A 55,815-nucleotide genomic window follows, 5' to 3' on the forward strand; every position below is an offset into this window, starting at 1 on the left:
CGCGGAATGCCCCTACCGAAAATGATGGCATTTTATACAAAACCCTTGTAACACCCCGCTGGTGCCTGCAAGGGGTGGCTGCCATGATTCCCGGATCAACCATGGAGACGAACGTCCTCGTCGCCGACGACTCCTCCGTTGTCCGGAAGATCCTGAAAGACCACCTGGAGGCGTACGGGTACCGGGTTCTGCTGGCCCGCGACGGGCGGGAGGCTCTGGACCTCTACCATCTTCACGACATCCACATCCTGATCACCGATCTGGAAATGCCGCGGATGGACGGGCTGGAGCTGTGCTGGCTGATCCGGGCGGAGGACGACCAGCATCGCACCTTCTCCATCCTGATGACCGCCGACGACGACATCCAGCGCCGGATCGAGGCGTTCGACGCCGGCGCCGACGAGTTCCTGACCAAGCCCATCGACATGCCGATGCTGCGCGCCCGCGTGCGCGCCGGCGAACGCATCACCCGCACCCATCGGGTGATGGCGGAGATGCTGAACACCGATTACCTGACCGGCGTCCTGAACCGCCGCCGCTTCATGGAGCGGCTGGAGCAGCAGCACCGGCTTCTGCAAGGCGCAAACGGAACGGACAAGGCCATGCCCTTCGCCGTCGCGCTGTTCGACATCGACCATTTCAAGCGCGTCAACGACACCTACGGCCATTCCAACGGCGACCTCGCGCTGAAGCTGTTCGCCCAGACCTGCGCGGCCCGCCTGCCGCCCGGCGGTTTCCTTGGCCGCATGGGCGGGGAGGAGTTCTGCATGGTCCTGCCGGCCCCGCAGGTCGAGACGGCCATCGCCAAGGCCGAGGAGATCCGCGTGGCGACGGAGGCGCTGACCGCCCGGACCGCCGAGGGCGCCCTGTTCGCCTTCACCGTCAGCATCGGCATCTCCCCGGCGGACGGGACGGAGACGGTGGCCGACCTGATCAAGCGGGCCGACGAGTCGCTCTACTTCGCCAAGAACAGTGGACGCAACCGCACCGTGGTCTGCGGCATCGACGGTGTGGTGGTGAAGGCCCGCTTCTACGTGATGTAGCGCCCGGAGGATCGTGGGGCGTTACAGCCCGATGAAGTTTGCGCCCACGCCCGCTTGAGCCATGGACGGCGCCCGGATATCGCGGCACAGTTGCCGCTGCGGCGGAGTCCGGCTGGACCGGCCCCGCGACCGGCCCCGCGATCGGGATGGCCGGCATGATTTCGGGCCAATAAGAAAAGGGGAGAGCAGGTGCCATGACCAAGGTTCCGGAAACCACCAGCCTGGAACAGCGCTCCAGCGCCGAGACGCAGCGCGCCGCCAAGGGCTTCACCCGCCGCCTGCTGCTCCAGGGGACCGCCGCCGCCGCGGGCGTCGCCGCGGTCGGCCCCTTCATCCTGCGCGAGGGCCGCGCCGCGTCGGGCAGCGTCAAGATCTTCTCCTGGGCCGGCTACATCAGCCCGGACATGCTGGCCGACTTCGAGAAGAAGACCGGCATCAAGGCCAGCCTGACCGAATACGGCACCAACGACGAGCTGCTGAACCAGCTCAAGGCCACCGGTGGCGCCGGCTTCGACATCATCCACCCCACGGTGGACCGCGTGCCGAACTATGTGGAGTTCGAGCTGGTCCAGCCGCTGGACGAATCGAAGGTCACGTGGGACGGCTGCCTGAAGTCGGCGGTCGAGGGCTCCGCCGCCATGGGCGGCGTGGTCGGCGGCAAGCGCTTCTTCGCCCCCGCCGACTGGGGGACCGAGGCCATCGCCTATGATCAGGCCAAGGCGCCGCTGACCTACGGCACCGCCAGCTACGGCGACCTGTGGAAGCCGGAGCACGCCGGCAAGGTGACGGTGCGCGGCCATTCCGGCCTGATCGGCATCGGCCTGTGGCTGGAAGGCCAGGGCAAGCTGCCCCACCCGATCCGCGAGCAGTTCAAGGACGAGGCGAAGGCGCGCGCCAATTTCGACGCGATCCTTCAGGTCGCCGCCGCCAACAAGAAGGCCATCGGCCAGTTCTGGTCGAACGAGAACGAGGCCCAGGGCGCCTTCCGCACCAACGGTTGCGTCATCGGCCAGACCTGGGATTCGTCCGCGGTCGCCCTGCGCAAGGAGGGGCTGCCGATCCGCTTCCTGGCGCCGAAGGAAGGGGCGCTGGCCTGGATGGAGGGCTTCGCGATTCCGGCCAAGGCGGCGAACCTGGAGCAGGCCTACGCCTGGATCAACTGGTTCTACACGCCGCAGGCGGGCGCCCTCTACACCAACCACTCCGGCATCTCCAGCACGGCGGTCGGGGCGGAGGCGCATCTGTCCGACCTGAACAAGCAGTTCTTCGCCGACGCCTATCCGGGCGACGCGCTGCAGAAGCTGTGGTGGTGGCCGATCCAGGAGGCCTGGTACGTCTCCATCCGCAACGAGTACCAGGACCGCTTCCTGGCCGCGTGAGTGCGACCCTCTCCCGTCCCGATTGTCCCCTCTCCCCCTGGGGAGAGGGTTAGGGTGAGGGGGTTGTGCATGGCGCCACGTCCGGCACGAGCGCAACCCCCTCACCGGCCCTCCGGGCCACCCTCTCCCCGGAGGGGAGAGGGTTAAAGGCGGCGGCCCAACCGGGGATTTCCAGCATTCCAATCAGGTGCCTATGAGTCAGGACGTCCAGCTCGAGTCCGTCACCATGCGGTTCGGTTCCGTCACCGCCGTCCGCGACGTGTCGCTGACGGTCGGGGCGGGGGAATTCTTCAGCTTCCTCGGCCCGTCGGGCTGCGGGAAGACCACCATCCTGCGCATGGTCTCCGGCTTCATGGAGCCGACGGAGGGCGCCATCCGCATCGGCGGGCGGGACATGCGCGGCATCGGCCCGAACAGGCGGCCGACCGCGCTGATCTTCCAGAATCTCGCCCTGTTCCCGCTGATGACGGTGGCGGAGAACATCGGCTTCGGGCTGGAGGTGCGCGGCGTGCCCTCGGCGGAGCGCCAGGGGCGGGTGCGCAAGCTGCTCGACCTCGTGGCCCTGCCGGACGCCGCGGAGAAGAAGGTGACGGAGCTGTCGGGCGGCCAGCGCCAGCGCATCGCCATCGCCCGCGCGCTGGCGGTGGAGCCCGCCGTCCTGCTGCTGGACGAGCCGCTGTCGGCGCTGGACCTCAAGCTGCGCCAGCACATGCGCGCCGAGCTGCGCGACCTGCAGAAGCGGACCGGCGTGACCTTCATCTACATCACCCACGACCAGGGCGAGGCGCTGACCATGTCCGACCGGATCGGCGTGATGTCCAGGGGCGTGCTGGAGCAGGTGGGCGACGGCCGGGCCATCTACGACCACCCGGAAACCGCCTTCGTCGCCTCCTTCGTCGGGGAGAACAACCGCTTCGCCGGCACCGTCGCCGAGTCGGCGGGGGGCTTGGCCGCTCTGGACACGCCTCGTGGCCGTCTGATCGGGCGCAACCCGCGCCGCCTGTCGCCCGGCGACCGCGCCACCCTGTTCGTCCGGCCGGAGCGCATGGCGGCGGGGGCGGGGGCGGAGAACGCGCTGGAGGCGCGGGTCACCCACCGCGATTTCGAGGGCGCCTTCATCAACGCCTTCCTGGAGGGCGGCATCACCGTCCAGGTCCCGCATCTCGGCGACGAGCCGCCGCTGACCCCCGGCGAACCCGCCCGCATCGCCTTCCGGGCCGAGGACGCCGTGGTTCTGCCGGACGCGCCGGCCTGACCGCAATCAGCGCCCGATTGGCACCGCGGCGCGGAAGGGCACCTTCTCGAAGTCGCTGACCAGCGCGTCCAGCCGTACCGCCCAGGACCCAGCCACCGGCAGGGCCACCCCGTCCGCCGCGTAGACGCCGGGCGCCAGCTTGGGCAGGGGGCGGGTGATGCCCTCGATCCCGGCGGCGGGCAGGGCCAGCTCCGCCGACACCTCCAGCGCGTCGACCGGCGCGCCGTCCGGTCCCGTCAGGCGCATCTCGACGCGGTTCGCTCCCGGCGTTGCCGGGGTCACCGTGACGATGGCCGTGCGCCCGCGCGCCACGACCGCGGTGCTGAAGCCCGCCGGTTTTTCGGCGAAGACCAGCGGGGCCTGGGTGCGCGGCGGCGGCGTGGTGCCCAGCCCGGCGGTGAACAGCACGACCAGCGCGGCCACCACCATCTCGGTGTGGACGCTGGCGCGCAGCCGGTCCGCTCCCTTGGCGCCCATGGTCTCCAGCCGTGGCGTCAGCCGCCAGCGGTTGACGGCGGCCAGCGCCAGCAGGGCCAGCGCGCAGACGATCTTGCCGGTCCAGATCTGGCCGTAGGCGGTGGTCAGGATGCTGCGCGGGTCGGCGATCTGCAACACGCTCAGCCCCGCTCCGGCCAGCAGAAGCATCGCCACCGCCGGAACCGCGATGGCGGAGAAGCGGCGGACCAGCCGCAGCGACTCGGTCGGCGGCTCCGTCCGCAGCAGCACGGCCAGCGGCCAGAAGCTGCCGATCCAGAAGGCCACCGCCAGACCGTGCAAGGCGACCAGCGGCACGCTGAGCCAGCGCGGCTCCGCCGTCGCGGCGTGGCCGGTGGCGGCCAGCGCCAGCGCCGCCCCGACCGCCCCGATGACCAGCAGGACGCGGCCCGCCGTTCCGCGGTCTTCCAGCGCCAGTCCCAGCGCGGCGGCGATCAGGCTGAGCAGCGCCAGGAGGACGCTCGGCCCCGCCGTGCTCGTCAGGCCGGCGATCCAGGGCGTCGCGCCGGCCAGGGCGGACAGCGGCGCCCCTTCCAGCACCGCCCCGGCCAGCCCGGCGTTCAGCACCGCCACCAGCGCGGCGACGCCGACGCCCAGGCACAGGCCGGGGCGCAGGCGGCGGTTCAGCGGACTCCACCGCCCCGCCACCAGAACCAGGAACAGCCCGCCGCCCACCGCGGCGAGCAGGCTTCCGTAATGGAGCCCCCGCAGCGCCGCGGCGGCCAGCAGCGTCGCCGGCGGGGTCGCTCCGCCCAGCTCCGCCGGTCGTTCCGGTTCCGCACCGATCCCGAACAGGAGCGATCCGGCAACCGGGTGGCCGTCCGCCGAGCTGACGCGGTAGCTGAGGACGTGGGTCCCCACCGCCAGCCCGCCGGGCAGGGCGACGCGCAGCGCCCCGTCCCCGGCGGCCGGGGCGGGCAGGGGAAGCGTCACCCCGCCGGGGCCGGTCAGCGTCACCGACACCGGCCGCACCGGCTCGTTGAAGCGCAGCACGGCCTCGGCGGGCGGGCTGTCGAGCCGCGCCCCGTCCTCCGGGACGCTCTCGACCAGCACGGCATGCGCCAGGGCCGGCGCGGACAGGGACAGCAGCATCAGGGCGGCGACCCACCCCACGACCAGCCGGCGCATGCGTTTTTCCTTCCCTTACGGCTTGGCGGTCAGGGTGACGCCGGGGGCCGGCTCCTTGACGTCGTGGTCGGTCTTGCCCGGCTCCGGAATCTCGATCCAGCGGTGCACGCCGGTCTCGCACTCCTGCACCACGGGGAAATAGACCACGGTGCCGGGGGCGGCGTCGGGCAGGCGGGCGCGGAAGACGAACTCGTCGTAATGGGCGTCGGGCAGCGAGCCGCCGGTCCAGGCGATCTCGGTGACGCCCTTGCTCAGCGACTCGCCGTAGTAATCATAGGCCTTGGCGTATTGGCCTTCCTTGGTCGTCAGGGTCCAGCCGGGCTTGGGCATCGGCTTCACCGCGATGACCCCCTCCGGGATCTGCACGCGCAGGGCGACGGTGGGGGAGGCGCCGCAGCCATGGCCGACGCGCAGCACGCCCTTGTAGGTGCTGGCGGCGGGGGCCTGCTTGGTCTCCAGCGTGGTGTGGGCGAGGGCGGCGGAACCAGGAAGAAGACCGGGCAGGCAAGCGAGGACGGCGGCGGCCAGCAGGGCGCCGCGGGTGTTGCGGATCATGGGAACTCTCCGGTGTGTGCGCAGGCTCCGGATGTGGCCGTAGGGCCTTGTTCCGATCGACGGCGTCTCCGTTTCCGCACCGGCCCCCACCCCTGCCCTCCCCCGCTCCGCGGGAGAGGGTGCCTTGCGCGAAGCGGCGGCAGTCCCCTCCCCTGCGAAGCGGGGGAGGGTTAGGGAGGGGGCAACCGTCAGTAACGACGGGAGAGACGGGAAAAGACGCGGGTCGCGTTCGAAAAAAGGCCGTTCAGCCGCAGGTCCGTGCCTGTGAATGGGTGTCTGCGAGGAAACTCGGTTCAGACACCCACCGGAGGCGCCCTGGCGGAGAAGGCGCGCGGGGTGCGGCCGGCCCCCGCCGCGTCGTCCTCGGGCAGCGGAACGGCGGCCAGCACGATTCCGGCCGGCGGCAGCGGGGCCGGCGCCAGGGCCGGACCCAGCAGGGACCCGCCGCCCAGCGACAGGCAGATCGGGCAATAGGTGACGTGGCCCGGCGTGCCGTCGGGGACGGGGCCATGGTCGGCGTGCGGCGCGGCGGAGGCGTCGGGCGCGGAACCCGAATGGCAGATCGAGCCGGCCATGGCGAGCTGCGCCGATTCCGCCAGCACCCTGGCCAGCGGCGCCGGGACGTGGGTGGCCATGACCAGGGCGTGGAAGACCAGCACCAGCGCGGCGACCCACGCTGTTGCCTCCCTCATCGCACCGGATGTCCGCCATGCACGCATGTCCCCACTATGGGCACAGTCCAAGCCTCGAAAAAAGGCAATAAAGTTGTGGTCTTTTGCCGGGGCATGGCCTCGCTTGCGCTCCGGCCCGGGGTCGTGAGAGGCTTTCGATCCTAGAATCTCGGCGGGTGGGGGAGTGGTCATGGGCGGCGTGCTGCGCCGGTACGGTCCGGTTCTGACCGCGGCGATCCTGCTGGCGGTGGCCGCGTGGCTGCTGCTGCTGGTCGTGCTGCCGCAATTGCTGATGGTGGATTTCTCCTTCCGCCCGTCACTGCCGCCCAGCAAGGCCGGCGGGCCGGAGGACGTCTACACGCTGCGCAACTACGCAACGCTGTGGACCAACCAGATCCATCTGGCGATCTTCCTCAAGACGATCTGGGCGAGCAGCCTCGTCACCGCCGTCACTCTGGCGGTCTGCTACCCCGTGGCCTTCTACATGGCGCAGGTGGCGCCGCGGCGGCGCCTGCCGCTGCTCGTGTTGATGCTCGTCGTGCCCTTCTGGATCAACGAGCTGCTGCGCACCTTCGCCTGGTACATCATCCTGGCCTTCAACGGGCCGCTGAACGCGCTCCTGGTCGGGCTCGGCGTGTTTTCGGAGCCGCAGCGTCTGCTCGGCGGCGACGCCGGGGTCATCATCGGGATGGTCTACGTCTACATCCTCTTCATGGTGTTCCCGATCATGAACGCCATGGAGTCGCTGGACCGCAACCAGATCGAGGCGGCGCGCGACCTGGGGGCCGGCTGGCTGCGCATCCACCGCCGCATCGTCATCCCCCACGCCAAGCCGGGCATCGCGGTCGGCTGCATCATGACCTTCATGCTGGCGGCGGGCAGCTACGCCGTGCCGGCCCTGCTCGGCGGGCCGCAGAGCCGCTGGTTCACCGAGGTCATCTACAACTGGTTCTTCGAGGGCGGGAACTGGAACCAGGGTGCGGCCTACGCCTTTATCCTGCTGATCCTGTGCATCGCCTTCATCCTGCTGATGATGCGGCTGTTCCGCGTCGGCCTCACGGACATCGCGAAATGACGGCTGCCACCTTCCGCCGCTGGGTCACCGGGGCCTATCTCGTCCTGTTCTTCGGCTACCTGTTCCTGCCGCTGGGGATCATGGCGGCGGCGACCTTCAACAGCAGCCGCTTCCCGACCGTCACCCCCTGGATGGGCTTCACCCTGCAATGGTTCGGCGCCCTGTGGGCCGACCAGCGCATGTGGCAGGCGCTGGGGACCAGCCTGCTGGTCGGGGCGGGAGTGATCGCCGTGGCGGTGCCGCTGGGCTTGGCGGCGGCGCTGCTGCTCGACCGGCTGCACAGCCGGGCGCGGACCTTCCTCTACGCCGTGATGGTGTCGCCGCTGCTGACGCCGGGGGTGATCGTCGGCATCTCCACACTGGTCTTCTGGCGGGAGTGGTTCGGGGTGACCGGCGGCCTGTTCCTGACAATCCTGGCGCAGTCCAGCTTCATCGCGGCCTACGCGATGCTTCTGTTCCTGGCGCGGCTGCAACGGTTCGACCAGACGCTGGAGGAGGCGGCGCTGGATCTGGGCGCCACCCATGGGCAGGTGTTCCGGCGGATCACGCTGCCCTATCTGACGCCGGCCATCCTGTCGGCGTCCTTCCTGGCCTTCCTGCAGAGCTTCGAGAACTACAACACGACGCTGTTCGTCCGCGGGCTGGACACCACGCTGACGGTCTACATCGCCTCGAAGGTGCGCACGGGCCTGACGCCCGCGGTCAACGCGCTGTCGCTGATCCTGATCGCGCTGACCATCCTGGGCGCCGTCGTCTACGAAATCCTGCGCCGGCGCGAAGCGCGCCGGCAGCCGGACCCCGCGTGACGGCGGCAAACCTTATTCTTCGCTTTCGTCGGCGTCGGCTTCGATCTGGGCGGCCAGATCGCGCAGCATGTCGATGACGTCCTCGTGGCTGGTCTCGTCCACGGCGGTGTTCACGGCGGCCTCGATCATGGCGACGGCGATGTAGGGGCCGAGGACCCCGCCTTCCTTGATCGCCGCCTCGAGATGCTTCTCGGCGACCGACAGGGCCTTCTCGAAGAGGGCCTCGGCCGTCTGGTTGGTGCTGTCCTTGCTCATCTTGCGGTCCGTTGCGGGTGTATGGTGCGACTCCTATAACACCGGCCCGCCCGGCTTGGCGCGGCAAATCGGGACGGTGCGGGGAATGACCGTCATGCCCGGGCTTGCCCCGGCCCGCCGCACCGGCCACATTCGGCCGGAACCACCATCCGACAGGCGACCATGACCGATCCGACCCGCCCCGACCTCTACCGTTTCTGGATCGCGGAGCATGTGCGCTTCGCCGACCTCGACGCGCTCGGCCACGTCAACAACAACGCCATTGGCGTGTATTTCGAGCAGCTCCGCGTGTCGCTGGTCCATGATTGCGGCGGTTTCCGAGCCGAGTCCCCCTGGACCGTGGTGCTGGCGCGCAGCGTCATCGACTACAAGGCGGAGCTGATGTTCCCGGCGGACATCCGCGTCGGCGCGCGGGTCGCGAAGGTCGGCAACACCTCCGTCATTCTGGGGGCGGCGATCTTCGACGGCGACCGCTGCATCGCCGTGCAGGAGGCGGTCTGCGTCATCGTCGACAAGAACAGCCACCGTCCGACGCCGGTGCCGGCCGACCTGCGCGACGCCCTGGCCCGCTACGTGTGAGGACACCGTGCCGCCGTTTCTCCCGCTGACCCGCCGCGATCTGCTGACCGGCTCCGTCCTGCTGGCCGGGGCCGGCCTGCTGCCGCGCGCGGCCCGTGGGGCGGCGGTGGGGGAGGGACGGGTGGTCCGCCTGTCCGCCGGCCCGGCCCGCGCCAATCTGGCGGGGACGGGCTTTCCCGACACGGCGGTCTGGGCCTATGACGGGCGGGTTCCGGGGCCGGAGCTGCGCTTCCGCCAGGGCGACACGGCGCGCATCGCCTTTGCCAACACTCTGCCGGAAGCGACGACCATCCACTGGCACGGCCTGCGCGTCCCCAACGCCATGGACGGGGTGCCCGGCCTGTCGCAGCCGCCGGTGCCGGCGGGCGGGCGGTTCGACTATGAATTCCCGCTGAAGGACGCCGGCACCTTCTGGTACCACCCCCACGTCAACAGCGGCGTGCAGGTGGCCCACGGCCTGACCGGGGCCTTCATCGTGGAGGAGCGCGAGCCGATCCGCGTGGACCGCGACCTGCTCTGGCTGCTCGGCGACTGGCGCCTGACGAAGGAGGCGGAGCTGGCCGGCGGTTTCGGTCACCCCATGGACGCCACCCACGCCGGGCGCATCGGCAACACCGTCACCATCAACGGCGCCGTCCGGGACAGCGTGCCGGTCCGCGCCGGGGAGCGCGTCCGCCTGCGCCTGATCAACGCGGCGAACGCCCGCGTCTTCGCGCTCGACTTCCAGGGCCACGCGCCGCGGGTGATCGCGCTGGACGGCCAGCCGGTGACGCCGCACGCCCCGCCGGACGGCAAGGTCGTGCTGGCGCCCGGCCAGCGCGCCGACCTCGTGATCGACATGGAAGGCCGGCCGGGCGAAGGCTTCGACGTGGTCGACGGCTTCTACCCGCGCATGGCCTACCGGCTGACCCGGCTGACCTACAGCGGCGAGGCCCCCTTGCGCGACTCGCCGTTGGATGCCCCGGTCGCGCTGCCCGCCAACCCGCTGCCGGAGCCCGACCTTGCCGGCGCTGTCCGCCAGGACGTGGTGCTGGACGGCGGGATGCACGGCGCCATGCCGAAGGGTGCCGGGCCGCGCGGCCCCTTCTGGGCGCTGAACGGCGTGGCTGCCCCAGGCCATTCATCCATGGAGCATCATCATCCGGAGCCGCTCATCACCGTCAAACGCGGTCAAACGCAGGTGACGGCCTTCGTCAACGAGACCGGCTGGTGGCACCCCATGCACCTGCACGGCTTTCCCTTCCGCGTCCTCTCGCGCAACGGCCGGCCGGCCGAACACCGCGAGTGGCGCGACACCGTCCTGCTCGGCCCCCGTGAGACGGCCGAGATCGCCTTCGTGGCCGAAGAGGTCGGCGACTGGATGCTCCACTGCCATGTTCTGGAGCATCAGGAGACCGGCATGATGGCCGTCCTGAGAGTGACCGCGTGAAACGACCCGCCCCCAAACCCCGCCCGTCCCCCCGCAGCGCTGCCCCCCGTACCGCCGAGGTGACCGTCACCGAGGTCGGCGCCCGCGGCGACGGCATCGCCAGCTTCGAAGACGCCAAGCTCTTCGTGCCGCTGACCGTCCCCGGCGACCGCGTGCGGGTGGCCGTGAAGGAGGCCGCCAACGCCAAGGGAGACGGTCTGCGCGCCGACCTGCTGGAGATCCTGGAGCCCGGCCCGGGACGCGCCACGCCGCCCTGTTCCCATTTCGGAACCTGCGGCGGCTGCACGCTCCAGCATATGGAGGACGCCGCCTACGCCGCCTGGAAGGTCGGGCTGGTGCAGGGGGCCCTGGCCCGCGTCGGGCTGGGCGACACGCCCTTGGAGCCGCTGTCGCGGACGCCACCGGCCGCCCGCCGCCGCGCCCGCTTCGCCGCGCTGAAGCGGGGGCGCCGCGTCTGGCTCGGTTTCAACGAGCGGATGAGCCACCGGCTGACCGACCTGACGGAGTGTCCGGTGCTGCGGCCCGGCCTGTTCGCCCTGGTGGAGCCGCTGCGCGGGCTGCTGCTGTCGGTTCTGCCGGACGGCAGCGGCTGCGACGTGATCGCCACTGACTTGGAGGGCGGGATCGACCTCGTGCTGGTCGGGCCGCGCAGCCTGGACCGCGCGGCGCGGGAACGGCTGGTGGCCTTCGGCGAGGCGGAGGGGGTGGCCCGCATCTCCTGGCAGGCGGACGAGCGTGGCACATCGGAGCCCATCGCCCACCGCCGTCCGCTGGCGGTGTCCTTCGCCGGACTGCCGGTCACCCCGCCGCCCGGTGCCTTTCTCCAGGCGAGCGCCGAGGGGGAGGCCGCCCTGGTCACCGCCGTGCTCGCCAACATCGGGGAGCCGAAGCGGGTGGCCGATCTGTTCGCCGGGCTGGGCACCTTCGCGGTCCCGCTGGCCCAGCGGGCGGCGGTCCATGCGGTGGAGGGGGACGCCCCGGCGCTGGCCGCGCTGAACAAGGCGGCGGGGGCGTTGCGCCTGACCACGGAGCGGCGCGACCTGTTCGAGAACCCGCTGACGGCGAAGGAGCTGGCGCGGTTCGACGCGGTGGTCTTCGACCCGCCGCGCGCCGGCGCCGCCGCCCAGGCGCAGGCGCTGGCCGGGTCGAAGGTGCCGCGGGTGGTGGCGGTGTCCTGCAACCCCGCGACCTTCGCCCGCGACGCCCGGACGCTGGTGGACGGCGGGTACGTGTTGAGCCGCGTTTACCCCGTGGACCAGTTCCTGTGGTCCGCCCACGTCGAGGTCGTCGGGGTGTTCAGCCGCCCGTAGGGTCTGCCCGTAGGTTCGGCGAGGGGAGCGAGGGACCAAGAAGGCACGACGATCATCACCATCCTCGTGCCTTCGTGGCGAGGCCCATCAGTCCAGCTGCATCACGATGGCCTTGAGATAGGCCGACTCCGGCAGATGCGGGTGCACCGGGTGGTCCGGCCCGGCCCCGGCGCTGCGCAGGATGCGCCCGGTCCGCCCGGCGTCGTGCAGGCCGCGGGCGACCTGCTCGGCGAAGGTCGGCGGGTCGACGTTGTGGCTGCACGACGCGCAGAGCAGGAAGCCGCCCGGCGCGGTGATCTTGGCGGCCAGACGGGTCATCTTGCGGTAGGCGCGGCAGCCGACGGCGAGGTCCTTCTTGGACTTCACGAAGGCCGGCGGGTCGGCGATGACGACCTCGAACGTTTCGCCCTCGGCGTTCAGCCGCTCCAGCTCGTTGAAGGCGTCGGCGCGGCGCGCCTCGAAGCGGTCGGCCACCCCGTTGGCCTCCGCGGCGCGGGTGGCGTTGTCCAGCGCCCCCTGCGAGCGGTCGACCGACACCACCGACGACGCGCCCTCGACGGCGCAGAGCACGCCGAAGCCGCCGTTGTAGCTGAAGAAGTCGATGGCCCGCTTGCCCTTCGCCAGCTTGGCGATGAAGGCGCGGTTGTCGCGCTGGTCGTAGAACCAGCCAGTCTTCTGCCCGCCCAGCGGGTCGGCGAAGAAGGTGGCGCCGTTCTCCTCCAGCCGGATCGGGCCGTCGATCTCGCCCTTCACCAGCCGGCTTTCCTCCGGCAGCCCTTCCAGCGCGCGCTGGGTGCTGTCGTTGCGCAGGATGACCGCGCGCGGGGCCAGCACCTCGTCGATGGCGGCCAGGATGGCGTCGATGCGCTGGTCCATGAAGACGCTGTTGGCCTGCACCGTCACCACGTCGCCGTAGCGGTCCACGATCAGCCCCGGCAGCCCGTCGGCCTCCGCGTGCACGACGCGGTAGTAGGGCCGGTCGAACAGCGCCTCGCGCATCGCCACCGCGCGCCTCAGCCGCCCGGCGAGGAAGGCGTGGTCGACCACTGTCGCCGGGTCGCTGGACAGCATCCGCGCGGCGATCAGCGTGTGCGGGTTGAAGGTGGCGATGCCCAGCGGCGTCCCGCCGGGGTCCAGCAGGCGCACCGGGCTGCCCGGCGGGATGGCCTTGGCCGCCGTGTCCATCTGGACTTCGTTGGAATAGACCCAGGGGTGGCCGTGCAGGACGCGCCGCTGGCGGCCGGCCTGCAGATGGATCGCCCGGTACTTGACGGGGGTGGTGGGGGTGTCGGTCATGATGGCCGCATCCTAGCCGCTCGCGCCCGCCGAGCAAACGGTCACGTCGCCGGAGTCGTGGGAAACGGGGGATGGATTCGCGGGATGGGACGGGGGACTTGACGCTTCCGGCGGGACTTACGGGATGCCGAGCGGGCTTTCCGCCTGCGACCGATGCGCGCGGTTGTCGTTGGCGCCGTCCATCGCCTTGCACAGCCGCAAGGTTTCCGTGCGGTGCCCGTCCTGGTGAAAGCAGGTCAGCAGGGACCCGCGCGACCCGGCCGCCCCGGCCAGCAATTCCGGCAGGGAGGTGTGGATCGCCGTGCATCCGTGGCTGCGCGCCAGCCGGTCCATGGAGCGCAGCAAAGTCTCCGCCGGGCCCGTCATGTCGAACAGATCGAGCACGACGAAATTCTCCACGGCCAGAATTCGGCCGTGGCGAAGATGCTCCGCAATAGCGTATGAGAAAAGTCCATGGAGGTACCCCCGTGCGTTCTGCACGGTCATGATGCCCGACGGCGTCGCGGGGGTATCAACCGGCCCGATAAGTGCTGCGGCAAATGCGCGCCATTGCTCCACCGGCAAGTCCGGGAAGATGGCCCGCACCAGCGGATAGGCCTGGTCGATCTGACGCTGACCGAGAGGTTTCGCGATGAAGCTTTCGTCCATGCCCGTCCGACCGCGTGAAGGACGGTGAACGATGGCAGGCACCGGTAAGACCGGTCGTTGACGTAGATCAATGTTGCAAGGTCCACCCCTACACATATTGGGATTATTGGAGGCAGGCGCAACCGGCGTCCGCATAAGAAGTGCATCGTATGTGAACCTGCCCCCCTCCTTAACAGTACGTACCCAGCGGTGGTGCAACCTCAGAGGGAGCGGCCCGAGCCGCCCGGGGCAAACGGGAGAGATTGAATGACATCAGCGACTCTGACGCCAGGGGCCGCCCTGGGCAGCCAGCGGGTGTCGGAAAATGTGCGTTATTACGAAGACGCCGTCCGACTCTTCGTCATCGCTGCAGTGTTCTGGGGCGTCGTCGGCTTCCTCGCCGGCGTCTTCATCGCGCTGCAGCTCGCTTTTCCGGCGCTGAATCTCGGCCTTGAGTGGACGAGCTTCGGGCGCCTGCGGCCGGTCCACACCTCGGCCGTGATCTTCGCGTTCGGCGGCAACGTCCTGTTCGCCACCTCGCTCTACTCCGTGCAGCGCACCAGCCGCCAGTTCCTGTTCGGCGGCGAGGGCCTCGCGAAGTTCGTCTTCTGGAACTACAACATCTTCATCGTCCTGGCGGCGCTCAGCTACGTGCTCGGCTACACCCAGGGCAAGGAGTATGCGGAGCCGGAGTGGATCCTCGACCTCTACCTGACGGTCATCTGGGTCCTCTACGCCATCCAGTTCATCGGCACGGTGATGACCCGCAAGGAGTCGCACATCTACGTCGCCAACTGGTTCTTCATGGCGTTCATCCTGACCGTCGCGATCCTCCACATCGGCAACAACGTCAACGTCCCGGTGTCGCTGACCGGGATGAAGTCCTACCCGTTCGTCTCGGGCGTGCAGAGCGCCATGGTGCAGTGGTGGTACGGCCACAACGCGGTCGGCTTCTTCCTGACCGCCGGCTTCCTCGGCATCATGTACTACTTCGTTCCGAAGCGCGCGGAGCGGCCGGTCTATTCGTACCGCCTGTCGATCGTGCACTTCTGGACGCTGATCTTCCTCTACATCTGGGCCGGCCCGCACCACCTGCACTACACGGCCCTGCCGGACTGGGCGCAGACGCTGGGCATGACCTTCTCGGTCATGCTGTGGATGCCGTCCTGGGGCGGCATGATCAACGGCATCATGACCCTGTCGGGTGCCTGGGACAAGCTGCGCACCGACCCGGTCCTGCGCTTCCTCGTGACGTCGGTGGCCTTCTACGGCATGTCGACCTTCGAGGGCCCGCTGATGTCGGTGAAGCCGGTCAACGCCCTGTCGCACTACACCGACTGGACGATCGGCCACGTGCACTCCGGTGCGCTCGGCTGGGTGGCCTTCATCTCCTTCGGCGCGATCTACTATCTGGTCCCGGTCCTGTGGAAGCGCTCGCAGCTCTACAGCCTGCGTCTGGTCAGCTACCACTTCTGGACCGCCACCATCGGCATCGTGCTCTACATCACCGCCATGTGGGTGTCGGGCATCATGCAGGGCCTGATGTGGCGCGCCTACGACAACCTCGGCTTCCTCCAGTACTCGTTCGTCGAGACGGTCGCGGCCATGCATCCCTTCTACGTGATCCGTGCTCTGGGCGGCGTGCTGTTCCTGGCTGGTGCCCTGATCATGGTCTACAACCTGTGGCGCACGGCCAAGGGTGACGTCCGCATCGAGAAGCCCTATGCCTCCGCCCCGCACAAGGCGGCGGTCGGTGCGGCCTGACGCCGGAGGAACTGAGAAAATGGCTGAGGAAAAAAAGGGCTTTAGTCACGACACGATCGAGCGGAACACGCTTCTGCTCATCGTCCTGATCCTGATCACCGTGTCGATCGGCGGCCTCGTCCAGATCGTCCCGCTGTTCACGATCGAGTCGACGATCGAGAAGGTGGACGGGGTTCGTCCCTATTCGCCGCTCGAACTGGCCGGCCAGAACATCTACTACCGCGAAGGCTGCTACAACTGCCACAGCCAGCAGATCCGTCCGTTCCGCGATGAGGTGGAGCGTTACGGTCACTACTCGCTGGCCGCGGAAAGCATGTACGACCATCCCTTCCAGTGGGGCTCCAAGCGCACCGGTCCGGACTTGGCCCGCGTGGGCGGCAAGTACTCCCACGACTGGCAGGTCGCCCATCTGGTCGATCCGCGCGCCGTGGTGCCGGAGTCGATCATGCCGGGCTACGCCTGGATGAAGGATCGTCCGCTGAAGTACACCGACATCCAGGATCACATGAAGACCCTGCGCATCGTCGGCGTCCCCTACACGGACGAGCAGATCGCCAGTGCCAAGGCCGACCTCGAAGCGCAGAAGAACCCGGACGCCGACACGGCCGGTCTGATGAAGCGCTACCCGAAGGCCGTCGTGGCCAACTTCACGGGCAACAAGGGCGTCACCGAAATGGACGCGCTGGTGGCCTACCTGCAGGTCCTGGGCACCATGGTGGACTTCACCAAGTACCAGTCGCCCAAGCAGCTCCAGCAGTAACCGGGAGGGGTCCATGGATTTGGATTCGATCACTGTCGCCCTGCGGTCCTTCTGGACCGTCTGGCTGGCCCTGCTCTTCACCGGCATCGTGGTCTACGCCATGTGGCCAGGCAACCGGGGCAAGTTCGAAGACGCCTCCCGGATCCCGCTCAAGGAAGATGGTCAGGAGTTTTAGGCCATGGCACAGAAAGAAAAGGACGCCCTTTCCGGCGTCGAGACCACCGGCCACGAGTGGGACGGCCTGCGGGAGCTGAACAACCCCCTGCCCAAGTGGTGGCTGTACATCTTCTACGTCTGCATCGCGTGGTCCCTCGTCTACTACGTGCTCTACCCGGCCTGGCCGCTGGGCAAGAGCTACACGAAGGGCCTGCTCGGCTACTCGCAGCGCGAGGAGCTGGTGCAGAAGGTCGCCGACGGCAAGAAGGCCCAGGAAAAGTACCTGACGGCCATCGCCGCGACCTCCGTCGAGGACATCCAGAAGAACAAGGACCTCCTTGCCTTCGCGATGGCCGGCGGCCGGTCCTACTTCAACGAGAACTGCGCGGCCTGCCACGGCGCCGGCGGCCAGGGCGCCAAGGGCTTCCCGACGCTCGCCGACGACGTGTGGCTGTGGGGCGGCACCACCGCCGACATCTACAAGACCATCCAGCACGGCATCCGTGCGGATGACGGCGACACCCGCGGCACCGTCGGCATCGGCATGACCGCCTTCGGCAAGGACGGCATCCTGAACCGCGACCAGATCGGTCAGGTCGCCGAGTATGTCCTGTCGCTGAACAAGCGCTCGACCGACGCCGCCGCCGCGGAGAAGGGCAAGACCGTCTATGACGAGAACTGCGCCGCCTGCCATGGCGAGAACGCGCAGGGCTCGCTCGCGGTCGGCATGGACGTCGGCGCCCCGCCGCTCGTCACGGCCAACTGGCTCTATGGCGGCGACAAGGCCACGCTGGTCCAGACCATCACGAACGGCCGCGCCGGCGTGATGCCCGCCTGGTCGAAGCGTCTGGACGACGCGACGATCAAGTCGCTGGCCGTCTACGTCCACAACCTGGGCGGCGGCAAGTAAGCCGTCCAGACAGGAAGGACCGGCCGGGGAGGGGGACGCCCCCCTGGCGGGTCCGCCGGACTTCGGTGCCGGGGAGGCGACTCCCCGGCATTTTCTTTGTCCGGGCGGCTGGTCGTCCGGGCCCCGACGGGCGCGCGGGGGAGGGTGGCGTCGCCGGATGCGCCCCCGAATCCTTTGATCCAGCGCAATGCCCCTGTGACGTTGTGCCGCCATAGTCCCCTCGCCACCGCCGAACCATGTCGGCATGGCCAAGCCGCCTGCGCGGCGGACGCCAGAAGAAGAAGGCGAGGTCATGAGCGCGACCACCGAACAGCCGCCGCCCCGTATCGACCGATTGGACGGCGATGCCTTGGAACGCCCGGTTCCGGCCGCCGGTGACGCGCCCGCCGCCGCCCCGCCGAAGGCGCCGCGCCGCGCCGCGCGCTCGATGTACCAGAAGCACGCCAAGGTCTATCCCAAGGCGGTGCACGGCACCTTCCGCCGCATCAAATGGGCGGCGCTGGCGGTTCTCCTGGCGATCTACTACGTGCTGCCCTGGGTCCGCTGGGACCGCGGGCCGAACGCCCCCGACCAGGCGGTGCTGCTCGACCTCGCCAACCGCCGCTTCTACCTGTTCTTCGTCGAGCTGTGGCCGCAGCAGATCTATTACCTGACCGGCGCGCTGATCCTGGCGGCGCTGGGCCTGTTCCTGGCGACCTCGCTGGCGGGCCGCGTCTGGTGCGGCTACGCCTGCCCGCAGACGGTGTGGACCGACCTCTATGTCTGGGTCGAACGGCTGGTCGAGGGTGACCGCGGCGAGCGCATCCGCCTCGACCAGGGGCCCTGGACCGCCCGGAAGGCCGGGCGCAAGGTCCTGAAGAACCTGATCTGGCTGCTGATCGCTGTGGCGACCGGCGGCGCCTGGATCTTCTACTTCACCGACGCGCCGACCCTGCTGGGCGAGATGCTGCGCTTCGAGGTGTCCTCGACCGCGCTCGGCTTCATCGGCCTGTTCACCGCCACCACCTATCTGCTGGCCGGTTTCGCGCGGGAGCAGGTCTGCACCTACATGTGCCCGTGGCCGCGCTTCCAGTCGGCGATGATCGACGAGGACAGCCTGATCGTCACCTACCAGGACTGGCGCGGCGAAGGCCGCAGCCTGCTGCGCAAGTCGCAGAGCTGGGAGGAGCGCAAGGCCGAGGGGCTGGGCGACTGCATCGACTGCTTCAACTGCGTCCAGGTCTGCCCCGCCGGCATCGACATCCGCGACGGGCTGCAGATGCAGTGCATCGGCTGCGGCCTGTGCATCGACGCCTGCGACGAGATCATGACCAAGGTCGGGCGGCCGACCGGCCTCATCACGTTCGACACCCAGACCAATCAGGTGGCCGTCGCCACCGGCGGGCAGCCGGTGCCCTTCCGCCTGCTGCGCCCGCGCACGATCCTCTACACGCTGATGATGCTGGTCATCGCCGGCGGCATCGGCGTCGGGCTGCTGCTGAAGCCGGGGCTGGACATCAGCGTCCTGCGCGACCGCGCCCCGCTGTTCGTGGCGCTGTCCGACGGGTCGGTGCGCAACGCCTACACCTTCAAGATCTCCAACATGACCCGCGACCCGCGCGCCTACACGCTGGCGGTTTCCGGGGTGGCGGGGGCCAGCCTGTCGGTGGCCGGCGACGGCCAGGACGAGCAGGCCGGCACCCAGCGCCTGACCGCCGATCCGGACATGGTGGCGACCTACAGAATTTTCGTGACCGCGCCGCGCACCGGTTTGCAAGGCGCCTCCCAGCCCCTTACCTTCAGGCTTACCTCGGCCGATGGTGAGGTGGCGACCTATGACTCCGTCTTCATGGGGCCGGCCAACTGATCCCGACCGGCTCTTCGCGCTGCATTCACCAAAGGTCAAGACGACGATGACGCTGTCCACCGACGCCGGAACCCGCCGCACCCCGCCCCGCCGGACCGGCCGCCAGCCCGGCTGGTACATCCCCTGGATCTTCGTGGCCGGCTTCGCCGTCGTGATCGCGGTCAATGGCGTGATGCTGCACTTCGCCCTGTCGAGCTGGACCGGTGTCCAGACCGAGCAGCATTTCATGAAGGGCCTGAAGTACAACGAGGATCTGGCCGGCGCCCGCGCCCAGGCCGAGCGCGGCTGGAAGGTCACCACCGACTTCACCGCCACCGAGGCGCAGAAGGGCATCCTGGCGCTGACGCTGCACGACAAATACGGCAACCTGCTGAAGGACGCCGAGGTGAAGGTCGCCTTCATCCGCCCGACCAGCGAGGGCCACGACGTCCGCCTCGACCTGCCCTATCTGGGCGAGGGCCGCTTCGCCGCCCCGGTGGCGCTGCCGCTGCCCGGCCAGTGGGACCTGCGCGTGGAAATCCACCACGCCACGGGTGATTACCAGGACGAAAAGCGCCTCTTCGTCAAGTAAGCGCCTCATTCTCAACGCCCCGTCCCGAACGCAATGGCACACCAGCACACGGGTTTCGTGACATGACCGTCTGCCTCCACTGCGGGCAGGAGCATCCCGAGGGCACCGGCACCACCGCCTCCGACGGCGCCGGCCCCTTCTGCTGCACCGGCTGCGCGGCGGCCTACGACCTCGTCCGCGGGCTCGGGCTGGAACGCTATTACGAGCGGCGCTGCGTCGATCCCGCCGCCCGGCCCCTGCGCCCGGACGGCGAGGCGCCGCCCCTCGACTACGCCCCCCACGCCAAGCACGCCGAGGATGGCACCGCGTCGCTGCATCTGATGGTGGACGGGCTGCAATGCGCGGCCTGCGTCTGGCTGATCGAGACGGCGCTGGCCCGCCAGCCGGGGGTGACCCACGCGCGGCTGAACATGACCACGCGCCGCCTGTCGGTGACGTGGCGCGAGGCCGAGACCGACGCCAACACGGTGGTCGACACCATCGCCCGCATCGGCTACCGCGCCGTCCCCTTCGATCCGGAGCGGCTGGGCGACGCCCAAGCGAAGACGGAGAAGGAGCTTCTGCGCTCGCTGGCCGTCGCCGGCTTCGGGGCCAGCAACGTGATGCTGCTGTCGGTGTCGGTCTGGGCCGGTCACGCGACGGGCATGGGCTCCGCCACCCGCGACCTGATGCACTGGCTGTCGGCGCTGATCTGCATGCCGGCCATCGCCTACGCCCTGCGCCCCTTCGCGCGCTCCGCCTTCCAGGCGCTGCGGCGCGGGCGGACGAACATGGACGTGCCGATCACCATCGGCGTCCTGCTCGCCACCAGCATGAGCCTGTTCGAGACGATCAACAGCGGCCAGCACGCCTATTTCGACGGCGCGATGATGCTGCTGTTCTTCCTGCTGATCGGCCGCTACCTCGACCAGCGGGCGCGCGGCCGGGCGCGCTCGGCGGCGGAGCAGCTTCTCGGCCTGCACGCCACCTCGGTGACCGTGCTGAGCGAGGACGGGCGCAGCGCCATCGTCCCGCCGGATCAGGTCAGCCCCGGCTCCACCATCCTGGTGGCGGTGGGCGAGCGGGTCGCGGTCGACGGCACGGTGGCCGACGGCGTGTCCGACCTCGACACCGCCCTGATCACCGGCGAGACGGTGCCGGGCAGCGTGCGCCCCGGCGACCGCGTGTTCGCCGGCATGTTGAACCTGACCGCCCCGCTGCGCGTGACCGTGACCGCGGTGGGGGAGGGCACGCTGCTGGCCGAGATCGTCCGGCTGATGGAGGTGGCGGAGCAGGGCCGCGCCAAATACGTCGCCATCGCCGACCGAGTGTCGCGCCATTACGCCCCGGTCGTCCATGTGGCGGCGCTGGGCACCTTCCTGGGCTGGCTGCTGCTCGGCGGGCTGCCCTGGCAGGATTCGCTGATGAACGCCGTCGCCGTCCTGATCATCACCTGCCCCTGCGCCCTGGCGCTTGCCGTGCCGGTGGTGCAGGTGATCGCCAGCGGGCGGCTGATGCGGCAGGGCATCCTGCTGAAGACCGCCACGGCGCTGGAGCGGCTGGCCGTCATCGACACGGTGGTCTTCGACAAGACCGGCACGCTGACCGAGGGGCGCCCCGTCCCGCAGCTCGACGGCGTGGCCGAGGACGACCTGCGCCTCGCCGCCGCGCTCGCCGGGGCCAGCCGCCACCCGCTGGCCCGCGCCCTGACCAGCGCGCTGCCCAATGTTCCCGTTGCCACCGGTGTGCGCGAGGTTCCCGGCGCCGGCCTCGCCTTGGATGGTCCTGACGGAGAAATCCGGCTGGGCAGCCGCGCCTTCACCGGCGCGCCGGACACGGCGGAGGACGCCGCCGGGCCGGAGCTGTGGCTGGCCCGTCCCGGCGCCGCCCCGGTGCGCATCACCTTCCTCGACGCGCCGCGCGCCGACGCGGCGGCGGTGGTGCGCGGGCTGAAGGCGCGCGGCCTGGACGTCCGTCTGCTGTCCGGCGACCGCCGCGGCGCCGTGGCCGCCGTGGCCGCGCAGCTGGGCATCGAGGACTGGCGGGCCGGCCAGACGCCAGCCGACAAGACCGCCGTTCTCGACGCGCTCGCCGCCGAGGGGCGCAAGGTGCTGATGGTCGGCGACGGGCTGAACGACGCACCGGCGCTGGCCGCGGCCAGCGTGTCGATGTCGCCGTCCACCGCCGTGGACGTCAGCCAGACCGCCGCCGACGTGGTGTTCCAGGGCCGCCGCCTGCGCCCCATCCTGGAGGCGCTGGAGGTGTCCCGCCGCTCCGGGCGGCTGGTGCGCCAGAATTTCGCCATCGCGCTGGTCTACAACCTGTTCGCGGTGCCCATCGCCATGGCGGGCATGCTGACGCCGCTGCTGGCGGCGCTGGCCATGTCCTCCTCCTCCCTGATCGTTATCGCCAACGCCCTGCGGCTCAGCCGCGGCGCGGTGACCAAGGACCTGACCGATGACCGAGCTTCTCTATCTGATCGCGATCGCGCTGAGCCTGGGGCTGATGGGCCTGGGGGCGTTCCTGTGGGCTCTCAAGTCCGGGCAGTTTGACGATCTCGACGGGGCGGCCCACCGCATCCTGTTCGACGACGAGCCGCCGCGCCCGAACGCCGAGCCGTCGAGCCCGCCGAAGGGGCGCTGAGGGGGCCGCTCTTAAGGCGTGGCTATGGCAATTCGGCCACGGCCCCTGCGAGCACCGTTGCGAAACAGACCGAATATGACGATTATGGGGGCGTTGTACGGCTAAGGGCTGGGTCATGCCATGCCACCCTTTGACATGGGACGCGCCCGCGAAAAGGGCGCGGCGAGTGAGATGAATCCCTGTGGGGCCTGTCCCGTGCGCAGTCTGACCGTCTGTGCCGCCCTGGACCCCGAGGAACTGCGCCGTCTCGCCGACATCCTGCAGACCGCCCGCGTCGAAGCCGGACAGACCCTGTTCAGCGAAGGCGACGCGGCAGACGCGCTCTACAACGTCACCGCCGGCACCGTGAAGCTCTACAAGCTGCTGCCGGACGGGCGCCGCCAGATCACCGGCTTCCTCGTCACCGGCGACTTCCTGGGGCTGGCCGTCAACGACAGCTACGCCTACACGGCGGAGACGGTCACGGCGGCGACGCTCTGCCGCTTCCCGCGCAAGAAGATCGACGCGCTGATGGACGAGTTCCCGAAGATGCAGCGCCGTCTCTTCTCCATGGCCTCGAACGAGCTGGCGGCGGCGCAGGACCAGATGCTGCTGCTCGGCCGCAAGACGGCGAAGGAGAAGATCTGCTCCTTCCTGCTCATGCTGTCCCAGCGCGCCGCCCGGCGCGGCCACAAGGAAAACCCCGTCTACGTGCCGATGAGCCGGGCCGACATCGCCGATTACCTGGGCCTGACCACCGAGACGGTGAGCCGCACCTTCACCCAGCTGAAGACCGCCGGCGTGATCTCGCTGCAGGAAGGCAACAAGGTCCTGATCAGCGACATGGACGCCATCTACGACATGGCCGAAGGCTGCTGAGCCTCCTTCCGGACACGAAACGATGTCTTCGGTCATCGTTCGTGATCTGATATGTCGTATTCCAGGAAAAATTCGCATCTTTCGTGCGATCCCGCTCTGGCGGGACGCGCCCGCGCGGGCTAACATCCGCCGCCCGACCGGCCGGAACCAGTCACAACAACGACGGCCGGCCCAAAGAAGAACGGCTGCAACAGCCCACGCTCAGGAACCGAACCCCGATGACCGAACCCGATACGAAGCGCGTCACCGACGAAGAAGCCCTTCTGCTGCACTCCTCCGGGCGTCCGGGCAAGCTGGAGATCGCGCCCACCAAGCCGCTGACGACCCAGCGCGACCTGTCGCTGGCCTATTCGCCGGGCGTGGCCGTCCCCTGCCTGCGCATCGCCGAGGACCCCAGCACGGCCTACGACTACACGGCCAAGGGCAACATCGTCGCCGTCATCTCCAACGGCACGGCGGTACTGGGGCTGGGCGACCTCGGCGCGCTCGCCTCCAAGCCGGTGATGGAAGGCAAGGCGGTACTCTTCAAGCGCTTCGCCGACGTGGACGGCATCGACCTGGAGGTCGACACCCGGAACGTCGACGAGTTCGTCAACTGCGTCCGCTTCCTCGGGCCGAGCTTCGGCGGCATCAACCTGGAGGACATCAAGGCGCCGGACTGCTTCATCATCGAGGAGCGCCTGCGCGAGCTGCTGGACATTCCCGTCTTCCACGACGACCAGCACGGCACCGCCATCATCGCCGCCGCCGGCCTGATCAACGCCTGCGACATCACCGGGCGGAACCTCAAGGACGTGACGATGGTGGTCAACGGCGCCGGGGCGGCGGGCATCGCCTGCGCCGAGCTGTTCACGACCATGGGCGTGCCGCGCGAGAACATCATCCTGTGCGACACCAAGGGCGTGGTCCACCGCGGCCGCACCGACGGCATGAACCAGTGGAAGTCGTCCTTCGCGGTGGAGACGGACAAGCGCACGCTCCAGGAGGCGGTCGCCGGCTCCGACGTCTTCGTCGGCCTGTCGGCCAAGGGCGCGATGACGCCGGAGATGGTCAAGTCGATGGCGGCAAAGCCGATCATCTTCGCGCTGGCCAACCCCGATCCGGAGATCACGCCGGAGGAGGTGAAGGCCGTCCGCTCCGACGCCATCGTGGCGACCGGCCGCTCCGACTACCCGAACCAGGTCAACAACGTCCTGGGCTTCCCCTACCTGTTCCGCGGCGCGCTCGACGTGCGGGCGACCACCATCAACGAGGCGATGAAGGTCGCCGCCGCCAAGGCGCTGGCCGCCCTGGCGCGCGAGGACGTGCCGGACGAGGTGGACGCCGCCTATGCGGGCCGCCGCCTGCGCTACGGGCCGGAATACATCATCCCGGTGCCCTTCGACCCGCGGCTGATCGTGACGGTCCCCGCCGCGGTGGCCCAGGCCGCCATGGAGACCGGCGTGGCGCGCAAGCCCATCGTCGATCTGGCGGGCTACCGAAACGCGCTGCGCACCCGGCTCAACCCCACGGCGGACAGCCTCCAGCTCATCCTGGAGAAGGTGAAGGCCAACCCGCGCCGCGTCGTCTTCGCCGAGGGCGAGGAGGAGCGGACGATCCGCGCGGCGCTTGCTTTCCGCGCCGCCGGCTTCGGCACGCCGGTGCTGATCGGCCGCGAGGCGGTCATCAAGGAGCAGCTGGCGGCGATGGGCCAGTCCGGCGTCTCGCTGGAGATCCACAACGCCCGCGTCTCCGACGCCAACCGCCGATACAGCGACTATCTGTACCGCCGGATGCAGCGCAAGGGCGCCCTGCTGCGCGACTGCCAGCGCATGGTGAACCAGGACCGCAACGTCTTCGCCGCGCTGATGGTGGCGCAGGGCGACGCCCACGCCATGGTCACCGGCCTGACCCGCAGCTTCGGCGTCGCCTTCGAGGAGATCCGCCGGGTCATTGACGCCAAGGCGAACGAGCCGGTCTTCGGCCTGCACGTCTTCCTGACGCGCAACCGCACGGTGCTGATCGCCGACACCACGGTGCATGTCCGGCCGAACGGCCAGACTTTGGCCGACATCGCCATCGGCGCCGCGGCCAAGGCGCGCCAGATGGGGCACGAGCCGCGGGTGGCGCTGCTGTCCTTCTCCAACTTCGGCCAGCACCCGCACCCCCACACCGACCCGCTGCGCGAGGCCATTTCCATCCTCGACAGCCGCCGCGTCGATTTCGAGTATGACGGGGAGATGTCGGCGGACGTGGCGCTGGACCACCAGCTGATGAAGCGGGTCTACCCCTTCTGCCGGCTGTCCGGCCCGGCCAACGTGCTGATCATGCCCGGCCTGCATTCGGCCAACATCACGGCGAAGCTGCTCAACAAGATGGCCGGCGGCCAGATGATCGGCCCGCTGCTGATCGGTTTGGACAAGCCGGCGCAGATCGTCACCATGGGCGCCTCGGTCAGCGATCTGGTCACCGCGGCGGCGCTGGCGGCCCACGACTCGCTGCCCTGGTAAGCGGGGACGCGGTTTCCAAGGAGCGCGCGGGCTGGGCATTTCCCCGGCCCGCGCGTTAATCTTTTGTGACGCCCGCTCATCGGCTTGCGGGATGGTGTAAAAGCGGAGTTCCGTCTCCAAAACCGTCTGCATGACGCACGAGAAGCGCCGTCCATGACCCCCAAGCCGATGCCGCCCCTCCGGTTGATCCTCGCCGCCGCGCTGGTGCTGGTGCCGCTGCTGCCGGCCCTGTGGGGGCTGTGGCGGCAGGGGACGATCGGACCGGCGGTGGCGGTTCTGGGGGGCTTGGCCGGGGTCGGCGGGGTGGCGCTGATGATCCAGCTCTATGTCCGCGACCTGCGGACGGTGGCCGCCCACGCCGAGCGGCTCGCCGCCGGCCCGACGGAGCCGATGCCGTCCCTGCCCGCCGCCGCCTCACGCCCGGTGCGGGCGGCGGCGGCGGCGGCGGTGCGGCTGCACCGGGTGATGAACGCCCGCACCGAACTGGCGCTGGCCCAGCTCGAAGCCAACGAATCCATCATCGAGGCGCTGCACGACCCGCTGGTGCTGGTCGGGGCGGAGCGGCAGGTGGCCCGGGCCAACCAGGCGGCGCGCGCCCTGTTCGGCGACCGCATCCTCGACCGCGACCTCGCCGCCTCGCTGCGCAACCCGGCGGTTCTGGAGGCGGTGGACGCGGTGCTGAAGGGCGGCGCCTCGCGCATCCTGGAATTCAGCCTGCCGGTGCCGGTGGAGCGCATGTTCGAGGTGCGGGTCAAGCCCTTCCAGCGGCGCGTCCCCCGCCCGGCCCCCGGCGAGGACGGGGTGCCCGCCGGAACCGTGCCGGGGCGGATGGTCATCCTGACGCTGCACGACATCACCGCGCTGCGCCGGTCGGAGCAGATGCGCGCCGACTTCATCGCCAACGCCAGCCACGAGCTGCGCACCCCGCTGTCCTCCCTGCTCGGCTTCATCGAGACGCTGCGCGGCCCCGCCCGCGAGGATCTGGAGGCGCACGAGCGCTTCCTGTCGATCATGCAGGACCAGGCCAGCCGCATGGCCCGCCTCGTCAACGACCTGCTGTCGCTGTCGCGGATCGAGCTGGACGAGCACATGCCCCCCGCCGGCAAGGTCGACGTGCTGGACCGGCTGGACGGGGTGATGGCGGCGCTGGAGCTGAAGGCGGCCAGCCGCCGCATCCGCCTGACGCTGGAGGCGCCGGAAAACCTGCCCGCGGTGGTCGGCGACGAGGACCAGCTCACCCAGGTCTTCCAGAACCTCGTCAGCAACGCGATCAAATACACGCGCGAGAACACCGACGTGACGGTCGCCGTGTCGCTCGCCGACGGCATGGCGGTCGGGGTGTCCGGTCCGGCGGGCCGCGGCGGGCGGGGGATGCCGATGGTCGCCGTCGCCGTGCGCGACCAGGGGGAGGGCATCGCCCGCACCCATCTGCCGCGCCTGACCGAACGCTTCTACCGCGTCGACGCCGCGCGGTCGCGGGCCATGGGCGGCACCGGGCTGGGGCTGGCCATCGTCAAGCACATCGTGAACCGCCATCGCGGGCGCCTGACCATCGAGAGCGCCGTCGGGGTGGGCAGCACCTTCACGGTCTATCTCCCCGCCGCGTCGGAGGAGTCGGGAGAGGGCCGCGCCGCGGAGCCCGCGCGGCGCCAAGCCTAGAGGTTGCGTCCACCCCGTCCGGCGTGACCGAAAGTGGGTGTCGTCATGAAACTGTCATAAAACCGTAATCAGCGCGTCGCGGACCCCGACTAGTGTCCGCCCCGCAAGCCGCCCGCCCCTGGGGGAAGCGGCACGGGGTTGGACCATCGCGTTCCCCGGCAAAGGGGCAACCGGACCATCGGAGGGATACCGTGAATTCCAAGAAGCTCGCCGTCACCGCCGCCGCGGTCGTCGCCATGACCGCCGCCTTCGCGGGTGCTGCGAACGCCCAGTCGCGCGACCAGATCCGCGCCGTCGGCTCCTCGACCGTGTTCCCGTTCACCACGGCGGTTGCCGAGGCCTTCGGCAAGGGCGGCAAGTTCAAGACCCCGGTCGTCGAGTCGACCGGCACCGGTGGCGGCCTGAAGCTGTTCTGCGCGGGCGTCGGCCCGCAGCATCCGGACGTGGCGAACGCCTCGCGCCGCATCAAGAAGTCCGAGGTCGAGCAGTGCGCCGCCAACGGCGTCGCCCAGATCACCGAGCTGAAGATCGGCTACGACGGCATCGCGCTGGCCTACTCCAAGCAGGCCCCGCACACCGACCTGACCACCCAGATCCTGTGGAAGGCCCTGGCCAAGGAAGTGCCGGTGGACGGCAAGATGGTCGCCAACCCCTACAAGAAGTGGTCGGACATCGACTCGAAGCTCCCGAACAAGGAGATCGAGGTCCTCGGCCCGCCCCCGACGTCCGGCACCCGCGACAGCTTCAACGAGCTGGTGATGCTCGAAGGCTGCAAGAAGGTCGCCGAGGTGAAGACCATCGTCGCCGACGAGAAGGCCCGTGAAAAGGCCTGCATGACCATCCGCGAGGACGGCGGCTACGTCGAGGCCGGCGAGAACGACAACCTGATCGTCCAGAAGCTGACCGCCAACCCCGACGCCTTCGGCGTGTTCGGCTACAGCTTCTACGACCAGAACCGCGACAAGCTCCAGACCGCCAAGATGGATGGCGTCGAGCTGTCGCCGGAAGCGGTCCAGGCCGGCAAGTACGAGCTGTCGCGCCCGCTGTACATCTACATCAAGAACGCCCACGCCGGCGTCATCCCCGGCATCCGCGAGCTGGTCGCCGAGTTCACCTCGGAGCGCGCGATGGGCGAGGACGGCTACCTGTCCGACAAGGGTCTGATTTCCCTGCCGAAGGCGGAGCGCGACGCCGCCCGCACCTCGGCGACCAACCTGACCCCGCTCCAGCTCTGACCGGCTGACGGGACCGGCGGCTCTCCGCGGAGGGCCGCCGGTTTCCCGTTTGTGCCAGGAGCCCGTTTTCAGCCCATTTCCGGCGGTTTCGCATGCAGCTCACGGTACTGCTCATCATTCTGGCCCTGCTCACAGTGATCGGTTACCAGATGGGCCGGTCGCGTGCCGTCGCCTCCGTCGGCGGCCGCATCGTCGAGCTTCATTCGGTGCCGTCCTACCATGGCTTCTACGTCGCCCTCTGGGCGGGGCTTCCGGCCCTGCTGCTCTTCGCCTTCTGGGGGGCGTCGGAAGGCTGGCTGGTCATGCAGATGGTCCTGTCCGGCCTGCCGGACCGGCTGGTCAACGGCGACGCCCAGTCGCTCGGCCTGCTGCGCGCCGACATCCTGAACCTCGCCCACGGCGTCGCCACGGGCCGCGAGCCCGACCCGGAGGTCGTCGCCGCGGCGGAGCGCTATCTGCGGCTGCACGCGCTCGGCGACTGGAGCCTTCTGGTCATCGGCTGCTGCATCGCCATCGGCGGCCTGCTCTACGCCCGCGGCCGGATCGACCCCGACCTGCGCGCCCGCAACCGGGTGGAGCGCACGGTCAACATCGCGCTGGTCATCTGCTCGCTGGTCGCCATCCTGACCACCATCGGCATCGTGCTGTCGCTTCTGTTCGAGGCGATCCGCTTCTTCGCGGTGGTCAACCCGCTGGACTTCCTGTTCGGGACGCACTGGAGCCCGCAGATGGCCATGCGCGCCGACCAGGTGGGCTCCAGCGGCTCCTTCGGCGCGATCCCGCTGTTCGCCGGCACGCTGCTGATCACCGGCATCGCCATGGCGGTGGCGGTTCCGGTCGGGCTGATGGCGGCCATCTTCATGTCGGAATACGCCAGCCCCGGTCTGCGCACCTGGCTGAAGCCGATCCTGGAGGTGCTGGCCGGCATCCCGACCGTGGTCTACGGCTTCTTCGCCGCCCTGACCATGGCGCCCTTCGTCCGCGACCTGGGCAACAGCCTGGGGCTGAGCGTCAGCTCGGAATCGGCGCTGGCCGCCGGCTTCGTGATGGGCGTGATGATCATCCCCTTCGTCAGCTCGCTGTCGGACGACGTCATCAACGCGGTGCCGCAGAGCTTGCGCGACGGCTCCTACGGGCTGGGCGCCACCAAGTCGGAGACGATCCGGCTGGTCGTGCTGCCCGCCGCCCTGCCGGGCATCGTCGCCGCCATCATGCTGGCGGTCAGCCGCGCCATCGGCGAGACGATGATCGTCACCATGGCCGCCGGCCTCACCGCCAACCTGACCGCCAACCCGCTGGACGCCGTGACCACGGTGACGACGCAGATCGCCACGCTGCTGGTCGGCGACCAGGAGTTCGACAGCCCCAAGACGCTGTCGGCCTTCGGGCTGGGCCTCGTCCTGTTCGTCGTGACCCTCACCCTCAACATGGTCGCCCTCCGGGTGGTCCAGAAGTATCGAGAGAAATATGACTGACCTCGTGGAACAGGATACGCGGGCCATGTCGGTCGCCGTCACCAAGTCGCGCTACCAGAGCGAGGAGTTCTCCGCCCGCCTGCGCCGCCGCTACGCCGCGGAGCGCCGGTTCCGGATCGCCGGAATGGTCGCCGTGGGGATCGCCTCGCTGATGCTGGTGGTTCTGCTCGGCTCCATCGTCAGCAAGGGCTACACGGCCTTCTGGCAGGCGCAGATCCGTCTGGAGGTGACGCTGGACAAGCAGCAGGTCGAGGAGCGGAACTACACCGCCCTCGTCCGGCAGGCGCTCTACGCCCAGGTCCCGGCCGCCACCGACCGCGCCACCCGCCGCTCGCTGAACGACCTGCTGTCCTCCGGCGCGCCGTACGAGCTGGAGGCGATGGTCAACGCCAACCCGTCCCTCATCGGCACCACGCAGACGGTCTGGGTCCGCGCCGACGACGAGATCGACCAGTTCATGAAGGGCTTCATCCGGCGCGACGTGCCGGAGAGCGAGCGCCGGCTGAACGACGTCAAGATCGCCGCCATCGACGCGCTGGTCGCCAACGGCTCCATCCGCAGCAGCTTCAACACCACCCTGTTCACCGCCGGCGACAGCCGCGAGCCGGAACAGGCGGGCATCCTGGGGGCCGTCGTCGGCTCCGCCCTGACGCTGGTGGTGACCATGCTGCTGTCGGTGCCCATCGGCATCGCCGCCGCGGTCTATCTGGAGGAGTTCGCGCCGAAGAACCGCTGGACCGACCTGATCGAGGTGAACATCAACAACCTCGCCGCGGTGCCGTCGATCATCTTCGGCCTGCTCGGTCTGGCGGTGTTCCTCGGCTTCTTCGGGCTGCCGCGCTCCGCCCCGCTGGTCGGCGGTCTGGTGATGGCGCTGATGACCCTGCCGGTCATCATCATCGCCTCGCGCGTCGCGCTGAAGGCGGTGCCGCCGTCGATCCGCGAGGCGGCGCTGGGCGTCGGCGCCTCGCCGCTGCAGACGGTGACGCACCATGTCCTGCCGCTGGCCCTGCCGGGCATCCTGACCGGCACCATCATCGGCATGGCCCGCGCGCTGGGCGAGACGGCGCCGCTGCTGATGATCGGCATGGTGGCCTTCATTGTGGACATCCCGGGCGGCCTGACCGACAGCGCCACGGCCATCCCGGTGCAGATCTACATGTGGGCGGACAGCCCCGAGCGGGCCTTCACGGAGCGCACCTCCGCGGCGATCCTGATCCTGCTCGCCTTCCTCATCCTGATGAACGGCCTGGCCGTCTTCCTGCGCAAGAAATTCGAGAGGCGTTGGTAACCCCATGAGCGTCCAGACCCACATCCCGGCCACGGCCATGGCTTCGCGTCCCGCCGCCGGCATCCACGGCACCAAGATGGTCGCCCGCGACGTCAAGGTGTTCTACGGGGCCAAGCAGGCGCTCAAGGGCATCAACCTGGAGATCCAGGAAAACCGCGTGATGGCGCTGATCGGCCCGTCCGGCTGCGGCAAGTCGACGTTCCTGCGCTGCCTGAACCGCATGAACGACACCATCGAGAACTGCCGCGTCGAGGGGCTGATCGCGCTCGACGGCGAGGACGTCTACGGCAAGAACATCGACGCCGTGCAGCTCCGCGCCCGCGTCGGCATGGTCTTTCAGAAGCCGAACCCCTTCCCGAAGTCGATCTACGACAACATCGCCTACGGCCCGCGCATCCACGGCATCGCCAGCCACCGCGACGAGATGGACGAGATCGTCCAGACCTCGCTGCAGCGCGCCGGCCTGTGGAACGAGGTGAAGGACCGCCTGCGCGAGCCGGGCACCGGCCTGTCCGGCGGCCAGCAGCAGCGCCTGTGCATCGCCCGCGCCATCGCCGTCAGCCCCGAGGTGATCCTGATGGACGAGCCCTGCTCGGCGCTTGACCCCATCGCGACGGCCCACATCGAGGAGCTGATCGACGAGCTGCGCGAGAACTACACGATCGTCATCGTCACCCACAACATGCAGCAGGCGGCCCGCGTCTCCCAGAAGACCGCCTTCTTCCACCTGGGCGACATGGTGGAGTGCGACGACACCGAGGAAATCTTCACCAACCCGCGGGACGAGCGCACCCAGGGCTACATCACCGGCCGCTACGGCTGATCGCCGGCCTCTGATCCCCGGCACCGCCGCGACTCCTCCTCAGCGAAGGACGTGAAGCATGAGCAACGAACACATCGTGCGTTCCTTCGCGCACGAACTTGAACGCCTGTCCAACCTGATCACCCAGATGGGCGGCGTCGCCGAAGCGCAGGTGGACGCCGCCGTGAAGGCGGTGGCCCGCCGCGACGTCGCGCTGGCCGCCCAGGTCATGCAGGCCGACCAGCGCATCGACGCCTACGAGCGCGACATCGACGCCGAGGCCGTGCGCCTGCTCGCCCTGCGCCAGCCGCTGGCCCAGGACCTGCGCGAGATCGTGTCGGCGCTGAAGATCGCGTCGGACCTGGAGCGGATCGGCGACTACGCCTCCAACATCGCCAAGCGCTCGCTGGCGCTGGCCCAGGTGCCGGTGGTGCGCCCGGCGGTGGCCATCCCGCGCATGGGGCGGCTGGTCGAGTCGATCATGAAGGACGTGCTGGACGCCTACATCGAGCGCGACGTCCAGCGCGCCATCGCCGCCTGGGAGCGCGACGAGGAGCTGGACGACCTCTACACCAGCCTGTTCCGCGAGGTCCTGACCTACATGATGGAGGACCCGCGCAACATCACGCCCTGCACGCACCTGCTGTTCATGGCGAAGAACCTGGAGCGGATCGGCGACCACGCCACCAACATCGCCGAGACCATCCATTATCTGGTGGTCGGGACGACGCTGCGCGCGGCGCGTCCGAAGAACGACGGCAGCAGCTTCGCCGTGGTCGAACCGGGCGGTTCGGTCATGGATGCGGCCACGGAGTCGGTGGAACGGGGGCGAGTGGAACGGGGATTGCCGCGGGACGGCGGCCCGGATAACGATGGAGCGGGACATGCCGCGTGACGGCGAGACGCGCAGTGGGAGCGGGACAAGCATGAATTCGGCGCTGAAGCCGCTCGTCCTCATCGTCGAGGACGAAGCCGACATCGTGACGCTGCTGAAGTACAATCTGGAGAAGGAAGGCTTCCGCGTGAACGCCGCCACCGACGGCGAGGAAGCGCTTCTGCTGGCCGGTGAGCAGACGCCGAACATCGTCCTGCTCGACTGGATGCTGCCGCTGATGTCGGGGCTGGAGGTCTGCCGCCAGATGCGCCGCAACAGCAAGATGCGCGACATCCCGATCATCATGCTGACCGCCCGCGGCGAGGAGGCGGACCGCGTGCGCGGCCTGAATTCCGGCGCCGACGACTACATCACCAAGCCCTTCTCCCCGACCGAGCTGGTCGCCCGCATGCGCGCCGTGCTGCGCCGCTCGGCCCCCGGCATGACCGACGAGACGCTGCAGTTCGCCGACGTGACCATGGATCTGGCCGCCCACCGGGTGCGCCGGAACGGGCGCGACGTGCATCTGGGGCCGACCGAGTTCCGCCTGCTGCGCCACTTCATGCAGCATCCCGGCCGTGTCTTCTCGCGCGAGCAGCTTCTCGACGTGGTGTGGGGCCACGACGTCTATGTCGAGCCGCGCACCGTCGACGTTCACATCCGCCGCCTGCGCAAGGCGATGAACGAGGAGACGGAGATGGATCTGATCCGCACCGTCCGCTCGGCCGGCTACGCGCTGGACAGCAAGTCCATCTGAGGTGTGGGATACTTGGGGAACAACAGGGTCTTCACGGATTGCACGGATTTGAACACGGATTTCGCGGATTCTTCTTCATGCGTGCGCAGCGCGAGCCGGATCGATCAAGATGCGCGTAGCAAGCCCAAAAAAAATCCGTGTCATCCGTGCCTAAAGCGAACTTCCGTTCGCTTTAGACTCACATCGCCTCACTTGCCGGCGGGCTTCGGCCGCATGTGCGGCCGGGACCGCCGTCGCGGTCCAAAGCGGATTGCAATCCGCTTTAAATCCGCGAAATCCGTGTAAATCCTGTTGCCCACCAAGAGTCCAATACCCTTACCCCTCCAGCAGCCCCACCGCCTCCCGCAGGATCGCCACCTTCGGGCCGAAGCGCTTCGCCGGGTCGCTGTCCTCGATGAAGCCGATCATCATGCGCAGGGCGTGCGCCACCCGCGGGGCGAGATCGGGATGCGCCGTCACATGCTGCGCCAGATGGGCCAGCGCGTCGCGGTAGGGCCGGCCCTCGAAGCCCTCCGCGGCGATCGCCTCGAAGCGGTTCGCGTGTTCGATCACCAGACTGTGGTCCATTGGGCTGTGGTCGTCGGTCATCGCGCTCACACGAAGAGGATCGCGCCGGTCTTCGGCGCGTCGTTCAGGAAGGTGACGACGCCGCCGGTCTTCACCGGCACGTCGGCGCGCAGAGGGGCGCCAACAGGCAGGCCGAGCGCGCGCAACCCCATCTCGCAGGCCATCACCGTGACCTTGAGCATCACGCAGGCCTCCAGCAACTCCTCGAAGCCGGCCAGCCCGTTGGCGGTGAAGGCGGCGTCACGCTCCGCTGGGCGGCTGCCGTCGTCGGCGGGGTCCAGCCGGTGCCAGCCCGGCGTGCCGTCCGTGTCTGCGGCGAGCAGCGTGTTCAGCGCGCGGCCGGTGAAGAACAGCGTGACCTTGCGGTTGGTCGCCGCCGCCGCGCTGGCCATCACCAGGGCGTAGTGCACCCGGTCGAAGCCGCCCGCGAACAGGACGATGGACAGGGACTCGGGACCTTCCATGGGTCGGGGCTCTCCCAATCGCCGCTCAGTGGGCGGACAGGTCGTGGATGGTCGGGTGGGCGCCGCACAGCGGGCAGTCCGGGTCGCGGCGCACCGTGATGCGCTGGAACGAGGCGTGCAGCGTGTCCAGCATCATCAGGCTGCCCGACAGGCTCTCGCCGATGCCCATGATTTCCTTCAGCACCTCGGTCGCCTGGAGCGAGCCGACGAAGCCGGCCAGCGCCCCCAGCACGCCGCCTTCGGAGCAGGACGGCACCAGCCCGCGCGGCGGCGGTTCGGGGAACAGGCAGCGGTAGCAGGGGTGCGGGTCGCCAAGATGCGCCTTGAAGGTGGAGACCTGCCCGTCGAAGCGCAGGATCGCCGCCGACACCAGCGTCTTCTTCGCGAAGTAGCAGGCGTCGTTGAGGAGGAAGCGCGTGGCGAAATTGTCCGAGCCGTCGGCCACGATGTCGTAGCGCCCGATCAGGTCCAGCGCGTTGTCCCGGGTCAGCCGCGCCTTGTGCACCTCCACCGCCACGTCGGGGTTCAGCGCGCGGATGCGGGCGGCGGCGCTTTCCACCTTCGCCAGGCCCAGGCTCGATTCGTCGTGGATGACCTGCCGCTGCAGGTTGGACAGGTCCACCGTGTCGTCGTCGATGACGCCGATGGTGCCCACGCCGGCCGCGGCGAGGTAGAGCAGCAGCGGCGCGCCCAGCCCGCCGGCCCCGACGACCAGGACGCGGGCGCGCAACAGCGCCTCCTGCCCGACGCCGCCGACCTCCGGCAGGATGATGTGGCGGGAATAGCGGTGAAGCTGGGTGTCGGTGAAATCCATGATCCGCAGAATAGCGCGGAACGCCCCATGCCGCGCAAGTCCCCTCGCTTCAGGCCCTCGCCGTGGGCGGCGGCGTCAGGCGAGCAGGCTCATCTTGTAGGGCGTGGTCTTCGACGTGCTGGACGACTTGTTCGCATCCTCCGCCGCCCACTGCTTCAGCCGGGCCTCGCGCTCCCGCATGATCTTGTCGAACGGGCGTTCCTCGGTCGATTCGGGCGTCTTGGCGACCTTCTGGACGAAATTCAGCTGGTACGGGATTTCGCCGACCACGTTCTTCGGCGGGACGATCACCAGCTCATACTGGCCGGGTTCGACCTTGAAGCTGGGCTTCTTCAGCATGTCCTCGCCCGACTTCGTCGGGTCCATCGTGTCGCCGGAGGCCACGACCTTGCCCTCCTTGCTCATGAGGGCCCAGCGCGTGTAGGGCAGGGACATGTTGCCGACGAACTCGCCGCCCTGGGCGACGGTCAACGTGTGCTTCTGGACGCCGCTGTCGTTGCCGACGACGGCGCGGGCGATGCCCTTCATCTGGGCGCCGCTCCCCACCATCATGATGTTCTGGCGTTCGGTGATGTCCAGCGTGTACTCGCGCTCGTTCACCCCGCGGACGGCCTGGGAGATGACCGCGGTGTAGGTGCCGGGGCCGAGCTTCGCGCTGGTCTCCGCCGCCTCGTTCTTCGCCTTCGCCTCGGCGACGACCTTGTTGTTCTGGTCGACGATCTTGATGTTGGTGTTGATGTCGGAGATTTTGAAATTGAATTCGCCGGTCTTCGACACCGTGAACTGGCGGTAATCGGTGGATGCGAGGTTGGAGTCCAATTCGTTGGTGATGCCGCGGAACTGGAACCAGTTCATCGTCGAGGCATTCGGAATCGCGACGCCCATGGTGGTCTCCCCCGCTGGTCCTGTGCCGTCCGCTCCGCACCGTCGGGCGGCCGCGCCGCAAAGCCGCGCCGTCGCCTCAAAGGGCGGAGCCGCGCCGGCCGAAAGCTCCGGCGCCGACAGGTTAGATTACTAAAATCCAATCTTTTTGTCAAAGCGCCGCCTGACGCGCGGGCCGGGCACAAAGACTAGACAGGTCCCACTCTACAGCAGGATGCGCGACGGTGCAATATTCGCCGCCCGGTTGCGCGGGACAGCGCCCGGGACACGCCCTCCCGCGCCGGTGAACGGACGCGGGAGGGGGAACGCCGGTGTTACTCCAGCCCTTCGAACAGGGCGGTGGAGAGGTAGCGCTCGGCGAAGGACGGCAGGATCACGACGATCAGCTTGCCCTCGTTCTCCGGGCGGGAGCCGATCTCCAGCGCTGCGGCCAGCGCGGCACCCGAGGAGATGCCGACCGGGATGCCTTCCAGCTTCGCCACCTTGCGGGCCGTCTCGAAGGCGCGCTGGTTGGAGATGCGGACGACCTCGTCGATCAGGTCCTTCTTCAGGACGTCCGGCACGAAGCCGGCGCCGATGCCCTGGATCTTGTGCGGGCCGGGCATGCCGCCGGACAGGACGGGGCTGTCCTCCGGCTCCACCGCGATGGTGCGGAAGCCGGGCTTGCGGGCCTTCAGGACCTCCGACACGCCGGTCAGCGTGCCGCCGGTGCCGACGCCGGAAATCAGGAAGTCGGCCTTGCCATCGGTGTCCTTCCAGATCTCCTCCGCCGTGGTGTTGCGGTGGATCTCCGGGTTGGCGGCGTTCTTGAACTGCTGGAGCATGTAGGCGTTCGGATCGGTGGCGACGATCTCGTCGGCCCGGCGGATGGCGCCCTTCATGCCCTCCGCCGCCGGGGTCAGCACCAGCTCGGCGCCCAGCAGCTTCAGCATCTTGCGGCGCTCGACCGACATGCTTTCCGGCATGGTCAGGATCAGCCGGTAGCCCTTGGCGGCGGCGACGAAGGCCAGCGCGATGCCGGTGTTGCCCGACGTCGGCTCGACCAGGGTGGTGCGGCCGGGCTCGATGGTGCCGGCGCGCTCCGCCGCGTCGATCATCGCGAAGCCGATGCGGTCCTTCACGCTGGCCAGCGGGTTGAAGAACTCAAGCTTGCCGACGATCTGGGCCTTGGCCCCGGCGTCCTCGGCCAGCCGGTTGACCCGCACCAGCGGCGTGGCGCCGACGGTGTCGAGAATGCTGTCGTAGATCTTACCGCGAAACTCGGAACCCGGCATTTTTCACTCCTCCGGTGTGTGGTATTTTCCCACTTTCTACATCATGTGTAGAATTTAACCGTTTTCCGGGTGGGATTAAATCGTAAAATCGATGCGGTCTTCGGTCTCGCTCTCGACGCCGGCGGTGCGGGCGCGCAGGCAGAGATCCTCGATGGTGATGTCGTCGAGCTTCTTCATGCATTCCTCCTGAAGCTCGTTCCACAGCGGGCGCACCACCTTGTGCCCCAGGATGGAGCCGGCCGGCTCCTCGATGGGGTCGGTCGCGGTCTCCATGGAGCGGACGACCTTGACGATCTCGCCCAGCGTGATCCGCCGGCGCTCGCGGGCCAGCCGGTAGCCGCCGCGCGGCCCGCGCACGCCGGCCAGGACGCCGTCGCGGACGAGCTGCTGGAGAACCTGCTCCAGATAGCGCTTGGGAATGCCCTGGCGGCGGGTGATCTCGCCGGACTGAACGGGTTCGGTGCCGGCGTTGTAGGCGATGTCCAGCACTGCCTCGATCGCGAACATCAGCTTCTTGGAGATGCGGAGCATCAGTGCGACTCCTGCGCGGGGGAGGACTGGGTGAACTGGCCGGTGGAACCGAAGCCCCCGGTGCCGCGGGCGCTGTCGGGAAGCGCGGCCGACTCGGCCCAAGCGGCGCGCTCGTAGCGGGCGATCACCAGCTGGGCGATGCGCTGACCGCGCTCCACCGTGAAGGGCTGGTCGCCGTGGTTGATCAGGATCACCCCGACCTCGCCGCGGTAGTCGGCGTCGATGGTGCCCGGGCTGTTCAGCACCGTGACCCCGTGCTTCAGCGCCAGGCCGGAGCGCGGGCGCACCTGCGCCTCGTAGCCGTCGGGCAGGGCGAAGGCGACGCCCGTGGGGATCAGCGCGCGGCGGCCCGGTTCCAGGACGACCGGCTCCGCCAGCGCGGCCAGCAGGTCCATGCCCGCCGCGTGTTCCGTTGCGTAGGCCGGCAGGTCCAGCCCCGCGGCGTGGGCGAGCCGGACGATGGGAACGGGAATGGCGGATGCCGTTGCGCTCACGGAATGGTCTCCTGGGGGGCAGGGGGGGAAGGCGGATTGAAATGCCGGGCGATGGCCTCGGCCAGGCGGGCGGCCACGGCGTCCTTGCCCATGGTGGGCCAGTCTTCGGTGCCGTCGGCGCGGATCAGATGGACGGTGTTGTCGGACCCGCCGAAGGTCGTGGTGCCCGGCGACACGTCGTTGGCGACGATCCAGTCGCAGCCCTTGCGCGCGCGCTTGGCGGTCGCATACTCCACCACGTTTCCGGTTTCCGCGGCGAAGCCGACGACCAGCGCCGGGCGGCGCGGCCCGGCCTGGGACAGGGTCGCCAGGATGTCGGGATTCTCGGTCAGGGCCAGACTCGGCGGACCGCCGCCGTCCTTCTTCAGCTTGCGGTCCGATTCACCGGCCACGCGCCAGTCGGCGACGGCGGCGGCGCAGACCGCGATGTCCGCGGGCAGGGCCGACTCGCAGGCCGCCAGCATCTCCCGCGCCGTCTCGATGGGGCGCACGGTGCAGCCGGGCGGGTCGGGCAGGCGGGTCGGGCCGGTGACCAGCGTCACCTCCGCCCCCAGCCGGCGCAGCGCCTCGGCGATGGCGTGGCCCTGCTTGCCGGAGGAGCGGTTGGCGATGTAGCGCACCGGGTCGATGGGTTCCACCGTCGGGCCGCTGGTGACCAGGGCGCGCTTGCCGGCCAGCGGCCTGGGCGCGTCCAACTCCTCGAAATGGGTGGCGATGGCCTGGACGATCTCCATCGGCTCGGCCATGCGCCCGAATCCGTACTCGCCGCAGGCCATCTCGCCCTTGTTCGGACCGACCCGGCGCACGCCGCGCTTTTCCAGGAGCGCCAGATTGTCGCGGGTCGCCGGATGCTCCCACATGCGGACGTTCATCGCCGGGGCGACGAGCACCGGCTTGTCGGTGGCCAGCAGCACGGTGGCGGCCAGATCGTCGGCCATGCCGGCGGCCATGCGGGCCAGCAGGTTGGCGGTGGCCGGGGCGACGACCAGCAGGTCGGCGTCGCGCGACAGCTGGATGTGCCCCATCTCCGATTCGTCGGTCAGGGACCACAGATCCTGGTAGACCGTGTCCTCGGTCAGCGCCTGCACGGACAACGGCGTGACGAACTGCGCCCCGGCCCGGGTCAGGACCGCGCGCACGCGCACGCCCCGCTCCTTCAGGCGGCGGATCAGCTCCAGGCTCTTGTAGGCCGCGATGCCGCCCGCGATGACGAGCAGGATGCGCTTGCCGGACAGCACGGATGTTTCGGCCACGGGGGTCCGCCGCTCCTTGCTATGGATTTTGTAGAATTCAGATATTCCATCATGGCGTCCAGTACAAGCGTCCTTCGCTCATCCTCACAGCAAAACCGGTGTGAAATGCACATCCATGACCGGGTTGTGAAACCACGGATGGGATATTTCGTTGCGCGACCGCATTCCAGGTCTTTCGGCCACGGCCGGTCATCGCGTAGAGTGCATTTTTAAGGATTTGCTGATAACCAGTGCAATCCGACCCACTTCGCCGTGATTTTCTTTCGAATCCATACGGTCCATGCCCGCCCTCTCAACGCCAATCCTCCTCGTCGAAGACACGCCGTCGCTGGCCCGCGTCTATGCGGAGTTCCTGAAGAAGGACTGCAGCGCCGTCACCACGGTGGAGACGGGGGCCGCGGCGCTGGAGCAGCTGGCCGACGGCGTGCCGCGGATCGTGCTTCTGGACCTCCAGCTTCCCGACATGCACGGGATGGAGGTGCTGAAGCGGATCAGCGCCCAGGCGCTGCCCTGCGCGGTCATCATCATCACCGCCCACGGGTCGGTCGGGGTGGCGGTGGAGGCGATGCGCTACGGCGCCTATGATTTCCTGGTGAAGCCCTTCTCGGCGGAGCGGCTGACCGTCACCGTGCGCAACGCCATGGAGCGGCTGCGCCTCGCCCAGCTCGTCGACAGCTTCGAGAAGGACCTGGGGCGCAGCCGCTACCACGGCTTCCTCGGCTCCTCGCTGGCGATGCAGGCGGTCTACCGGATCATCGACAGCGCCGCCTCCTCCCGCGCGACGGTCTTCATCACCGGCGAGTCGGGCACCGGCAAGGAGGTCTGCGCCGAGGCCATCCACCGGCAGAGCCCGCGGGCCGACCGGCCCTTCATCGCCATCAACTGCGGGGCCATCCCCAAGGACCTGATGGAGAGCGAGATCTTCGGCCACATGAAGGGCTCCTTCACCGGGGCGGTGGCCGACCGCGAGGGCGCGGCGGCGCGGGCCAACGGCGGCACCCTGTTCCTCGACGAGATCTGCGAGCTGGCGCCCGACCTGCAGACCAAGCTGCTGCGCTTCATCCAGACCGGCACCTTCACCCCGGTCGGCGGCAGCCGGCTGGAGAAGGTCGATCTGCGCATCATCTGCGCGACCAACCGCGACCCCCTGCGCGAGGTCGAGGAGGGCCGCTTCCGCGAGGATCTCTACTACCGCCTGCACGTCATCCCCATCCACCTGCCGCCGCTGCGCGAGCGGGAAGACGACGTGCTGGAGATCTGCCGCCAGTTCCTGGCCGACTACACGCGGGAGGAGGGCAAGGGCTTCGTCCGCTTCTCCCCGGCGGCGGAGCAGGCGCTGCGCACCTACCACTGGCCGGGCAACGTCCGGCAGGTGCAGAACGTGGTGCGCAACATCGTGGTGCTGCACGACGGCGACACGGTGACCCCGGCCATGCTGCCGGCCCCGCTCGGCACCCCGGCGGGGGCCGCCGCCGCGCCGCCCGCCGCCAACGGCGGAAACGGGCATGGCGGCGGCCACGCCCCGGGCTCCACGGTCCACGCGCCATCCCCGAAGGCGGTGAAACCGCTGTGGGAGGTGGAGCGCGACGCCATCGAGGAGGCCATCGCCGCCTGCGACGGCAACATCCCGCGCGCCGCGGCCCTGCTGGAGATCAGCGCCTCGACGATCTACCGCAAGCGCCTCGCCTGGCAGGCCGAGGGAAAACTCTGACTCCCGGCCGTTCCGGGACTCCCAAACCTCCTGTTGCGGCCCCGCGCCGCTGGTCCTGCCAAAGCATAGGCTTCGTGTGCGTTCCATTCACGCAAGACCATCGAAAGTCTTGCCGTGCCGGGACCTGCCGCCATCGGCTTATTTCCAAATGACCGGTTTGGCCACATTGGGCATATGTCGTGAAGCCGCCTTGCCGGTTCCGGTGCCATCCGGCTAGCCTCCCCTCGCGTTGCTTTGCTTGCGCTTCCGCGTGGCGCCACACCGGATCGCCGCACATGACCGCCGCACAGCCCATCGTCCTTCGCCGGCCCCTTGCGTCCCGCGGCGCGGACCGGCGGCGGGCCCCGACCGAGGAGCAGGAGTTCGCCTTATGACCACCGGCACCGTCAAATGGTTCAACACCACCAAGGGATATGGCTTCATCGCGCCGGAAGCCGGCGCCAAGGACGTGTTCGTGCACATCACGGCCGTGCAGAAGTCGGGACTTCACGCCCTGTCCGAGGGCCAGCGCGTCCAGTTTGAGGTCGCGCGCGGCAACAACGGCAAGGACGCCGCGGTCAACATCAGCGTCATGGAGTGAAGCGACGTCATGACGTGACGTAGCCGCGGAGCCGGTAGGCCTCGACGGCTTCCCGGGTCAGGCGGGGGATGTCGCGGCACAGCGACGTCACCTCGCTCACCGCGTTGCTCCGGCAGGCCAGCTCCAGCGCCCGGGCGGCCGCCGACAGGTCGCGGGCGCCGAAGGTCCCCGCGGTGCTCTTCAGCGTGTGGGCCTCCTTCGCCAGCCCGGCGAGATCGGCCGGGTTCCCGTCCGCCGCCGCCGCACCGCCGCGGGCGATGCGTTCGGCCCGCTCCAGCGTCTCCTCCACGAACTGCCGGATGACGTCGGCCAGAAGCTCCGCGTCGAGATCCCGGGCGAGTTGCTGCAGCACCTCCATGTCCAGGACGCCTCGGCCCGGCGCCCCCTCCGTCATCGGCGCGGTGGCCTCCGCAGGCGCGGCGGGCGCGGCGGCATCCAACGGGGCCGCCTCCAGCCAGCGGGCCACCGTTTCCAGCAGATGCGGACGGTCGACGGGCTTGGCGACATGCCCGTTCATCCCGGCGGCCAGACAGCGTTCGCGGTCGCTGTCCATGGCGTCGGCGGTCATCGCGATGATCGGGACGGTGCCGGCCGGCGGCGGCAGGGCGCGCAGCCGGCGGGTGGCGGTCAGCCCGTCCATCTCCGGCATGGCGAGGTCCATCAGGACCAGCCCGTAGGGCGACGGGCCGGACGCCGCGGCCTCCACCGCCTCCAGCGCTTCCCGCCCGTTGTTGGCGATGTCGACCTGATGGCCGGCGCCGCGCAGCAGCAGGGCGGCGACCATCTGGTTGGTCGGGCTGTCCTCGACCAGGAGAATCCGCCGACCCGTTCCGGCGGCGGGCGGAACGGCCGCGCCTTGTGGACGCGGCTCCGCGGCGGGCGGCGCTTCCGCCGCGCTCCGCCCGGTCATGGCGGCGAGCAGGCGGGAGGGCCGGGCCGGCTTCGTCACGGTGGCGTCGGCGCCGTTGCCATCCCCACCCCCACCCCCACCCAAGGTCCGTTGCGGCAGGGCGAGACGGACGATCCGCCCCACGCCCCGCGCGCGCAGCCGGTCGGTCAGCGAGCCGGCGACCGGGCTCTCCACGCTGCCGATCACCGCGGCATCGGCGGCGGGCAGGGTATCGGCGTCCAGTCCCGCCACCATCGCCGCCACGTCCGGCGCGCTGACCGTGGCCCCCCAGGAGCGGAGCTGTTCGGCCAGAGCCCGCCGGGCGACGGGATTGGATTCCAGAAGAAGAACCGCGTGCCCGGCGAGCGGCGGCGGCTCCGCACCGGCGGTCCGCAGCGTTCCGGGCTCCAGCGGCAGGGTGAACCAGAAGCGGCTGCCCTGGCCGGCGGCGCTGTCGAACCCGATGCTCCCCCCCATCATCTCCACCAGCCGCTTGGAGATCGCCAACCCCAGCCCGGCGCCGTCGTGGCGGCGCGACAGGCGGGGGTGGACCTGGGAGAACTCCGTGAATAGCTCGGCCTGTGCGTCCTGCGGAATGCCGATGCCGGTGTCGGCCACCTCGAAGCGCAGGCGCGGCGGCGCTTGGCCGTCGCCGTCCAATTCCGACAGGGTGACGGCGACGCCGCCGCGGTCGGTGAACTTCACGGCGTTGCCGACGAGGTTCAGCAGGACCTGCCGCACCCGGCCCGAGTCGCCGCGCAGCGTCGCCGGCAGGCCGCCGGGGATGCAGACGGCCAGCTCGATCCCCTTGGCGAAGGCGCGGGCGGCCTGCAGCTCGGCCACGCTCTCCACCACCTCGGCGGGCGAGAAGCGGCCCGACTCCAGGGTCAGCTTCCCGGCCTCCATCTTGGAGATGTCCAGGATGTCGTTGAGCATGGACAGCAGCGCCTCCGCCGACTCGCGGGCGGTGCGGGCGTAGGTGCGCTGCTCCTCCCCCAGCGGGCCGTCCAGCAGCAGCCCCAGCATGCCCAGGACGCCGTTCATCGGGGTGCGGATCTCGTGGCTGATGGTGCGCAGGAACTCCGACTTGGCGCGGCTCGCCAGCTCCGCCTGCTCCTTGGCGAGGCGGAGCTGCGCCTCGGTGCGGCGGTGGGCGGTGATGTCGCGGAAGGACACCATCGCCATGGTCCGCCCGCGGTAGGGGACGTAGCGGGTCTCCCCCTGCACCGTCAGCCGTTCACCGTTGCGGCGCAGGCAGACGGTCTCGAAGGGAGTCTCGTCGCGGGCGCGGATGCGCTGCCAGGTGAGTTCACGATCCTCCGGCGCCATCATCGCGGTGATGGACTGCCCCGTCAGCTCGTCCGGCGCGTAGCCCAGGATGGCGGCGGCGGCGCGGTTGGCGTCGGCGATCACCCCCTGCTCGTGCACCAGGATGCCGTCCATGGCGGCGTCCGACAGTTTGCGGAAACGGTCCTCGCTCTCGCGCAGCGCCCGCTCCGCCCGGCGGTGGTCGGTGATGTCGGTGTAGGTCATCAAGACCGAGCGGTCGGGCAGGAAGCCGGCGGTGATCTCCAGCACCCGGCCGTCGGGGCGCGTGCGCTCGATGCGGCTGACACCCTCGGGGCGCAGGTTGGTCAGGTGGCGGGCGACGATCTCCGCCGTGTCGCCGGAGCCGAACTCGCCGCGCTCGGCCATGAAGCGCAGGAAGCCGGGCATGCTGAGGCCGGGATGGAGCGCGTCGTCCGGCAGATCGAGCATCTCGCGCAGGCGCCGGTTGCAGGTCAGGAAATGGCCGTCCGCGCTCCACACCACGAGGCCCTGCGACATGGCGCTGAAGGTGGCCTCCAGCAGGTCGGACTTGTGGGCCAGCTCCTGCTCGCGCCGTTTCAGCTCGCTGATGTCGGTGCGCAGCCCAACATAGCCGCCGTCGCTGGTCCGCCGCTCCTCGATCTTGAACCAGCGCCCGTCACCGATCCGCAGCACTTGCGGCCCCTGTGGGTTGCGGTGCCGCTCCATCTCCCGCTCGACCCAGCGGTCGATGTCGCCGGGGCCGCAGTCGGGGTAATGGCCGGTGGCGGCGGCGCGGCGAATCAGCGATTCGAAGGGGATGCCGGGCTCCAGAGGCCCCAGCAGGGCGTAGATTTCGCGGAAACGGGCGTTGCACTGGACCAGCCGGTCGTCGGCGTCGAACAGGGCGAAGCCCTCGTTGACGACCTCGATGGCTTCGGACAGGCGGCGGTGGGCGTCGGCCGCCCGGCCGTCGGCGGCGCGGGCCTCCGCCTGGGCACGCCGGGTGGCCTCCCGTTCGCGCATCACCGCCAGACCCATCACCGCGCCGGCCAGCCCGATTCCGAAAAAGGGCCAGATCAGCTCGTCGGTTCCATGCTCCAGAAGATGCTGCAGCGTGTGCAGCGCGCTTGCCATCAGAAGGAGGAACGCGACCAGGGTGAGCCAGCTCCAGCGGCGCAGCCGGTGGTGGGGGAACGACATTCGGCGCTCCGCATAGGACTCCGCATAGGACAAGGCGAAAACGTTACGGCTTTTGCGCCTCCGGAGCAATAAATCCAGGGGTGTTGCGCAGCCGGTCGACGGCGCGGCGCCGGCCAAGCAGGCCGTGGCGCGGCCCGAACAGGACGGCCAGCGCCAGGATCAGCCCGGACGCCACGGCGATCATCCCCGCGGCGTTCAGCGAGTGGGAGGCCCCGAGCAGCATCGGCCCGAAGGCCGCCGCGCCATAACCGGCCAGCGCCGCCAGCACCCCCAGCGCGACGCTGAGCAGGATCTGCGCGGCCAGCCGGTCGGTCAGCAGGCGGGCGGCGGCGGGCGGGGCGATCAGCATGGCGATGACCAGGATGGAGCCCACCGCCTCGAAGGCGGCGATCGCGGTGGCGGCGACCAGAAGCACCACCCCGTAATGGAACAGCCCCGCCGGGATGCCCAGCGTGGAGGCCAGCGCCGGGTCGAAGGTGGTGATCTTCAGCTCCTTGTAGAACAGCCCGACCAGGGCGACGCAGAGCGCGAAGACCGCGGCCAGCGTCAGCACCTCCCGCGGCAGGGCGGCCCACACCGCCGGGTCGGTCAGCGAGTGCCAGCCCTTGGGGGCCAGCCACAGGATGGTCTCCAACTGGCCGTAGAGCACGCAGTCGGCGTCGAGATCGACGCCCCCCGCCGAGGCCTGCTCGATCATCACCACGCCGGCGGCGAACATCACGGTGAAGACGACGCCCATGGCGGCGCCGGACTCCAGCCGGCCCAGCCGCCGCACCGCCTCGATCAGCAGGCCGGCCAGCGCCGCGGCGGCCAGCGCGCCGAGCATCATCGGCAGCGTCTCCCGCGTGCCGGCGACCAGGAAGCCGCCGACGATGCCGGGCAGGATGGCGTGGCTGACCGCGTCGCCCATCATCCCCTGGCGCCGCAGCACCAGGAAATTGCCGACCAGCGCACAGGCCGCGCAGGCCAGCACCGCGGCGAGCAGGGCGGGGGCGTCGATCTGAAGGAATTCCTGGACGTCGGGCATCATGACGGGGCGCTCCGCTCCTCCAGCAGCCGGACCATGTCGCCGGGCAGGACCGAGTCGATGGGGTCGACGCCCCAGTTGGCGTGGGCGGGCAGCAGGGCCGGGTAGTCGGCGAGGAACCGCTCCCACAGGCGGCGGTCGCGCGCCGCCGCGCGGGCGGCCGCCTGCCCGGCGGGGGTCAGGGCGCCGTCCCGTGCGTAGCCGCGCAGGCGCAGCCAGAGCGCCGGGGCGCCCGCCACCGGGCGGCCGTCCAGAAGGTCGGTCAGGGCGCGCCGCTCGGCGAAGGTCAGGCGCAGCCGCCCCTGGCGCAGCGCGGCGGCGACCAGCCCGCGCGCCGGGGCGAACAGGAAGCTCAGCAGGAAGAAGCCCCCGGCGACCAGGACGATGACCGCGCCGGCCGGAAGCTTGGGCAGCAGGGCCGACAGGGTGGCGCCGAGCCAGCCGGACAGCGCGCCGATCACCGCCGCGGCGACGGTCAGGGCGGGCAGCCGATCGGTCCAGAAGCGCGCCGCGGCGGGCGGGATGATGAGGAGGGCCACCACCAGGATCAGCCCCACCGTCTGGAGCCCGATCACCGTCACCAGCGTCGCCAGCCCCATCAGCACGAGGTCGAGCGCCCCCACTGGCCAGCCCTGCACGGCGGCGAAGCCGGGGTCGAAGGCCAGCACCCGCAATTCCTTGAACAGCAGGGCGACGGCCAGCGCCGCCCCGGCGGCCAGCAGGCCGATGGCGATGGCCTCGCCCTGCGCCATGGCGGCGGTCTGGCCCAGGATGAAGGTCTTCAGCCCGGCCTGCCCGCCCAACTCCAGATTCTGGATGACGCTGAGCAGCACGACGCCCAGCCCGAAGAAGACCGACAGCACCGCGCCGATCGCCGAATCCTCGGTCAGCCGGGTGAAGCGGGTCAGCGCCTGCACGGTCAGCAGCCCGACCACCCCACTGGCCACCGCCCCGGCCAGCAGCAGCGGCAGCGAGCGTTCCGGCAGGCCGAGCGCCGCCCCGACGAGGAAGGCGACGGCGATGCCGGGCAAAGTGGCGTGGCTCAGCGCGTCACTGACCAGCGCGCGGCGGCGCAGCAGCAGGAAGGTGCCGACCGTCCCGCCGGCCAGCCCCAGCGCGGCGGTCCCGGCGACCACCACGGCGCTGTTGAAGCCGGACTGGAAGGTCAGGATGCGCAACGCCTCATCCATCATGACGCCTCCGCTTCCTCTGCCGCTGCGGGGGCCGGCATGGGCCGTCCGCCGTAGGTGCGGGACAGCAGATCGGGGGTCATCACCCGCGCGACCGGCCCCTGGGCGACGACGCGGGTGTTGAGCAGCAGCGCGTGGTCGAAATAGTCGCTGACCGTCTGGAGGTCGTGGTGGACGCAGATCACCGTCCGCCCGGCGGCATCGAGGTCGCGCAGCACCTGGAGCACGGCGCGCTCCGTCGCGGCGTCCACCCCGGCGAAGGGCTCGTCCATGAAATAGAGCTGCGCCTCCTGCGCCAGCGCGCGGGCCAGGAAGACGCGCTGCTGCTGGCCGCCGGACAGCTGGCCGATCTGGCGCTTGGCGAAGTCGGCCATGCCCACCCGCTCCAGCGCGTGCAGCGCCGCCTCCCTGTGGGCGCGGGTGACCGGACGGAACCAGCCGATCTTTCCGTAGCGGCCCATCGCCACCACGTCGAGCGCCGAGACGGGGAAGTCCCAGTCCACACTCTCCCGCTGCGGCACATAGCCGATGAGGCGGCGCTGCTTGGCGATCGGGCGCCCGAACACCTCCACCGTGCCCGACACGCTCGGGACCAGCCCGAGGCACGCCTTGATGAGGGTCGACTTGCCCGCCCCGTTCGGCCCGACCACGGCGATCAGCCCGCCCGACGGGGCGGCGTAGTCGACGTTCCACAGCACCGGCCGGCGGTGGTAGGCGACGGTCAGGCCGCGGATCTCCAGGGGCGGCGGCCCGATGGGCGAGGCCTCCTCGGGGGCGGTGCGGCTGCCGGGGGTGCGCCAGAGATACTGCATGGTCCGTTCCTCCTCCGCCGCGTCAGCGCTGCGCCAGGGCGAGCTTGCCCTGGAAGCCGTCGGCCGGCGCCTCGCCGCCCAGCGCGCGGGCGATGGTCGTCACATTGTGGTCGATCATGCCGATGTAGGTGCCCTCATAACTGCCCGGCGCGCCCATGGCGTCGGAGAACAGGGCACCGCCCAGCGTCACGCTGTGACCGCGCGCGCCCGCCCCTTCGACCAGGGCGCGGACGTTGCGGTCGGACACGCTGGTTTCCGGGAAGACCGCCGGCACGCCGCGGTCCGCCAGCAGCGCGGCCAGCTCCTCGATGATCCGCAGGCCGGCTTCCGATTCGGTGCTGATCCCCTGGATGCCGCGCACCTCGATCCCGTAGGCGCGGCCCAGATAGTTGAAGGCGTCGTGGGCGGTGACCAGAACGCGGGCCTTGCCGGGGATGGCGGACAGGACGCGCCGGGCGTACGCGTCGAGCCGCGCCAGCTCCGCCCCGTACGCGTCGGCGTTGCGGGCGTACGTCTCGGCGCCCGCGGGATCGAGCCGCGCCAGACCGTCGCGGATGGCCGGCAGGGTGCTCGCCCAGATGCCCACATCCATCCAGATGTGCGGGTCGTGGGCGCCCTCGAACTCGGGCGGGCTGAGCAGCCGCTCCTTGGGCACGGCGTCGCCCAGCGCCACCACCGGCTTTCCGGACTCGCGCAGCCGGTCGAAGGCGGCGGTCATCTTGCCTTCCAGATGCAGGCCGCTGATGAACACCGCGTCGGCCCGCAGCAGCTTCACCGTGTCGGAGCGGGTGGGCTTGAACAGGTGCGGATCGACGCCTTCGCCCATCAGCGCCTCCACCTCCGCCCGGTCGCCGGCCACCGCCCGCACGAGGTCGGCGACCATGCCGGTGGTGGCGACGATGTTCGGGCGCTCGCCTTGGAGCCGTTCACCCTCGGCCCTGGCGGTTCCCGGCAGCAGCAGCGCGGCGGCCAAGCCCACGATGGCGATAAACTTCGTCAGGCTCTTCGTCGCGACGGTATTTGAACATATGTTCATATTCACTGCTCTCGACAAAGATCGGCAAGGTTAGGGCGGACGGATCAAGTAAACGGGGCGGAGTGCATTTGCGTTCCATGAATATATGAAGCGCCTCTCCGGGCTTGCAAGGCGGGTCCTGACGATCCGTGTCTTACCGAACGGGGTGGAGTGCGTTACAGTGGCGGGATGATCGTGCTCTTTACGGATTTCGGGCTGTCCGGCCCCTACACCGGGCAGATGAAGGCGGTGCTGGCGCGGATGGCGCCGGGCCTGCCGGTCATCGACCTGTTCGCCGACGCACCCGCCTTCGACCCGCAGCTGTCGGCCTATCTGCTGGCCGCCTACGCTCCGGAATTCCCGGCGGACAGCGTCTTCCTCTGCGTGGTGGACCCCGGCGTCGGGACCGACCGCCGTCCGCTGGTGGTGGAGGCCGACGGGCGCCGCTTTGTCGGGCCGGACAACGGCCTGTTCGAACTGGTCCGGCGTCGGGCCGAATCGGTGCGCGCCTGGAGCATCGGCTGGCGGCCCGAGCGGCTGTCGGCCAGCTTCCACGGGCGGGACCTGTTCGCCCCGGTGGCGGCCAGCCTCGCCATGGGCAACCCGGTCGCGCTGGAGCCCGTCGATCCGTCCAGCCTCGCGCGGCCCGACTGGCCGGACGATCTGGCGCGGATCGTCTATGTGGACGTCTACGGCAACGCCATGACCGGCTTGCGCGCCGACCGGCTGCCGGAGGACGCGGTGCTGCGGGCCGGCGGCCGCACGGTGCGCCGGGGCCGGACCTTCGCCGACGTCCCGGTGGGGGAGGCGCTGTGGTACGCGAACTCCAGCGGTCTGGCGGAGATCGCCGTCAACAGCGGCCGCGCCGACCGCGATGCCGGGCTGGCGGTGGGGACGCCGGTGGAGGTCGTCCTATAGCCCGTCCAGGCAGCGGTCGAGCAGCGCCAGATCCACGGGGCGGGCCAGCACGGTGACCGGGCTGTTGCCCGGCTGGGCGTCCAATTGGGCGTCCGGCGCGCCGGCGGTCAGGATGATCCGGGTGTGGGGGTAGAGCATGCAGGCCAGCGCCGCGGCCCGGTCCCCCTCGTCCTCCGGAAGGTGGCGGCGCAGCAGGGCGACGGCGGGACCCTCGGCCCCGATCAGGCCCAGCGCCTCGAAGCCGCCGGACACCGTGGACACGGCGAAGCCGCGTTCCGCCAGATGGCGGGCCAGCGCGTCCCGCTGGCCAGGATCGTCGTCGGCGACGACGGCGCGGCGGCCCCCCTGGCCGGGCGGGCGGATGTCGGCGTCAATGGAAAAGCCGGTCGTCATGGGGGGCTCATCACTGGCTTCCCTGAACCTCAGGGGCTTTGAACCTCAAGAGTTTTCTACGCCACGCGGGGGCCGGTTGCAAATCCCCGTGGGCGGTACGCGCCGTCCGATCTGCGGACCTTGGTGTCAGGGACCTTGACGTCAGCGGATCTTGACGACGGTGGGGCGGTCGACGATCGACAGCATGGGCAGGTCGCTGGGCCGGTTGCCGTAGCCCCAGGTCTCGCCGAAGGGGCCGTTGGCGGCGATCCAGCCGCGCACCCGCTCCTGCTTGTCCAGCCGCACGCAATTGCCGGTGCACAGCCGTCCGGTCAGGGCGCCGTCCTCCACCTCCATCCCGGTGGCGAGCAGGTCGTCGACTCCCAGCCCGCGCAGCAGGGCCGGCATGTAGATGTCGAGCGCCCCGGTGGCGACGACCACGCGGCGCCCTTCGCGCCGGTGCATCTTCAGGGTCTCGACCAGCGGGGCATGCCAGCGGATGCGGTGGACCAGCCGCTCCGCGGCGGCCAGCGCGTCGGACACCGGGACGCCGCGCAGCGTCCGGCGCAGCAGGATGGTCTTGACCGACCCTGGAAAATCCACCCCCGGCCCGCGGCCGCGGGCGTGGCGGTGCAGGCCCGAGCGCAGGGCGTCCAGAAAGGCCAGCCGGGCGCGGTTGCGCCCGATGACCTCGCCGATGAACATCAGCAGGCTGTCGCCGTGGATCAGCGTCCCGTCGAAGTCGAAGAAGGCCACCCCCGGCGCGATGGAGGCCAGTGGGCCGACGCCGTGTGCGGTGGGACCCCCGGTGGAAGGGCCGGAGGCGATGGCGTCGGGAACGGGAATGGCGCTGGTCTGCATGCGCCCTTATCCGGCGGAACGCGCCGCGTCACAAGTCAAATGCGTTGTGGTGGGCCGCCCGCCGCCCCTTAGTGCAGCGACGGGCTGGGGGAATCGTCCGACTCCTCCGCCTCGATCAGCAACTCGCCCGCGGCGATTTCTCCGGCGCATTCCTCCAGCCCGGCCTTGACGGCGATCAGGAGGTTGATGATCTCGCCATTGTCCTGCTCCAGGATGCGCAGGCGCTCCTCCAGCTTGTCCAGACGGCGGGTGACGCTGTCGGTCAGCCGGTCGAGGCGGGCGAGAACCGGGTCGTTGTTCGTGTCGTCCATGGCGGCGGTCGGTCCGTCGATGATTCGTGTGCGGTCCTGAAGCTAGGACCACGCACCGCCTCTGGACAGACCCGCGCCCGGCGCAACCCGCAATTGATGGGATTATCGTCCGGATGGTGCCCGACGAGTCCAAAGGACTCAGGAACGGGCACGCCCGGGCGTTATTCCCCCTCCGACGTGGTGGTGCGGCGGCGCAACGGAACACCATACAATTCGAGCCTATGGCCGAGCAGTTCATAGCCCAGTTCGCGGGCTATGACTTCCTTCAGCCGTTCGAGATCTTCATTTTGGAACTCCACCACCTTTCCGGATTCGAGATCGATCAGGTGATGATGGTGTTCCGACCCGGCTTCCTCGTAGCGGGCGCGGCCGTCGCCGAAGTCCAGCCGGTCAATGACGTTCGCGTCCTCGAACAGGCGCATCGTCCGGTAGACGGTGGCGATGGAGATGCGCGGGTCGATGGTGGATGCCCGGCGGTGAACCTCCTCCACGTCGGGGTGGTCGGCGGCCTCCGACAGCACGCGCGAGATCACGCGGCGCTGGTCGGTCATCTTCAGCCCTTTCTCGATGCAGAGCTGTTCGAGGCGCGAAGGCATGGAAGTCCCCTTGTTGTCGTCTCATTGGCGCGCGCGGTTCGGCCCCGTATGGCTTGGCCCGTATGGCCCCGGCCGCGCGTTGGCCGCCGTCCCTCCCCGGCACGGCCACCCAAAAGCCCCAGCACCATACTGTGATTCGGAACCATTCACAAACGCCGACGTTTGGTGTCGGCTTACGGAAAGGGCGCGCGCCATGATGACCCTGGACATCCACCACACCACCACCTACCGCTACGCCAACCCGGTGACCTTCGGCGACCATCGCCTGATGTTCCGGCCCCGCGACAGCCACGATCTGCGGTTGATCGAGACGGGGCTGGTGATCAGCCCACCGCCGGCTTCCGTCCGCTGGCTTCACGACGTCTTCGGCAACTCCATCGCGGTGGCGAGCTTCGACCAGCCGGCGACGGAGCTGCGCTTCGAAAGCCACATCCGGGTCGATCACTACCCGATGGGCGAGCTGGAATTCCCGATCGAGGACTACGCGCGTTCCTACCCCTTCAGCTATTCGGCGGAGGAGGTGCCGGATCTCGCGCTGACCACCCAGCGGCACTATCCGGACCCCGAACACCGGGTGGACGAATGGGCCCGGCAGTTCGTGACGCTGGGCGAGGGCGGGCCGCCCGACACGCAGGAGATGCTGGTGTCGATGACCCGGGCCATCAAGGAGACCTTCACCTACCAGGCCCGCGACCTGGAAGGCACCCAGAGCCCGGTGGACACGCTGGCGTCGAACAGCGGCTCCTGCCGCGACTTCGCGCTTCTGATGATGGAGGCGGTGCGCTCGCTGGGCTTCGCGGCGCGCTTCGTGTCCGGCTATCTCTACGATCCCGCGCGGGACGGTCAGGAGGGGGCGATGACCGGCGGCGGGGCGACCCACGCCTGGGTGGAAATCTACCTGCCGGGCTGCGGCTGGGTGGAGTTCGACCCGACCAACGGCATCATCGGCGGCAAGAACCTGATCCGCGTCGCCGTCGCCCGCGACCCGTCGCAGGCGGTGCCGCTCGGCGGCTCCTGGACCGGGGCGCCGGCGGATTTCCTCGGCATGACGGTGGATGTCCAGGTCACGGCGACCGGCGGGACGGGCGCCGGCGACGCTCCGCAGAACCCGATGCCGGTGGCCGGAGCCGTTTGACGCGGCAACCAATTGCAAACGAACGTCTGGCAGAATGGAGGGTCCGGGGCTGTTCCGGTTCCGGACCGACCGTCCCATCCGACAGACGAGGCTGCGTCACCCCGTGCTCGATTCCGATCCGACCAGTCCCGCCTCCGGCGGCACGCCGGAAACGGAGGCCGCCCCCGTCCTGGTCGCGGCCCTTCTGGCCGTCCGTGAGCCGCCCGTCGGACCGGACGCGCCCTGCCGCACCCTGCGCGACCGGCTGGCCGTCCAGCCCGGTCTTCCGGCGCTCGCCGTGACGGGGGAGGGCGGGCGCGTTCTGGGGCTGGTGGACCGTCTGGCGCTGGCGGGGATTGCCGATCCGGAGGCGCCGGCACGGACGGCGATGGACCCGGTGCCGCTTCTGGTCGAGGCGGACCTTCCGCTCTGCGAGATCGCGCGGCGGATCATCCAGGACAAGCCCGGCGCGCTGGCTTCCGGCTTTGTCGTGCTGGAGAAGGGGCGGTACCTCGGCATCGGGTCGGGGGTGGACCTGCTGGCGCGGACGGACGAGCAGATCATCCAGCGCACCCGCCAGCTCGACGAGGCCCGCCGCGCCGCCGAGCGCGCCAACCGGGCCAAGACCGCCTTCTTCGCCTGCATGAGCCATGAGATCCGCACCCCGCTGAACGCCATGATGGGCTTCGCGGAGCTGCTGGAGCAGGAGGTCCTGGGGCCGATCGCCAACCCGCTCTACCGCGACTACGCCCGCGACATCGCGGAGAGCGGCCGCCATCTGATGGACCTGATCAACGACCTGCTCGACCTGTCGAAGGCCGAGGCCGGGCGGCTGGAACTGGCCGAATCCCTGGTCGACGTGCCGCGCGTCGCCGTGGGCAGCGCCCGCCTGCTGTCCGACCGCGCCGGGCGGGCCGGGGTCGGCATCGAGACGGACCTGCCGCCCGATCTGCCGCCGCTGCGCGCCGACGAGCGCAAGCTGCGGCAGATGCTGCTGAACCTGCTGTCCAATGCGGTGAAGTTCACGCCGCCCGACGGTGTGGTCACTCTGGACGGCCGGGTGGCGGCGGACGGGACGCTGCGCCTGTCGGTGCACGACACCGGCATCGGCATGACCGCCGACGAGCTGGAAAAGGCGCTGGAGCCCTGGGGCCAGATCGACAGCGCGCTGGGCCGCAACCACATCGGCACCGGCCTCGGCCTGCCTTTGACCAAGCGGCTGGTGGAGCTTCACGGGGGAAGGCTGGACATCGACACCGCCCCCGACCGCGGCACCACCATGACGCTGGTCTTCCCGGCGGAGCGGGTGGGCGGGTAGCGTTGCCCCCACCCCGGCCCTCCCCCGCTGGGCGGGGGAGGGAGATTTGGTCCCCTCCCCTGCGAAGCTCTCGCGCAAACCAAAGGTTTGCGCTGACGCGGCAGGCGGACCTTTGGTCCGCCGAGAGCGGGGGAGGGTTAGGGAGGGGGCAACGGGGCCTTACGCCAGCCCCTTCTCCATCGCGCTCGCCAGACGGCGGGCGAAGGCGGCGGGGTCGGGCAGGGCCTCGCCTTCCACGATGCGCGCCTGGTCGAGCAGCAGCCACGCCGCGTCGTCCAGCGAGGTCGCCGCGCCGCTCGCCTTCGCGCGCTCGGCGAGGCGCTTGATCAGCGGGTGGGCGGGGTTGACCTCCAGGATGCG

The 55,815-nt window shown here is 69.8% G+C and carries 54 protein-coding genes (1 of these 54 only partly in view); 30 read left to right on the top strand and 24 right to left on the bottom strand.

Translation table 11 applies throughout. The features are described 5' to 3' along the window. The first annotated feature begins 101 nt into the window (after positions 1 to 101). From D3869_RS08285 to D3869_RS08295, 3 genes are all read left to right on the top strand, one after another. Positions 102 to 1,043 carry a GGDEF domain-containing response regulator gene (locus D3869_RS08285; protein WP_175426421.1) on the top strand — a complete coding sequence of 314 codons (942 nt, stop codon included), beginning with the start codon at positions 102 to 104 and terminating at the stop codon, positions 1,041 to 1,043. A 194-nt stretch (positions 1,044 to 1,237) separates the two neighbouring features. After that, positions 1,238 to 2,422, top strand: a complete 1,185-nt coding sequence (locus D3869_RS08290) for an extracellular solute-binding protein (RefSeq protein ID WP_175426422.1) — start codon at positions 1,238 to 1,240, stop codon at positions 2,420 to 2,422. A gap of 193 nt (positions 2,423 to 2,615) precedes the next feature. Further along, the gene (locus tag D3869_RS08295) at positions 2,616 to 3,677 is read left to right on the top strand and encodes an ABC transporter ATP-binding protein (protein WP_137139661.1); all 1,062 of its coding nucleotides are present in this window, start codon (positions 2,616 to 2,618) and stop codon (positions 3,675 to 3,677) included. A 6-nt stretch (positions 3,678 to 3,683) separates the two neighbouring features. On the opposite strand, the gene D3869_RS08300 is transcribed toward D3869_RS08295, so the two are convergent. The 3 genes from D3869_RS08300 to D3869_RS08310 all read right to left on the bottom strand — a co-directional run bounded on the left by D3869_RS08300 (position 3,684) and on the right by D3869_RS08310 (position 6,547). Then, complete coding sequence (locus D3869_RS08300; RefSeq protein ID WP_137139662.1) at positions 3,684 to 5,300, bottom strand: CopD family protein; 1,617 nt, start codon at positions 5,298 to 5,300, stop codon at positions 3,684 to 3,686. Positions 5,301 to 5,315: 15 nt separating this feature from the next. After that, positions 5,316 to 5,855, bottom strand: a complete 540-nt coding sequence (locus D3869_RS08305) for a YcnI family copper-binding membrane protein (RefSeq protein ID WP_137139663.1) — start codon at positions 5,853 to 5,855, stop codon at positions 5,316 to 5,318. Positions 5,856 to 6,148: 293 nt separating this feature from the next. Continuing rightward, positions 6,149 to 6,547, bottom strand: coding sequence for a DUF2946 family protein (locus tag D3869_RS08310; RefSeq protein ID WP_175426423.1), 399 nt, complete (start codon positions 6,545 to 6,547; stop codon positions 6,149 to 6,151). A gap of 169 nt (positions 6,548 to 6,716) precedes the next feature. On the opposite strand from D3869_RS08310, the gene D3869_RS08315 reads away from it, so the two are divergent. Both D3869_RS08315 and D3869_RS08320 read left to right on the top strand, forming a co-directional pair. Next, the gene (locus D3869_RS08315) at positions 6,717 to 7,601 is read left to right on the top strand and encodes an ABC transporter permease (protein ID WP_137139665.1); all 885 of its coding nucleotides are present in this window, start codon (positions 6,717 to 6,719) and stop codon (positions 7,599 to 7,601) included. After that, positions 7,598 to 8,407: an ABC transporter permease gene (locus tag D3869_RS08320; RefSeq protein WP_014238804.1), complete on the top strand. Its 810-nt coding sequence runs from the start codon at positions 7,598 to 7,600 to the stop codon at positions 8,405 to 8,407. Before D3869_RS08315 ends, D3869_RS08320 begins: the two co-directional genes overlap by 4 nt. A 12-nt stretch (positions 8,408 to 8,419) precedes the next feature. Here the strand turns inward: D3869_RS08320 and D3869_RS08325 are convergent, their stop codons facing one another. Further along, positions 8,420 to 8,662, bottom strand: a complete 243-nt coding sequence (locus D3869_RS08325; protein ID WP_035670021.1) for a hypothetical protein — start codon at positions 8,660 to 8,662, stop codon at positions 8,420 to 8,422. A 162-nt stretch (positions 8,663 to 8,824) separates the two neighbouring features. Here D3869_RS08325 and D3869_RS08330 point away from each other — a divergent pair, with 162 nt between their 5' ends. Genes D3869_RS08330 through D3869_RS08340 form a run of 3 tightly spaced genes read left to right on the top strand, consistent with a single transcriptional unit; the run spans position 8,825 to position 11,980 of the window. Beyond that, a complete protein-coding gene (locus D3869_RS08330; protein WP_137139666.1) occupies positions 8,825 to 9,241 on the top strand; it encodes an acyl-CoA thioesterase in 417 nt (138 codons plus the stop codon). Between the two features lie 7 nt (positions 9,242 to 9,248). Continuing rightward, positions 9,249 to 10,670 (top strand): multicopper oxidase family protein, encoded by a 1,422-nt coding sequence (locus D3869_RS08335; RefSeq protein WP_137139667.1) that lies wholly within the window; start codon positions 9,249 to 9,251, stop codon positions 10,668 to 10,670. Continuing rightward, complete coding sequence (locus D3869_RS08340; protein WP_137139668.1) at positions 10,667 to 11,980, top strand: class I SAM-dependent RNA methyltransferase; 1,314 nt, start codon at positions 10,667 to 10,669, stop codon at positions 11,978 to 11,980. The genes D3869_RS08335 and D3869_RS08340 overlap by 4 nt, the downstream gene beginning before the upstream one ends. Positions 11,981 to 12,067: 87 nt before the next feature. Here D3869_RS08340 and D3869_RS08345 read toward each other — a convergent pair whose 3' ends face one another. Then, positions 12,068 to 13,276: a class I SAM-dependent rRNA methyltransferase gene (locus D3869_RS08345; protein WP_137139669.1), complete on the bottom strand. Its 1,209-nt coding sequence runs from the start codon at positions 13,274 to 13,276 to the stop codon at positions 12,068 to 12,070. A 117-nt stretch (positions 13,277 to 13,393) separates the two neighbouring features. After that, entirely contained in the window at positions 13,394 to 13,924 is a 531-nt protein-coding gene (locus D3869_RS08350) for a hypothetical protein (protein WP_094301479.1), read from the bottom strand. Positions 13,925 to 14,170: 246 nt separating this feature from the next. Here D3869_RS08350 and ccoN point away from each other — a divergent pair, with 246 nt between their 5' ends. The 17 genes from ccoN to phoB all read left to right on the top strand — a co-directional run bounded on the left by ccoN (position 14,171) and on the right by phoB (position 33,972). Next, positions 14,171 to 15,667 carry a cytochrome-c oxidase, cbb3-type subunit I gene (gene ccoN / locus D3869_RS08355; RefSeq protein WP_094301480.1) on the top strand — a complete coding sequence of 499 codons (1,497 nt, stop codon included), beginning with the start codon at positions 14,171 to 14,173 and terminating at the stop codon, positions 15,665 to 15,667. A 19-nt stretch (positions 15,668 to 15,686) separates the two neighbouring features. After that, positions 15,687 to 16,427, top strand: coding sequence for a cytochrome-c oxidase, cbb3-type subunit II (gene ccoO / locus D3869_RS08360; protein ID WP_137139670.1), 741 nt, complete (start codon positions 15,687 to 15,689; stop codon positions 16,425 to 16,427). A 13-nt stretch (positions 16,428 to 16,440) separates the two neighbouring features. After that, the gene (locus tag D3869_RS08365; RefSeq protein ID WP_014238792.1) at positions 16,441 to 16,602 is read left to right on the top strand and encodes a cbb3-type cytochrome c oxidase subunit 3; all 162 of its coding nucleotides are present in this window, start codon (positions 16,441 to 16,443) and stop codon (positions 16,600 to 16,602) included. A gap of 3 nt (positions 16,603 to 16,605) precedes the next feature. Further along, on the top strand, positions 16,606 to 17,493 hold the full coding sequence (gene ccoP, locus D3869_RS08370; protein WP_137139671.1) for a cytochrome-c oxidase, cbb3-type subunit III: 888 nt from the start codon (positions 16,606 to 16,608) through the stop codon (positions 17,491 to 17,493). 292 nt (positions 17,494 to 17,785) lie between these two features. Beyond that, a complete protein-coding gene (gene ccoG, locus D3869_RS08375) occupies positions 17,786 to 19,339 on the top strand; it encodes a cytochrome c oxidase accessory protein CcoG (RefSeq protein WP_137139672.1) in 1,554 nt (517 codons plus the stop codon). 46 nt (positions 19,340 to 19,385) lie between these two features. Beyond that, complete coding sequence (locus D3869_RS08380) at positions 19,386 to 19,910, top strand: FixH family protein (protein ID WP_137139673.1); 525 nt, start codon at positions 19,386 to 19,388, stop codon at positions 19,908 to 19,910. Between the two features lie 62 nt (positions 19,911 to 19,972). Then, on the top strand, positions 19,973 to 22,441 hold the full coding sequence (locus D3869_RS08385) for a heavy metal translocating P-type ATPase (protein WP_137139674.1): 2,469 nt from the start codon (positions 19,973 to 19,975) through the stop codon (positions 22,439 to 22,441). Further along, a complete protein-coding gene (gene ccoS / locus D3869_RS33655; protein WP_247873944.1) occupies positions 22,395 to 22,532 on the top strand; it encodes a cbb3-type cytochrome oxidase assembly protein CcoS in 138 nt (45 codons plus the stop codon). Before D3869_RS08385 ends, ccoS begins: the two co-directional genes overlap by 47 nt. Before the next feature lie 195 nt (positions 22,533 to 22,727). Next, complete coding sequence (locus D3869_RS08395; protein ID WP_247895594.1) at positions 22,728 to 23,390, top strand: Crp/Fnr family transcriptional regulator; 663 nt, start codon at positions 22,728 to 22,730, stop codon at positions 23,388 to 23,390. 218 nt (positions 23,391 to 23,608) lie between these two features. Further along, positions 23,609 to 25,879 (top strand): NADP-dependent malic enzyme, encoded by a 2,271-nt coding sequence (locus D3869_RS08400; protein WP_137139676.1) that lies wholly within the window; start codon positions 23,609 to 23,611, stop codon positions 25,877 to 25,879. A gap of 153 nt (positions 25,880 to 26,032) precedes the next feature. After that, positions 26,033 to 27,538, top strand: coding sequence for an ATP-binding protein (locus D3869_RS08405; RefSeq protein ID WP_137139677.1), 1,506 nt, complete (start codon positions 26,033 to 26,035; stop codon positions 27,536 to 27,538). A gap of 191 nt (positions 27,539 to 27,729) precedes the next feature. Beyond that, the gene (locus tag D3869_RS08410; protein ID WP_137139678.1) at positions 27,730 to 28,773 is read left to right on the top strand and encodes a PstS family phosphate ABC transporter substrate-binding protein; all 1,044 of its coding nucleotides are present in this window, start codon (positions 27,730 to 27,732) and stop codon (positions 28,771 to 28,773) included. A gap of 92 nt (positions 28,774 to 28,865) precedes the next feature. Beyond that, the gene (gene pstC, locus D3869_RS08415) at positions 28,866 to 30,248 is read left to right on the top strand and encodes a phosphate ABC transporter permease subunit PstC (RefSeq protein ID WP_137139679.1); all 1,383 of its coding nucleotides are present in this window, start codon (positions 28,866 to 28,868) and stop codon (positions 30,246 to 30,248) included. Next, on the top strand, positions 30,241 to 31,539 hold the full coding sequence (pstA, locus tag D3869_RS08420; protein ID WP_211114933.1) for a phosphate ABC transporter permease PstA: 1,299 nt from the start codon (positions 30,241 to 30,243) through the stop codon (positions 31,537 to 31,539). Before pstC ends, pstA begins: the two co-directional genes overlap by 8 nt. A 37-nt stretch (positions 31,540 to 31,576) precedes the next feature. Then, positions 31,577 to 32,362 carry a phosphate ABC transporter ATP-binding protein PstB gene (gene pstB, locus D3869_RS08425; RefSeq protein ID WP_174444024.1) on the top strand — a complete coding sequence of 262 codons (786 nt, stop codon included), beginning with the start codon at positions 31,577 to 31,579 and terminating at the stop codon, positions 32,360 to 32,362. A gap of 58 nt (positions 32,363 to 32,420) precedes the next feature. Then, on the top strand, positions 32,421 to 33,236 hold the full coding sequence (gene phoU / locus D3869_RS08430; RefSeq protein ID WP_137139681.1) for a phosphate signaling complex protein PhoU: 816 nt from the start codon (positions 32,421 to 32,423) through the stop codon (positions 33,234 to 33,236). A gap of 31 nt (positions 33,237 to 33,267) precedes the next feature. Further along, entirely contained in the window at positions 33,268 to 33,972 is a 705-nt protein-coding gene (gene phoB, locus D3869_RS08435) for a phosphate regulon transcriptional regulator PhoB (RefSeq protein ID WP_014238776.1), read from the top strand. Positions 33,973 to 34,287: 315 nt separating this feature from the next. On the opposite strand, the gene D3869_RS08440 is transcribed toward phoB, so the two are convergent. The 8 genes from D3869_RS08440 to coaBC all read right to left on the bottom strand — a co-directional run bounded on the left by D3869_RS08440 (position 34,288) and on the right by coaBC (position 40,251). Then, the gene (locus D3869_RS08440) at positions 34,288 to 34,539 is read right to left on the bottom strand and encodes a hypothetical protein (RefSeq protein WP_247895595.1); all 252 of its coding nucleotides are present in this window, start codon (positions 34,537 to 34,539) and stop codon (positions 34,288 to 34,290) included. 26 nt (positions 34,540 to 34,565) lie between these two features. Next, the gene (locus D3869_RS08445) at positions 34,566 to 35,003 is read right to left on the bottom strand and encodes a DsrE family protein (protein WP_137139683.1); all 438 of its coding nucleotides are present in this window, start codon (positions 35,001 to 35,003) and stop codon (positions 34,566 to 34,568) included. Positions 35,004 to 35,028: 25 nt separating this feature from the next. Continuing rightward, the gene (locus D3869_RS08450) at positions 35,029 to 35,817 is read right to left on the bottom strand and encodes a HesA/MoeB/ThiF family protein (protein WP_137139684.1); all 789 of its coding nucleotides are present in this window, start codon (positions 35,815 to 35,817) and stop codon (positions 35,029 to 35,031) included. Positions 35,818 to 35,892: 75 nt separating this feature from the next. Continuing rightward, entirely contained in the window at positions 35,893 to 36,702 is an 810-nt protein-coding gene (locus tag D3869_RS08455; RefSeq protein WP_137139685.1) for a hypothetical protein, read from the bottom strand. Between the two features lie 311 nt (positions 36,703 to 37,013). Further along, positions 37,014 to 37,973: a cysteine synthase A gene (gene cysK / locus D3869_RS08460; RefSeq protein WP_035669937.1), complete on the bottom strand. Its 960-nt coding sequence runs from the start codon at positions 37,971 to 37,973 to the stop codon at positions 37,014 to 37,016. 75 nt (positions 37,974 to 38,048) lie between these two features. Then, positions 38,049 to 38,504, bottom strand: coding sequence for an RrF2 family transcriptional regulator (locus D3869_RS08465; RefSeq protein WP_014238770.1), 456 nt, complete (start codon positions 38,502 to 38,504; stop codon positions 38,049 to 38,051). After that, on the bottom strand, positions 38,504 to 38,998 hold the full coding sequence (dut, locus tag D3869_RS08470) for a dUTP diphosphatase (protein WP_137139686.1): 495 nt from the start codon (positions 38,996 to 38,998) through the stop codon (positions 38,504 to 38,506). Before dut ends, D3869_RS08465 begins: the two co-directional genes overlap by 1 nt. Then, the gene (coaBC, locus tag D3869_RS08475; RefSeq protein ID WP_137139687.1) at positions 38,995 to 40,251 is read right to left on the bottom strand and encodes a bifunctional phosphopantothenoylcysteine decarboxylase/phosphopantothenate--cysteine ligase CoaBC; all 1,257 of its coding nucleotides are present in this window, start codon (positions 40,249 to 40,251) and stop codon (positions 38,995 to 38,997) included. Before coaBC ends, dut begins: the two co-directional genes overlap by 4 nt. A 280-nt stretch (positions 40,252 to 40,531) precedes the next feature. Between coaBC and D3869_RS08480 the strand changes: the two genes are divergently transcribed. Further along, entirely contained in the window at positions 40,532 to 41,962 is a 1,431-nt protein-coding gene (locus D3869_RS08480; RefSeq protein WP_137139688.1) for a sigma-54-dependent transcriptional regulator, read from the top strand. Between the two features lie 370 nt (positions 41,963 to 42,332). Further along, positions 42,333 to 42,542: a cold-shock protein gene (locus D3869_RS08485; protein WP_094301501.1), complete on the top strand. Its 210-nt coding sequence runs from the start codon at positions 42,333 to 42,335 to the stop codon at positions 42,540 to 42,542. 7 nt (positions 42,543 to 42,549) lie between these two features. Here the strand turns inward: D3869_RS08485 and D3869_RS08490 are convergent, their stop codons facing one another. Genes D3869_RS08490 through D3869_RS08510 form a run of 5 tightly spaced genes read right to left on the bottom strand, consistent with a single transcriptional unit; the run spans position 42,550 to position 49,986 of the window. Next, entirely contained in the window at positions 42,550 to 45,921 is a 3,372-nt protein-coding gene (locus tag D3869_RS08490; protein ID WP_137139689.1) for a PAS-domain containing protein, read from the bottom strand. A 43-nt stretch (positions 45,922 to 45,964) separates the two neighbouring features. After that, positions 45,965 to 46,951, bottom strand: a complete 987-nt coding sequence (locus D3869_RS08495; protein ID WP_137139690.1) for a metal ABC transporter permease — start codon at positions 46,949 to 46,951, stop codon at positions 45,965 to 45,967. Continuing rightward, entirely contained in the window at positions 46,948 to 48,141 is a 1,194-nt protein-coding gene (locus tag D3869_RS08500; protein WP_137139691.1) for a metal ABC transporter permease, read from the bottom strand. Before D3869_RS08500 ends, D3869_RS08495 begins: the two co-directional genes overlap by 4 nt. Beyond that, entirely contained in the window at positions 48,138 to 48,950 is an 813-nt protein-coding gene (locus D3869_RS08505) for a metal ABC transporter ATP-binding protein (protein ID WP_137139692.1), read from the bottom strand. Before D3869_RS08505 ends, D3869_RS08500 begins: the two co-directional genes overlap by 4 nt. 22 nt (positions 48,951 to 48,972) lie before the next feature. Beyond that, a complete protein-coding gene (locus D3869_RS08510; protein WP_247895596.1) occupies positions 48,973 to 49,986 on the bottom strand; it encodes a metal ABC transporter solute-binding protein, Zn/Mn family in 1,014 nt (337 codons plus the stop codon). Positions 49,987 to 50,154: 168 nt separating this feature from the next. Between D3869_RS08510 and D3869_RS08515 the strand changes: the two genes are divergently transcribed. After that, entirely contained in the window at positions 50,155 to 50,883 is a 729-nt protein-coding gene (locus tag D3869_RS08515) for an SAM hydrolase/SAM-dependent halogenase family protein (RefSeq protein ID WP_137139694.1), read from the top strand. Here D3869_RS08515 and D3869_RS08520 read toward each other — a convergent pair. The 4 genes from D3869_RS08520 to D3869_RS08535 form a co-directional block, all read right to left on the bottom strand. Further along, the gene (locus tag D3869_RS08520; RefSeq protein WP_137139695.1) at positions 50,878 to 51,276 is read right to left on the bottom strand and encodes a response regulator; all 399 of its coding nucleotides are present in this window, start codon (positions 51,274 to 51,276) and stop codon (positions 50,878 to 50,880) included. The two genes, D3869_RS08515 and D3869_RS08520, sit on opposite strands and share 6 nt — an antisense overlap. Before the next feature lie 141 nt (positions 51,277 to 51,417). Continuing rightward, positions 51,418 to 52,116 carry an HAD family hydrolase gene (locus D3869_RS08525; protein WP_137139696.1) on the bottom strand — a complete coding sequence of 233 codons (699 nt, stop codon included), beginning with the start codon at positions 52,114 to 52,116 and terminating at the stop codon, positions 51,418 to 51,420. Positions 52,117 to 52,184: 68 nt separating this feature from the next. Then, the gene (locus D3869_RS08530) at positions 52,185 to 52,427 is read right to left on the bottom strand and encodes a hypothetical protein (protein WP_137139697.1); all 243 of its coding nucleotides are present in this window, start codon (positions 52,425 to 52,427) and stop codon (positions 52,185 to 52,187) included. A gap of 161 nt (positions 52,428 to 52,588) precedes the next feature. After that, positions 52,589 to 53,023 carry a Fur family transcriptional regulator gene (locus tag D3869_RS08535; protein ID WP_035679968.1) on the bottom strand — a complete coding sequence of 145 codons (435 nt, stop codon included), beginning with the start codon at positions 53,021 to 53,023 and terminating at the stop codon, positions 52,589 to 52,591. Between the two features lie 193 nt (positions 53,024 to 53,216). Here D3869_RS08535 and D3869_RS08540 point away from each other — a divergent pair, with 193 nt between their 5' ends. Continuing rightward, complete coding sequence (locus tag D3869_RS08540; protein ID WP_137139698.1) at positions 53,217 to 54,158, top strand: transglutaminase family protein; 942 nt, start codon at positions 53,217 to 53,219, stop codon at positions 54,156 to 54,158. A 103-nt stretch (positions 54,159 to 54,261) separates the two neighbouring features. Continuing rightward, a complete protein-coding gene (locus D3869_RS08545) occupies positions 54,262 to 55,455 on the top strand; it encodes a sensor histidine kinase (RefSeq protein WP_137139699.1) in 1,194 nt (397 codons plus the stop codon). Positions 55,456 to 55,614: 159 nt separating this feature from the next. Here D3869_RS08545 and htpG read toward each other — a convergent pair whose 3' ends face one another. After that, on the bottom strand, positions 55,615 to 55,815 hold the 3' portion of the coding sequence (htpG, locus tag D3869_RS08550) for a molecular chaperone HtpG (protein ID WP_137139700.1). 1,701 nt of this gene lie beyond the right edge of the window; only the last 201 of its 1,902 coding nucleotides appear in the window; its start codon lies off the right edge, out of view; it ends in the stop codon at positions 55,615 to 55,617.

The organism is Azospirillum brasilense (genome assembly GCF_005222205.1).
GTDB lineage: Bacteria > Pseudomonadota > Alphaproteobacteria > Azospirillales > Azospirillaceae > Azospirillum > Azospirillum brasilense_G.

Excerpts from the sequence above, each read along its gene's own strand:
- D3869_RS08285 (WP_175426421.1), top strand. The coding sequence starts at position 102 with ATGGAGACGAACGTCCTCGTCGCCGACGACTCCTCCGTTGTCCGGAAG.
- D3869_RS08290 (WP_175426422.1), top strand. The coding sequence starts at position 1,238 with ATGACCAAGGTTCCGGAAACCACCAGCCTGGAACAGCGCTCCAGCGCC.
- D3869_RS08295 (WP_137139661.1), top strand. The coding sequence starts at position 2,616 with ATGAGTCAGGACGTCCAGCTCGAGTCCGTCACCATGCGGTTCGGTTCC.
- D3869_RS08300 (WP_137139662.1), bottom strand. The coding sequence starts at position 5,300 with ATGCGCCGGCTGGTCGTGGGGTGGGTCGCCGCCCTGATGCTGCTGTCC.
- D3869_RS08305 (WP_137139663.1), bottom strand. The coding sequence starts at position 5,855 with ATGATCCGCAACACCCGCGGCGCCCTGCTGGCCGCCGCCGTCCTCGCT.
- D3869_RS08310 (WP_175426423.1), bottom strand. The coding sequence starts at position 6,547 with ATGAGGGAGGCAACAGCGTGGGTCGCCGCGCTGGTGCTGGTCTTCCAC.
- D3869_RS08315 (WP_137139665.1), top strand. The coding sequence starts at position 6,717 with ATGGGCGGCGTGCTGCGCCGGTACGGTCCGGTTCTGACCGCGGCGATC.
- D3869_RS08320 (WP_014238804.1), top strand. The coding sequence starts at position 7,598 with ATGACGGCTGCCACCTTCCGCCGCTGGGTCACCGGGGCCTATCTCGTC.
- D3869_RS08325 (WP_035670021.1), bottom strand. The coding sequence starts at position 8,662 with ATGAGCAAGGACAGCACCAACCAGACGGCCGAGGCCCTCTTCGAGAAG.
- D3869_RS08330 (WP_137139666.1), top strand. The coding sequence starts at position 8,825 with ATGACCGATCCGACCCGCCCCGACCTCTACCGTTTCTGGATCGCGGAG.
- D3869_RS08345 (WP_137139669.1), bottom strand. The coding sequence starts at position 13,276 with ATGACCGACACCCCCACCACCCCCGTCAAGTACCGGGCGATCCATCTG.
- D3869_RS08350 (WP_094301479.1), bottom strand. The coding sequence starts at position 13,924 with ATGGACGAAAGCTTCATCGCGAAACCTCTCGGTCAGCGTCAGATCGAC.
- ccoN (WP_094301480.1), top strand. The coding sequence starts at position 14,171 with ATGACATCAGCGACTCTGACGCCAGGGGCCGCCCTGGGCAGCCAGCGG.
- ccoO (WP_137139670.1), top strand. The coding sequence starts at position 15,687 with ATGGCTGAGGAAAAAAAGGGCTTTAGTCACGACACGATCGAGCGGAAC.
- D3869_RS08365 (WP_014238792.1), top strand. The coding sequence starts at position 16,441 with ATGGATTTGGATTCGATCACTGTCGCCCTGCGGTCCTTCTGGACCGTC.
- ccoP (WP_137139671.1), top strand. The coding sequence starts at position 16,606 with ATGGCACAGAAAGAAAAGGACGCCCTTTCCGGCGTCGAGACCACCGGC.
- ccoG (WP_137139672.1), top strand. The coding sequence starts at position 17,786 with ATGAGCGCGACCACCGAACAGCCGCCGCCCCGTATCGACCGATTGGAC.
- D3869_RS08380 (WP_137139673.1), top strand. The coding sequence starts at position 19,386 with ATGACGCTGTCCACCGACGCCGGAACCCGCCGCACCCCGCCCCGCCGG.
- D3869_RS08385 (WP_137139674.1), top strand. The coding sequence starts at position 19,973 with ATGACCGTCTGCCTCCACTGCGGGCAGGAGCATCCCGAGGGCACCGGC.
- ccoS (WP_247873944.1), top strand. The coding sequence starts at position 22,395 with ATGGGCCTGGGGGCGTTCCTGTGGGCTCTCAAGTCCGGGCAGTTTGAC.
- D3869_RS08400 (WP_137139676.1), top strand. The coding sequence starts at position 23,609 with ATGACCGAACCCGATACGAAGCGCGTCACCGACGAAGAAGCCCTTCTG.
- D3869_RS08405 (WP_137139677.1), top strand. The coding sequence starts at position 26,033 with ATGACCCCCAAGCCGATGCCGCCCCTCCGGTTGATCCTCGCCGCCGCG.
- pstC (WP_137139679.1), top strand. The coding sequence starts at position 28,866 with ATGCAGCTCACGGTACTGCTCATCATTCTGGCCCTGCTCACAGTGATC.
- pstA (WP_211114933.1), top strand. The coding sequence starts at position 30,241 with ATGACTGACCTCGTGGAACAGGATACGCGGGCCATGTCGGTCGCCGTC.
- pstB (WP_174444024.1), top strand. The coding sequence starts at position 31,577 with ATGGCTTCGCGTCCCGCCGCCGGCATCCACGGCACCAAGATGGTCGCC.
- phoU (WP_137139681.1), top strand. The coding sequence starts at position 32,421 with ATGAGCAACGAACACATCGTGCGTTCCTTCGCGCACGAACTTGAACGC.
- phoB (WP_014238776.1), top strand. The coding sequence starts at position 33,268 with ATGAATTCGGCGCTGAAGCCGCTCGTCCTCATCGTCGAGGACGAAGCC.
- D3869_RS08440 (WP_247895595.1), bottom strand. The coding sequence starts at position 34,539 with ATGGACCACAGTCTGGTGATCGAACACGCGAACCGCTTCGAGGCGATC.
- D3869_RS08445 (WP_137139683.1), bottom strand. The coding sequence starts at position 35,003 with ATGGAAGGTCCCGAGTCCCTGTCCATCGTCCTGTTCGCGGGCGGCTTC.
- D3869_RS08450 (WP_137139684.1), bottom strand. The coding sequence starts at position 35,817 with ATGGATTTCACCGACACCCAGCTTCACCGCTATTCCCGCCACATCATC.
- D3869_RS08455 (WP_137139685.1), bottom strand. The coding sequence starts at position 36,702 with ATGGGCGTCGCGATTCCGAATGCCTCGACGATGAACTGGTTCCAGTTC.
- cysK (WP_035669937.1), bottom strand. The coding sequence starts at position 37,973 with ATGCCGGGTTCCGAGTTTCGCGGTAAGATCTACGACAGCATTCTCGAC.
- D3869_RS08465 (WP_014238770.1), bottom strand. The coding sequence starts at position 38,504 with ATGCTCCGCATCTCCAAGAAGCTGATGTTCGCGATCGAGGCAGTGCTG.
- D3869_RS08480 (WP_137139688.1), top strand. The coding sequence starts at position 40,532 with ATGCCCGCCCTCTCAACGCCAATCCTCCTCGTCGAAGACACGCCGTCG.
- D3869_RS08485 (WP_094301501.1), top strand. The coding sequence starts at position 42,333 with ATGACCACCGGCACCGTCAAATGGTTCAACACCACCAAGGGATATGGC.
- D3869_RS08490 (WP_137139689.1), bottom strand. The coding sequence starts at position 45,921 with ATGTCGTTCCCCCACCACCGGCTGCGCCGCTGGAGCTGGCTCACCCTG.
- D3869_RS08495 (WP_137139690.1), bottom strand. The coding sequence starts at position 46,951 with ATGATGCCCGACGTCCAGGAATTCCTTCAGATCGACGCCCCCGCCCTG.
- D3869_RS08500 (WP_137139691.1), bottom strand. The coding sequence starts at position 48,141 with ATGATGGATGAGGCGTTGCGCATCCTGACCTTCCAGTCCGGCTTCAAC.
- D3869_RS08505 (WP_137139692.1), bottom strand. The coding sequence starts at position 48,950 with ATGCAGTATCTCTGGCGCACCCCCGGCAGCCGCACCGCCCCCGAGGAG.
- D3869_RS08510 (WP_247895596.1), bottom strand. The coding sequence starts at position 49,986 with ATGAACATATGTTCAAATACCGTCGCGACGAAGAGCCTGACGAAGTTT.
- D3869_RS08515 (WP_137139694.1), top strand. The coding sequence starts at position 50,155 with ATGATCGTGCTCTTTACGGATTTCGGGCTGTCCGGCCCCTACACCGGG.
- D3869_RS08520 (WP_137139695.1), bottom strand. The coding sequence starts at position 51,276 with ATGACGACCGGCTTTTCCATTGACGCCGACATCCGCCCGCCCGGCCAG.
- D3869_RS08525 (WP_137139696.1), bottom strand. The coding sequence starts at position 52,116 with ATGCAGACCAGCGCCATTCCCGTTCCCGACGCCATCGCCTCCGGCCCT.
- D3869_RS08530 (WP_137139697.1), bottom strand. The coding sequence starts at position 52,427 with ATGGACGACACGAACAACGACCCGGTTCTCGCCCGCCTCGACCGGCTG.
- D3869_RS08535 (WP_035679968.1), bottom strand. The coding sequence starts at position 53,023 with ATGCCTTCGCGCCTCGAACAGCTCTGCATCGAGAAAGGGCTGAAGATG.
- D3869_RS08540 (WP_137139698.1), top strand. The coding sequence starts at position 53,217 with ATGATGACCCTGGACATCCACCACACCACCACCTACCGCTACGCCAAC.